At 62.5% G+C, this 57,537-nt stretch carries 48 protein-coding genes and 1 pseudogene (1 of these 49 only partly in view); 18 read left to right on the top strand and 31 right to left on the bottom strand.

Annotated elements, in window-relative coordinates; translation table 11 throughout:
* Positions 1-1,522, bottom strand: the 5' portion of a protein-coding gene (locus tag NCR98_RS24150; protein ID WP_284503937.1) for an acyl CoA:acetate/3-ketoacid CoA transferase. 83 nt of this gene lie to the left of the window's left edge; the window shows 1,522 of its 1,605 coding nt (coding positions 1-1,522); its start codon is at positions 1,520-1,522; the stop codon falls past the left edge of the window.
* A gap of 108 nt (positions 1,523-1,630) precedes the next feature.
* A complete protein-coding gene (gene phaP / locus NCR98_RS24145) occupies positions 1,631-2,173 on the bottom strand; it encodes a TIGR01841 family phasin (protein ID WP_250511143.1) in 543 nt (180 codons plus the stop codon).
* 480 nt (positions 2,174-2,653) lie between these two features.
* Here phaP and NCR98_RS24140 point away from each other — a divergent pair, with 480 nt between their 5' ends.
* The 5 genes from NCR98_RS24140 (at position 2,654) to NCR98_RS24120 (ending at position 6,993) form a co-directional block, all read left to right on the top strand.
* Positions 2,654-3,463, top strand: coding sequence for a transglutaminase-like domain-containing protein (locus tag NCR98_RS24140; RefSeq protein WP_244830261.1), 810 nt, complete (start codon positions 2,654-2,656; stop codon positions 3,461-3,463).
* Positions 3,464-3,503: 40 nt separating this feature from the next.
* Positions 3,504-4,592 (top strand): zinc-binding metallopeptidase family protein, encoded by a 1,089-nt coding sequence (locus NCR98_RS24135; RefSeq protein WP_250468168.1) that lies wholly within the window; start codon positions 3,504-3,506, stop codon positions 4,590-4,592.
* A gap of 329 nt (positions 4,593-4,921) precedes the next feature.
* Positions 4,922-5,554 (top strand): hypothetical protein, encoded by a 633-nt coding sequence (locus NCR98_RS24130; RefSeq protein ID WP_502799801.1) that lies wholly within the window; start codon positions 4,922-4,924, stop codon positions 5,552-5,554.
* Between the two features lie 39 nt (positions 5,555-5,593).
* Entirely contained in the window at positions 5,594-6,055 is a 462-nt protein-coding gene (locus NCR98_RS24125; protein ID WP_250511141.1) for a YsnF/AvaK domain-containing protein, read from the top strand.
* A 62-nt stretch (positions 6,056-6,117) separates the two neighbouring features.
* Positions 6,118-6,993: a YsnF/AvaK domain-containing protein gene (locus NCR98_RS24120; RefSeq protein WP_250527535.1), complete on the top strand. Its 876-nt coding sequence runs from the start codon at positions 6,118-6,120 to the stop codon at positions 6,991-6,993.
* Between the two features lie 44 nt (positions 6,994-7,037).
* On the opposite strand, the gene NCR98_RS24115 is transcribed toward NCR98_RS24120, so the two are convergent.
* Complete coding sequence (locus NCR98_RS24115) at positions 7,038-7,844, bottom strand: alpha/beta hydrolase (protein ID WP_250527534.1); 807 nt, start codon at positions 7,842-7,844, stop codon at positions 7,038-7,040.
* 161 nt (positions 7,845-8,005) lie between these two features.
* Here NCR98_RS24115 and NCR98_RS24110 point away from each other — a divergent pair, with 161 nt between their 5' ends.
* The 5 genes from NCR98_RS24110 to NCR98_RS24090 all read left to right on the top strand — a co-directional run bounded on the left by NCR98_RS24110 (position 8,006) and on the right by NCR98_RS24090 (position 13,552).
* Complete coding sequence (locus tag NCR98_RS24110; RefSeq protein ID WP_250527533.1) at positions 8,006-8,791, top strand: DUF4118 domain-containing protein; 786 nt, start codon at positions 8,006-8,008, stop codon at positions 8,789-8,791.
* Between the two features lie 8 nt (positions 8,792-8,799).
* Positions 8,800-9,675, top strand: a complete 876-nt coding sequence (locus NCR98_RS24105; RefSeq protein ID WP_250527532.1) for an alpha/beta hydrolase — start codon at positions 8,800-8,802, stop codon at positions 9,673-9,675.
* Positions 9,672-10,460 carry a MipA/OmpV family protein gene (locus NCR98_RS24100; protein WP_250527531.1) on the top strand — a complete coding sequence of 263 codons (789 nt, stop codon included), beginning with the start codon at positions 9,672-9,674 and terminating at the stop codon, positions 10,458-10,460. Before NCR98_RS24105 ends, NCR98_RS24100 begins: the two co-directional genes overlap by 4 nt.
* A gap of 334 nt (positions 10,461-10,794) precedes the next feature.
* Positions 10,795-11,664, top strand: coding sequence for an ATP-grasp fold amidoligase family protein (locus NCR98_RS24095; RefSeq protein WP_244830253.1), 870 nt, complete (start codon positions 10,795-10,797; stop codon positions 11,662-11,664).
* A 556-nt stretch (positions 11,665-12,220) separates the two neighbouring features.
* Positions 12,221-13,552, top strand: a complete 1,332-nt coding sequence (locus NCR98_RS24090; RefSeq protein WP_250527530.1) for a hypothetical protein — start codon at positions 12,221-12,223, stop codon at positions 13,550-13,552.
* Positions 13,553-13,568: 16 nt separating this feature from the next.
* Here NCR98_RS24090 and NCR98_RS24085 read toward each other — a convergent pair whose 3' ends face one another.
* The 3 genes from NCR98_RS24085 to NCR98_RS24075 form a co-directional block, all read right to left on the bottom strand.
* Positions 13,569-14,792, bottom strand: a complete 1,224-nt coding sequence (locus NCR98_RS24085; RefSeq protein ID WP_250527529.1) for a glycosyltransferase — start codon at positions 14,790-14,792, stop codon at positions 13,569-13,571.
* A 503-nt stretch (positions 14,793-15,295) separates the two neighbouring features.
* Complete coding sequence (eno, locus tag NCR98_RS24080) at positions 15,296-16,579, bottom strand: phosphopyruvate hydratase (RefSeq protein WP_250527528.1); 1,284 nt, start codon at positions 16,577-16,579, stop codon at positions 15,296-15,298.
* Between the two features lie 2 nt (positions 16,580-16,581).
* Positions 16,582-17,610, bottom strand: a complete 1,029-nt coding sequence (locus NCR98_RS24075; RefSeq protein ID WP_250527527.1) for a phosphotransferase family protein — start codon at positions 17,608-17,610, stop codon at positions 16,582-16,584.
* A 123-nt stretch (positions 17,611-17,733) separates the two neighbouring features.
* Between NCR98_RS24075 and NCR98_RS24070 the strand changes: the two genes are divergently transcribed.
* The gene (locus tag NCR98_RS24070; RefSeq protein ID WP_244830248.1) at positions 17,734-17,928 is read left to right on the top strand and encodes a YqaE/Pmp3 family membrane protein; all 195 of its coding nucleotides are present in this window, start codon (positions 17,734-17,736) and stop codon (positions 17,926-17,928) included.
* Between the two features lie 19 nt (positions 17,929-17,947).
* Here the strand turns inward: NCR98_RS24070 and NCR98_RS24065 are convergent, their stop codons facing one another.
* The 7 genes from NCR98_RS24065 to NCR98_RS24035 form a co-directional block, all read right to left on the bottom strand.
* Positions 17,948-19,690: an IlvD/Edd family dehydratase gene (locus tag NCR98_RS24065; RefSeq protein ID WP_250494292.1), complete on the bottom strand. Its 1,743-nt coding sequence runs from the start codon at positions 19,688-19,690 to the stop codon at positions 17,948-17,950.
* 60 nt (positions 19,691-19,750) lie between these two features.
* Complete coding sequence (yjfF, locus tag NCR98_RS24060) at positions 19,751-20,839, bottom strand: galactofuranose ABC transporter, permease protein YjfF (RefSeq protein WP_250527526.1); 1,089 nt, start codon at positions 20,837-20,839, stop codon at positions 19,751-19,753.
* Positions 20,836-21,873 (bottom strand): ABC transporter permease, encoded by a 1,038-nt coding sequence (locus tag NCR98_RS24055; RefSeq protein ID WP_250527525.1) that lies wholly within the window; start codon positions 21,871-21,873, stop codon positions 20,836-20,838. Before NCR98_RS24055 ends, yjfF begins: the two co-directional genes overlap by 4 nt.
* Positions 21,870-23,384 (bottom strand): sugar ABC transporter ATP-binding protein, encoded by a 1,515-nt coding sequence (locus NCR98_RS24050; protein WP_250527524.1) that lies wholly within the window; start codon positions 23,382-23,384, stop codon positions 21,870-21,872. Before NCR98_RS24050 ends, NCR98_RS24055 begins: the two co-directional genes overlap by 4 nt.
* 77 nt (positions 23,385-23,461) lie before the next feature.
* A complete protein-coding gene (locus tag NCR98_RS24045) occupies positions 23,462-24,397 on the bottom strand; it encodes an ABC transporter substrate-binding protein (RefSeq protein WP_370652268.1) in 936 nt (311 codons plus the stop codon).
* A gap of 202 nt (positions 24,398-24,599) precedes the next feature.
* Positions 24,600-25,574 carry a LysR family transcriptional regulator gene (locus tag NCR98_RS24040; protein ID WP_250494288.1) on the bottom strand — a complete coding sequence of 325 codons (975 nt, stop codon included), beginning with the start codon at positions 25,572-25,574 and terminating at the stop codon, positions 24,600-24,602.
* Positions 25,575-25,618: 44 nt separating this feature from the next.
* Positions 25,619-26,578 carry a GlxA family transcriptional regulator gene (locus NCR98_RS24035; protein WP_250527523.1) on the bottom strand — a complete coding sequence of 320 codons (960 nt, stop codon included), beginning with the start codon at positions 26,576-26,578 and terminating at the stop codon, positions 25,619-25,621.
* A 94-nt stretch (positions 26,579-26,672) separates the two neighbouring features.
* On the opposite strand from NCR98_RS24035, the gene NCR98_RS24030 reads away from it, so the two are divergent.
* A complete protein-coding gene (locus NCR98_RS24030; RefSeq protein WP_244830240.1) occupies positions 26,673-27,392 on the top strand; it encodes a GNAT family N-acetyltransferase in 720 nt (239 codons plus the stop codon).
* An 18-nt stretch (positions 27,393-27,410) separates the two neighbouring features.
* On the opposite strand, the gene NCR98_RS24025 is transcribed toward NCR98_RS24030, so the two are convergent.
* Positions 27,411-28,961, bottom strand: a complete 1,551-nt coding sequence (locus NCR98_RS24025) for a GGDEF domain-containing protein (protein WP_250527522.1) — start codon at positions 28,959-28,961, stop codon at positions 27,411-27,413.
* Between the two features lie 514 nt (positions 28,962-29,475).
* Between NCR98_RS24025 and NCR98_RS24020 the strand changes: the two genes are divergently transcribed.
* Positions 29,476-31,659, top strand: coding sequence for a hybrid sensor histidine kinase/response regulator family protein (locus tag NCR98_RS24020; RefSeq protein ID WP_244830238.1), 2,184 nt, complete (start codon positions 29,476-29,478; stop codon positions 31,657-31,659).
* A 242-nt stretch (positions 31,660-31,901) separates the two neighbouring features.
* On the opposite strand, the gene NCR98_RS24015 is transcribed toward NCR98_RS24020, so the two are convergent.
* From NCR98_RS24015 to NCR98_RS23970, 10 genes are read right to left on the bottom strand one after another with little or no spacing between them, the layout of a single operon-like run.
* Positions 31,902-32,843 (bottom strand): choline kinase family protein, encoded by a 942-nt coding sequence (locus NCR98_RS24015; RefSeq protein WP_250527521.1) that lies wholly within the window; start codon positions 32,841-32,843, stop codon positions 31,902-31,904.
* A 12-nt stretch (positions 32,844-32,855) separates the two neighbouring features.
* Positions 32,856-33,812 carry a phosphotransferase gene (locus NCR98_RS24010; protein WP_250527520.1) on the bottom strand — a complete coding sequence of 319 codons (957 nt, stop codon included), beginning with the start codon at positions 33,810-33,812 and terminating at the stop codon, positions 32,856-32,858.
* Entirely contained in the window at positions 33,809-35,116 is a 1,308-nt protein-coding gene (locus tag NCR98_RS24005) for a Zn-dependent hydrolase (protein ID WP_250527519.1), read from the bottom strand. The genes NCR98_RS24010 and NCR98_RS24005 overlap by 4 nt, the downstream gene beginning before the upstream one ends.
* Complete coding sequence (locus NCR98_RS24000; protein ID WP_250511126.1) at positions 35,091-35,840, bottom strand: DeoR/GlpR family DNA-binding transcription regulator; 750 nt, start codon at positions 35,838-35,840, stop codon at positions 35,091-35,093. Before NCR98_RS24000 ends, NCR98_RS24005 begins: the two co-directional genes overlap by 26 nt.
* Positions 35,841-35,880: 40 nt before the next feature.
* A complete protein-coding gene (locus tag NCR98_RS23995) occupies positions 35,881-37,416 on the bottom strand; it encodes an amidase (RefSeq protein ID WP_250527518.1) in 1,536 nt (511 codons plus the stop codon).
* A gap of 43 nt (positions 37,417-37,459) precedes the next feature.
* Complete coding sequence (locus NCR98_RS23990; protein ID WP_244830232.1) at positions 37,460-38,176, bottom strand: ABC transporter ATP-binding protein; 717 nt, start codon at positions 38,174-38,176, stop codon at positions 37,460-37,462.
* Positions 38,173-38,898, bottom strand: coding sequence for an ATP-binding cassette domain-containing protein (locus tag NCR98_RS23985; RefSeq protein WP_250511124.1), 726 nt, complete (start codon positions 38,896-38,898; stop codon positions 38,173-38,175). The genes NCR98_RS23990 and NCR98_RS23985 overlap by 4 nt, the downstream gene beginning before the upstream one ends.
* Positions 38,895-39,938, bottom strand: coding sequence for a branched-chain amino acid ABC transporter permease (locus NCR98_RS23980; RefSeq protein WP_244830230.1), 1,044 nt, complete (start codon positions 39,936-39,938; stop codon positions 38,895-38,897). Before NCR98_RS23980 ends, NCR98_RS23985 begins: the two co-directional genes overlap by 4 nt.
* A complete protein-coding gene (locus NCR98_RS23975) occupies positions 39,935-40,807 on the bottom strand; it encodes a branched-chain amino acid ABC transporter permease (protein WP_250468144.1) in 873 nt (290 codons plus the stop codon). The genes NCR98_RS23980 and NCR98_RS23975 overlap by 4 nt, the downstream gene beginning before the upstream one ends.
* Positions 40,808-40,821: 14 nt before the next feature.
* Complete coding sequence (locus NCR98_RS23970; RefSeq protein ID WP_244830228.1) at positions 40,822-42,066, bottom strand: urea ABC transporter substrate-binding protein; 1,245 nt, start codon at positions 42,064-42,066, stop codon at positions 40,822-40,824.
* 691 nt (positions 42,067-42,757) lie between these two features.
* Here NCR98_RS23970 and NCR98_RS23965 point away from each other — a divergent pair.
* The 3 genes from NCR98_RS23965 (at position 42,758) to NCR98_RS23955 (ending at position 48,692) form a co-directional block, all read left to right on the top strand.
* Positions 42,758-45,184: a two-partner secretion domain-containing protein gene (locus tag NCR98_RS23965; RefSeq protein ID WP_250527517.1), complete on the top strand. Its 2,427-nt coding sequence runs from the start codon at positions 42,758-42,760 to the stop codon at positions 45,182-45,184.
* A 328-nt stretch (positions 45,185-45,512) separates the two neighbouring features.
* Positions 45,513-47,369 carry an AAA family ATPase gene (locus tag NCR98_RS23960; protein WP_250527516.1) on the top strand — a complete coding sequence of 619 codons (1,857 nt, stop codon included), beginning with the start codon at positions 45,513-45,515 and terminating at the stop codon, positions 47,367-47,369.
* Positions 47,370-47,519: 150 nt separating this feature from the next.
* A complete protein-coding gene (locus NCR98_RS23955; RefSeq protein ID WP_250527515.1) occupies positions 47,520-48,692 on the top strand; it encodes an acyl-CoA dehydrogenase family protein in 1,173 nt (390 codons plus the stop codon).
* A 75-nt stretch (positions 48,693-48,767) separates the two neighbouring features.
* On the opposite strand, the gene NCR98_RS23950 is transcribed toward NCR98_RS23955, so the two are convergent.
* Positions 48,768-49,346, bottom strand: coding sequence for a DUF4865 family protein (locus NCR98_RS23950; RefSeq protein WP_250527514.1), 579 nt, complete (start codon positions 49,344-49,346; stop codon positions 48,768-48,770).
* A 117-nt stretch (positions 49,347-49,463) separates the two neighbouring features.
* Here NCR98_RS23950 and NCR98_RS23945 point away from each other — a divergent pair, with 117 nt between their 5' ends.
* Positions 49,464-50,330 (top strand): LysR family transcriptional regulator, encoded by an 867-nt coding sequence (locus NCR98_RS23945; protein WP_250494336.1) that lies wholly within the window; start codon positions 49,464-49,466, stop codon positions 50,328-50,330.
* Here NCR98_RS23945 and NCR98_RS23940 read toward each other — a convergent pair.
* Positions 50,325-50,903 carry a DUF1993 domain-containing protein gene (locus NCR98_RS23940; protein ID WP_250511118.1) on the bottom strand — a complete coding sequence of 193 codons (579 nt, stop codon included), beginning with the start codon at positions 50,901-50,903 and terminating at the stop codon, positions 50,325-50,327. The genes NCR98_RS23945 and NCR98_RS23940 overlap by 6 nt on opposite strands.
* 300 nt (positions 50,904-51,203) lie before the next feature.
* Between NCR98_RS23940 and NCR98_RS23935 the strand changes: the two genes are divergently transcribed.
* Complete coding sequence (locus tag NCR98_RS23935; RefSeq protein WP_250527513.1) at positions 51,204-52,367, top strand: GNAT family N-acetyltransferase; 1,164 nt, start codon at positions 51,204-51,206, stop codon at positions 52,365-52,367.
* A 15-nt stretch (positions 52,368-52,382) separates the two neighbouring features.
* Here the strand turns inward: NCR98_RS23935 and NCR98_RS23930 are convergent, their stop codons facing one another.
* The 5 genes and pseudogenes from NCR98_RS23930 to sdhB form a co-directional block, all read right to left on the bottom strand.
* A complete protein-coding gene (locus NCR98_RS23930; RefSeq protein ID WP_250468137.1) occupies positions 52,383-52,781 on the bottom strand; it encodes a hypothetical protein in 399 nt (132 codons plus the stop codon).
* 164 nt (positions 52,782-52,945) lie between these two features.
* On the bottom strand, positions 52,946-53,362 hold the full coding sequence (locus tag NCR98_RS33375) for a rubredoxin (protein WP_284503456.1): 417 nt from the start codon (positions 53,360-53,362) through the stop codon (positions 52,946-52,948).
* A gap of 192 nt (positions 53,363-53,554) precedes the next feature.
* Positions 53,555-54,586 carry a porin gene (locus NCR98_RS23920; RefSeq protein WP_284503936.1) on the bottom strand — a complete coding sequence of 344 codons (1,032 nt, stop codon included), beginning with the start codon at positions 54,584-54,586 and terminating at the stop codon, positions 53,555-53,557.
* 75 nt (positions 54,587-54,661) lie between these two features.
* On the bottom strand, positions 54,662-57,094 hold the full coding sequence (locus NCR98_RS23915; protein WP_250527511.1) for a glucose/quinate/shikimate family membrane-bound PQQ-dependent dehydrogenase: 2,433 nt from the start codon (positions 57,092-57,094) through the stop codon (positions 54,662-54,664).
* Between the two features lie 359 nt (positions 57,095-57,453).
* Positions 57,454-57,537 (bottom strand): annotated as a pseudogene (gene sdhB, locus NCR98_RS23910) (succinate dehydrogenase iron-sulfur subunit); the annotation flags it as partial.

Genomic DNA, 57,537 nt, shown 5'->3' with positions numbered 1-57,537 from the left:
GAAGGAAAATGCGTGGGTCCATTAGCCGGACCTGACGCACGATGGGCGCAAAGTCCATATGCGCGAGGATATCGCGTTCGAGATCGATACCCGGTGCGATCTCCGTGAGTTCGAGTCCCTCGGGCACGCGACGAAACACGCAGCGTTCGGTCACATACAGCACGGGCTGACCGCGCGCGGCCGCGAATTCGCCATTGAAAGTGATCTGTTCGACGCGCTCCACGAACTTTTTCTTCGCGCCTTCCCCGATGATCGCGAGCCGCCCGCTTTCGATCTGCACCTTGAGTCCGCCCGCCGTGAAGGTGCCCGCGAACACCACGGAGCGCGCGTTCTGGCTGATGTTGATGAAGCCGCCCGCGCCGATGAGCCGCGCGCCGAAGCGGCTCACGTTGACGTTGCCGCCGCGGTCCACTTCGGCCATGCCCAGGCAGGCGAGATCGAGACCGCCGCCATCGTAGAAATCGAATTGCTGATTCTGATGCAGGAGCGCATCGACATTGATCGCGGCGCCGAAATCGAGGCCGCCGAGCGGCATGCCGCCAATCACGCCTGGCTCGGCGGTCAAGGTCAGATGATTCAGCAAGTGCTCCTCGCCCGCGACAGCCGCCACCACTTCAGGCACGCCGATCCCGAGATTCACGACGCCGCCCGGCGGCAACTCGAACGCGCAACGGCGTGCGATCACCTTGCGCTCGTCGAGCACGGGGCTTTTCATCTCGCCGACCACGGCTTTCGTTTCGGCGGAGAACGCTGGGTCATAGGCCGTGCCGTATGTCTGCGGCTGCGCGCCGGCGGACGCGAGCACGATGCGATCGACGAGAATGCCCGGCACCACCACCGCGCGCGGATCGAGCGTGCCGCTTGGAACGATCCGCTCCACTTGGGCAATCACCAGACCTTTGCCGTTATGCGCGGCCATGGCGATAGCTTGCGCGTCGAGCACGAGCGCTTCGCGCTCCATCGTGATGTTGCCGTCGGTGTCGGCCGTGGTGCCGCGAATCAGCGCCACGTCGAGCGGAAAGGCTTTATAGAGCAGCCACGGTTTGTCATCGATCTCGATGACGCTGACGAGCTCTTCCGTCGTGCTCGCGTTGATCTTTCCGCCGCCAAGCCGCGGGTCGACGAACGTACCGATTCCGACTTGTGTGATCGTGCCGGCGCGATGCGCCGCGATATCGCGAAACAGATGCGACATCGTGCCGAGCGGAAGGTTGTAGGCTTCGATCAGGTCGTCGGTCGCCATGCGTGCGAGCTTCGGCACGAGCGACCAATGTCCGCCGATAGCGCGCCTGATGAGCCCCGGCAGCGCGATGCGGTTGAGTCCGCGCTCGCCGCCGTCGCCCGGTGCGGCGGCGAAAACGACCGTCAGATCGCGTGGCGTGGCCGAGCTTCGGAAACGTCGTTCCAGCGCGATCAGCAATTCATCGGGTGTACCGATGCCGACGAATCCCGAGCAGCAGACGGCGTCGCCGTCGCTGATCAGTCCGATCGCTTCATCGGCGGTCGCAATCTTGTCTGTCATGGCGGGACCTCTCTAAGCCAGCAAAATCACCGGAGTGCTCCAGGCGTGGCCGCAATAAAAAGCCCGCTTAAGCGGGCGTTGGCGACGGATGTCACATTCCCGGAAACTTCACGCCGAATGTTTGGGGCTGGTGTTCAATAGCTCGATGCTGGCGTTGGTCGCACCAGTCACGCTATCCACCGTGCTCTCGCTTGCATCGAGAATGAGCTTGGGCGCAGCGCTTGCCGCATGCGCGGACGAGGCCACATCCGATATCGAAGCAATCGACTTTTGCACTTGCGACGAGCCTTGCTGCATGGCCGATTCGAACGCGCCCTTCATGCCGGAACCATATTGCTCGTACTGGCTGCGCGCTTCCTTGAGGATGTCGGCTTCCGTCTCACGAACGATCTGGAAGAAGTGGCGCGCATAAGCGGCCGACTTCTCCGGCACTTCCGCGAACAGCGTCCACTGAAAACCCATGAAGTCGCCCGGTTTCACGTCCGAACCCGACGTTAGGACAGAGGCGCTTTCCTCGAACACAGCCTTGACCGTCTGCACATTCAGATCGGCAAGCTGTTGAAGTCCCATCGCATAGCGCTTCGTGATGCCGAAAAACGCTTCGAGTTGTGCCGTTGCCGCCGGTGCCGATGATTGAAGAATAGGAAACATTGTCCGCTCCATAAAGAGGTACGTACGAGCCGATCCGTGGGTACGGCGCCCGTTTTTGCTGCATTGCAACAATGAGTCCATCATACGGGAGTGGTCGCATGCGTCAAGCGAAGTTTTCGTGATCTTTCGGTTTCCTGATGTTTTCCATCGGCGACACCCTTGAAGCGATTCGAGCAAGATGCATCAAGTCGAATGAACCGGTTTTGGCGCGCTTCGGAGTGGATGCTGCTTTTCTTTCCAAAGCGTTGGGACAAAGTAATGGTGTTATCGTGTACTCACAAGCATCGATGGTTCCAGGCCCCGATGTTGCTAAGATCAGTTATCTCATGCTGGCATGCAACAAGAACGTCCTCATCCGATGCATACATCAGGTGAATGGCGGCGCTTGGCGAAGCTGGCAAAATCTCCTGGGTCGTGTCGAAGGTCGAGGCGTTCGGTTGATCGCCCTAGTACGCCCGTTAATCCTTTGGACCCACCTCCATGAAGCTCCGCGTCGGTTTTCAATTGACCTATAACTGCACTCAGGCCACGCCTGCGGTGCTCATGCTCAACACGCATCCTTCCATGTCGGACAAGGTCGTCGTTGCCGATCGCATTACGTTCGATCCGCCGCTCGCGTTCACGCACTATTACGACGGCTTCGGCAATCTGTGCACGCGTATCGTGACGCCGTCTGTGGGTCCGCTCGTCGTGGCGACCGAAGGCGTGCTCGAAGTGCCCGATACGCCGGAAAGCTATCCCCTGGAAGATGGTCAGCTCCCGGTCGAACAACTTCCCGACGAGTGTCTACAGTTTCTGCTGGGCAGCCGCTATTGCGAAACCGACTTGCTTTCCAACTTCGCGTGGCAACGGTTCGGCGGACTGCCGCAAGGGCGAACCCAGGTGCTCGCCATCTGTGATTACGTGCACGCACACATCAAGTTCGACTACAAGACGGCACGGCCCACGCGCACGGCTTCCGAAGCGCATCAGGAAGGCATCGGCGTGTGCCGCGATTACGCGCAACTGGCGGTGGCGCTCTGCCGCGCCCTGAACATTCCGGCGCGGTATTGCACCGGCTATATCAGCGACGTGAACCTGCCGCCGCCTTATGCGGACCAGGATTTCTGTGCATGGTTCGAAGCCTATCTCGGCGGAACCTGGCAGACTTTCGATCCGCGCAACAACGCACCGCGCACTGGCCGTGTACTCATGGCGCGCGGCCGCGATGCGACCGACGTGCCAATCAGCATGACCTTCGGGAGCGCGGCGCTGGTCGACTTCAAGGTGATTTGCGAGCCGTGCGAATGATCTTCGCGTCCACCTTTAGAACGCCCACGAATCGTCCGTTATGAAAGCGTTTCACTGCACCGACTGCGGACATCTCATCTTCTTCGAAAACGTTCAATGCGAACGCTGCGGGTCGATGCTCGGCTTCATTCCGGAAACGGGCGAGATGAGCGCATTCGTCAAGCTGAAGGGACCTCGGTGGGAAGCGAAGCCGGCGGACGGCGACGTTCGCTACAAGCCGTGCCACAACTATTCGGTCGAAAAGGTTTGCAACTGGATGGTGCCGGAAGACTCGCCGGACCCGTTCTGTCATTCTTGCCGTCTGACGGCCGTGATCCCGAATCTGAAAGCGCCGCGCCGTCGTTATTACTGGGCCAGACTCGAAGCCGCGAAGCGTCGTCTGCTGTACACGCTCGCCGTGCTGGGATTGCGCGTCGACACACGCAAGGAGCATCCGGAAACCGGGCTCGAATTCGAGTTTCTCGAAAGCCGCCGCGGCAAAAAGGTGTTGACGGGCCATCATAGCGGCCTCATCACGATGAACATCGCCGAGGCCGACGACGTGCGCCGCGAACGCGTACGCATCGCCATGCGCGAGCCCTACCGGACCTTGCTCGGTCACTTCAGACACGAGATCGGCCATTACTACTTCGATCGCCTCGTGGTGGGCGCACGGCGAACGGCGTCGTTCCGCACGCTCTTCGGCGATGACCGGGCGAGTTACAGCGAAGCGCTTTCCCGCCACTATCGCAACGGCGCGCCTGCCGACTGGGCGACGAATCACGTCAGCGCCTACGCGACCATGCATCCCTGGGAAGACTGGGCGGAAACCTGGGCGCATTATCTTCATATCGTGGATACCACCGGCACCGCGCGCGCATGCGGCATCAACATCGCGCCGGTGAGCCGCAAAGGTCCTAACTTCGCCGCGCAAGTGCTGCCTCACTCGCCGAGTTTCGAATTGCTGATGAAGCAATGGACGATGCTGACGTACGCCATGAACAGCCTTAACCGAAGCCTCGGCATGCCGGACCCGTATCCGTTCACGCTCGCACCTGGCGCCGTGAAAAAGCTGAGGTTCATCCATCGTCTGATCGAGGCGCAGAGCCTCGAGCATGAACACGATCGCGTGGAAGCAAACTCGCCCTGAGTCCGCATTGAAGGACATCGATAGGTCAACGCGGCGATAAGTGTTCTTCGCCCGCCGCGCGACACCCTCAAGCAGATCCCACCTATTTGCTCCCGACCGCATGCGCGAACCTTCGTCCATGCCGGTTCAAGCCGCCTCCGGTACTTCGTGGGAATGGTGATTGCACCTACAAGTTGGCCAGCACGCGTTGCTCACTAGACGTGCCTGTTTTGGCTTCCTAAATTCTTTTGGATACCGCTATGCGCCTGCTTACTACACAATATGGTCTATCCCGCGTCTCATGGGGCGCCGTCATCGCGGGAGTCATCCTCTCGTTGATCGCGTACCTCATGTTGACTGTGCTCGGAACCGCTATCGGGGCATCGGTGCTGTCGCCACTGACTCAGCCCGATCCATCGCGCGGCTTCGCGTTCGGCTCCGGCGCCTACATGATCGTGATGACGGTCATCGCCGTGTTCATCGGTTCCTATTTTGCAGGGCGTTGCGCGCCGGTTCTTGGCTGGCTGCACGGCTTGCTTGCATGGGCCGTGATGATCATCGCAATGGCATACGGCGCAACGTCGCTTGTCGGCAGCGCAGTGAGTGCGGCAGGCAGCATCGCATCGACCGGTGCAACGGCTACCGCCGCGGCCAACCCTTCGGCCGCAAGCGGCACGATGCTGGGTTCGCTCAAGGCGCAGGTTCAAGGCGCGGTTGCTTCCGCAACGGCCGCTGCATCCGGCCCGCAAGCTGAAGCCGATGCACGTCAGGCCGCCGATACCGCCGCACGCGGCGTCGCCCGCGCTTCGTGGTTCTCGTTCGCTGCACTTCTCGTCGGCGCGATCATCGCGATCGTGTCGGGTGGTGCGGGATTCCGTCACCAACCGCCGTTCGAAGATGCAAGCGGCAGCGCTCGCGATGACGTCGCCTTGCGCGCCGGTGCCGCAGGACGCCTTGCGCCGGACAACCGTGTCACACGCTAAACGCCCTATCCGACTGATCCACGAAACCTGGAGTCGCGCATGAGCACGCAGAATCGAACGGCGACAGGTGTCGTGGAAACGTCGACGTTGACCGCCACTGAAGAACGTCTGCACGTATCGACGGAAACGCTCGAAACCGGCATGGTGCGCGTTCGTGTCGTGACGCACACCGAGTCGCGCGAGGTGCCTGTCGTTCTGCACAACCGCACGGCACGAATAGAACGCGTTGCCCTCAATCGTTTCGTGGACGCGGAGTTTGCGCCGCGCCATGAAGGCGACACGTTGGTCGTGCCCGTGTTCGAGTACGTGCCCGTGACCGAACTGAGGCTGATGCTCAAGGAAGAAATCCGCATCACCACTGTAGTGACCGAAAAAAATGACGTGCACAGAGCCGAGTTGCAACGTCAGGAAGTCGTCGTGGAAAGGCGCGCTGGAACGGTTGGAGACTGGATTGCGGACCCCGCGATACCGTCCTCGGGCTCGGGCAAGACATCTTCCTGAGCCGTTCTTCGAAGCAACGTGTGGCCGCCATTCAAATCACTCAAATCTACCCGGAGCAAAACATGACTCAAGCAATCGTTGGTGTATTCGATTCGTTTCAGCAAGCCGAAAGCGCGGTCGCGCGTCTCGTGGAAGGCGGTCTGGACCGCGCCGACATGGAAGTGCACGCCAGTGACGAGACGAGCGGCGCGGAACGTCCCGTGGTTGCAGATCGACCCGCTTCCGCTGCCACGGAAGAAGTCGGCATCGTCGGCAAGATCGAGAATTTCTTCGGTAACATGTTCGCTGGCGACGACCGGTCGGAAGACATCGGCAACTATCAGGAAGCGGTTCGTCGCGGTGGCGCGTTACTCACGGTCAACGTGAAGGAAGAATCACAGGTGCCGCTCGTGCGTTCGACGATGCACGAGGCGGGCGTCGTGGATATCGACGAACGCGTGGCGCATTGGAAAAGCGGCGGTTATGCGGGCTTCGATGCATCCGCAAAGCCGTTGACTTCGGATGAAGTGCTGGCCGATCGCCAGTCATTTGCGGTGACGCGTGAGTCGCTCGAAGTCGGCAAGCGCGAAGTCGAAACCGGCGGCGTGCGCGTCTATTCGCGCGCCACTGCAACGCCTGTCAGCGAGACCGTCAATCTGCGTGACGAGCATGCGACGATCGAGCGCCGTCCGGTCGACCGGCCCGCCACGGCCGCCGACCTGAAGGAAGGCTTCGTGGAAATTCGCGAGACGGCAGAACACGCCGTCGTCGCGAAGACCGCGCATGTCGTCGAGGAAGTCGTCGTGGGCCGGCAGGCAACCGAGCGCACCGAGACGATCAACGAGACACTGCGCGGCACGGATGTCGAAGTCGAACACGTCGAAGCCAAGAACGTCGACCCGGTGCGTGCGATCGACGGAGTGAGCCCGGTTGCGCCTGTCAAGCCGACCTCGCATTGAGCCCGCGCGACTGACCGACGAGGAAACGCCGGCGCCGGGCTTCGTCAGCCGGCGTGCATCCACTGCAAGACCTGCCGCCAGTCCGCCTGCGTCATGACGCCGAACCAGTGGTCATGATCGGCGGTCGGCAGGAGCATGAAACGCGCGCGTTCGTGTTCGTTTGCGAAGCGGCGCGCGTGCACCACCGGGATCAGCGTATCCAATTGCGCGCCCACGATCACGAGCGGGCCATCGTAATGCGACACGGCGGCGACGGAATCGAAGCCGTCGTGCAGCATCCAGCGGATCGGAAAAATCGGATATTTTTCGGCGGCGACGTCGGCGAGCGAGTCCCACGGCGTGATCAAAACGACGCCCGCGAGCGCTGCTTCATTGCCCTTCACGACCTGCGCGGCCATGCCCGCACCGAGCGACTCCCCAACGAGATAAAGCGGCCCGCGCCACTGCGCGATGGTGGCCGCCAACGCTTCCCGCGATGCGGCTAGCGCCGCCTTCATCGTGCGCTCTCCCGGGCGTCTGCCGTGCCCCGGATACTCGACGATCACCACCCTATACCCGTCACGCACGAACACGTCGGCGAGCGGCAATTTGGTGTCGGCCGACTCCTCGTTACCGTGATAAACCATGAACGTCCCGCGCGGTTCGCGCCCGGCCGGAGTGACGACATAGCCCGCGAATTGGTCGCGCACTTGCAACAGGTCGATGCTTGCACCGGCGTGCGGGACTGTGCGAAGATCCGGCGCGCTCGGAGTGGAAGGCAGAAGCATCCGGTCCTGCACCATAAAGAGCGTCAGCGCCGCAAGCAGATAAGCGGCGATGGCAAAGCGTAGACCGTGGGACAGCAGGGGCATGCGAATTCTCTCGTTCGACATCATCAAGCTTTTTCAGACGTTGAAAGCATAATCATTCCAGCGCCCGCGCGCCGCGAAAGCCCGTTATGCCTCACATGGCATTAAAGTCGCGCGCCGGAACGCCGATACCACGAGGACAGTCACACGCCTCGTGCAATAGCATGCATATCAGTAATTCTCGCCGATGGGCGCCGCGCGGCGGCAAACGATGGATCATCGCGGCAAGCGCGCTTTTCACCGCCGCACTCATCCGCACGCTGCTGCACCCGCTGCTTGGACCCGTCATGCCCGGAACGGCGTTTCTCATTGCCGCCGTTCTCGTCGAGTATTACTGCGGTCTTGCGCCGGCGGTTTGCGTGATGCTTGCCGGACTATGTATTGCCGACTTTCTCTTCGTGCCGCCCTATGCACGCATCGAGGACTTCGACCGCGCGGATATCAAGCTGCTCGTGTCGTATCCGTTGATCACCATCGTCATGATGACGCTCGTTGAGCGGCTCAAGCGCGCGCAGTATCGCGCCGAGTTGCTCGCTTCGGTGGCTCAGTCGCGCTATGAAATGCTCTTGCGTCACGACAACGAACGCCTCATCACGCGCCGGGCGACCGAGGAAATGCACCGGATGCTCCAGCACGTCACGCAATACAACCGTTCGCTGATTCTCATCAAGGCGCTCGATCCGACGACGCGCGTCTCGCCCGCCAATTTCGTCGCGGCGGCGAATTCCCCAGTTATCGACGATGACGCGCCGCGCGCCGGCATCGCATATGGCGCCAAGCATGCCGATGCCCACGGCGAAGATATTGCCCGCGTCAGCGATGCCCTTCTGCCGGGGCTTCACCGTATCCGGTTCCAGTCGGACGAGCAGGACTGGCGGCCCGTCGAATGTGTTTGCGAGCGCTTCGCCACGCCATCCGGCGATTATCTCGTCCTCCGTTCGGCTGCCTGACCATGAACATGCCTTACTTTCCCCCCGCCCAGAACCGGGATCACGCGGTCCTGCTGCTGCACGGCCTGTCCAGTTCGCCGCTCGAATTGCGCTTTCTCGCCCGCTATCTCGGTGAAGAGGGCTTCGCAACGCACACGCCGGAGTTGCCCGGATACAGCGCGGGCGCCGGACACGCTTCGATGGAAGAGTGGCTGCGCGCGGCCGTGGCGGAATTCGACGCGCTGGCGGCGCGGCATCGGCACGTTTCGGTGTGCGGCCTGTCGATGGGCGCGGCGCTCGCCGCCGCGGTCGCCCATGAACGCCCTTCCGCGCGCGCCCTGCTGTTGCTCTCGGTCACGCTCGACTATGACGGCTGGGCCATCCCGTGGTACCGATTCCTGCTCGACTGGGCGTACTACACGCCGTTGCGTACGCGTTATCGCTATCGCGAGCACGAGCCTTATGGTCTGCGCAATGAAGCGCTGCGCACGAAGATCGCCCGCGCGATGCAAAAAGGCGAGATCAGCGAAGTCGGCCCGGCATCCATTTCGATGCCCGCGCTGCACGAGGCCAGCCGTCTCGCGGCATCGGTGCGTGGCAAGCTGAAGCGCGTCACGAGCGACTGCCTCGTCATTCACGCTATCGACGACGAGACCTCGAGCCCGCACAACGCGCGATTCGTCGCGGCAAACGTAGGCGCGTCGTTCTTGCGGACCATCTGGCTCGACGACTCCTATCACATGATCACGTCCGACAACGAGCGCGAAGTGGTGGCGCGCGAATGCACGATGTTCCTGCGCGAGAGCGCATCTGCCTGCGACTCCACCGATGGCACAGGTCCCGTGATGTCGCGTGCCCTGGCGCGTCGGCTCCGGCAAACGGCTGCAGGAGCGAAAAGAGCATGAAGCGCGCGCAAACATTCATCGCGCGCACCTGCGTGGCGCTTGCGGCCGTGCTCGCATTTGGACCGGCACACGCCGCCGACGCGGACACGCAAACGAGCGGTGACTGGAAAATCTCGATCGGGCCAGGATTGTACGTGTTCCCCGAGTTTCCGGGATCGTCGCGGATCAAGGTATTTCCCTTGCCCGTGCAGGATATTTCCTGGCGCGACCGTATCTTTTCGCAAGGTCCGGACGTGCTCGGCGTCAACGTGCTGCGCGGGGAGAACTACCACGCAGGCATGTCGGTGAGTTTCGACTTTCAGTCGCGATCCTCGTCCGATGACGCGCGACTCGACGGCCTGCCCAACGTGCACTACGGACCGAAGCTGCGACTATTCGCCGATTACACGTACTGGGCATTCACCGGATCGACAGCCGTTTATCAGGACATCGGTGGCACCGGGCAAGGACTCACCGCGATGGCGGATCTCTATGTCTCCGCGCCCATCGGCAAATTGCTGCTGTCGGCGGGGCCGGGGCTGACTTGGGCCAATGGCGCTTATACGCGCACGTTCTTCGGCGTTTCACAGCCGGAAAGCGTGGCGTCCGGATTGCCGCAATACTCCACCGGCTCGGGCCTGCGCGACGTCCACTTCAATCTGGCCGCGAATTACACGATCTCTTCGCACTGGTCGGCCAACCTGGTCGCAGTCGTTGGCCGGCTCGAACGCTTCGCTGCCGGCAGCCCGATTACAGAACGCAGGTTGGATGTGAACGGAATGGCCTCGGTCGCATATCGCTTCTGAACGCAATCTATCAACCTGATTACATACAGATTCGAAAGAGCTTGAGATATCGGGCCTCACGCGCTTGCTTTAGAAATAAACTCCGCGCATTTAGTAAGACGTGAACTTGACGTCCCTTACGTTCCATCGCAACGTGCGTTAGCGCACAAAACCAGCCACGTCGCTGGCCATACTTGACCCACGTGACCTTCTTCTCGTCTGAAAGGCTGCGATTTTCACCGCGACTTATTCAGTAGCTGCATTATTTTGAATATGGCACATTGTGCGTGCCCTGCTTCGCCAAAACGGAATGAATATCTAATTCACGATGATCGCGAACGCCTTCAAAAATTGGATGCCCGACGAACTCTTCCTCCGTCTGCAGCATCGCAGGAAGATCGGGCGATTCCCGAGTCTTGCAAATCCCGAAACCTTCAACGAGAAAATGCTCCGGCGCAGTCTGAACCCGGACGCGCGCTTTACCGATCTGGCCGACAAGCTTATTGTGCGTGACTTCGTCAGGCGCGTGATCGGCGAAGAACATCTGATTCCGCTGCTCAAGGCGTCCGAGCTCTTCACCGAAGAGGATTTCGAGGCGTTGCCCGACTCCTTCGTCATGAAGGCCAATCACGGCAGCGGCTTCGTCAAGATCGTCCGCGACAAAGCGGAAACGAGTTATCAGGAACTGAGGACGCTTGCCGACCGGTGGCTTGCAACCGACTTTTCCAGAACCGGGCGCGAGCGGCATTACCGCGCGATTCAACCACGGCTGCTTTTCGAAGCCCTGCTTCTCGATGAACAAGGCAACATTCCCGCCGACTTCAAGATCCACTGCTTCAATCCCGAAGAGGGACCTTCCAAGCTGTTTGTCCTGCTGATCTCCGATCGCTATACGGGCCATCCGCGCGGAGATTTCTTCGATGAATCGTGGAACCATCTCGACATCAGGATCGGACACTATCCGCGTAGTGCGACGCCTTGCGAGCGCCCGGCCAACCTCGACGCGATCCTCGCCAAGGCAAGAGCGTTGTCGGCATCCTTCGACTATGTGCGCGTGGATCTTTATGCACCCGACTGCAAGATCTTCTTCGGCGAAATGACCTTCACGCCGGGCGGTGGACTATATCCCCTCTTCCCGGACAGCGTGGATTATCAGTGGGGGCAAATGTTGCAGGCAGCGCCTCTCTTATCTACGCCGAAAATGTCGACGCGGACGATCGGGTGAATCGGCGTGTGTACGGTTGTCGAAACGCTGACACCGCCCGCATTGGTCACTCAGGCGTGACGTGAACACACTGAGCCATCGGTTCGCGTCACGTCACATCGTTTCCCTAAAGCTCTTCCTCTTGAACAACGCCGCGTCCGCGGTTGGGTTGCATTTCGCAAGCCTTCGCTACCCGAAGCGTTCGTGCGTTATCGATGGTTCAAGATTTCGATCACGCTCTCTGCATTGTCTTTACGACGCATTCACGTTTTTTCATATTGCCGCCTCACAAGGCGCCGTTAAGGAAAAGCGTTTGCGCAACTCTGTAGTTCGAGAAGCGACCTGCAAATCCCCGCCGAATTCGTTCAGACTCGAAGTGTTCCGCGTAGTCCCTGGCGTCAACGCAGTCATCGCTTAACGCAGGTCTCGAGGGCTCTCGACCGCGCCTCTGGTCAAGGCAGCGCAGGCATCCTTTCGCCTTCGATTTATTAGTTCGCATTCCTACTATGTATAAAGAATGGCGATTTTATCGCAGAGTAATTGGAGTTTTCCGCGAGAAGGCGGATTAGCATATTCGATGATTGATCGACGTAGATTTTTAGCTAGCCTGGGCGCGTTGTCCGGAACCTATACATTGGCCGCCTGCGGAGGCGGAAGCGAAAGCGACGTACCGAACTCGACATCGAGCGCTTCCAGGCGGTCCAGACAACTGAATCCCACTGCAAGAGCGGAGTCGCAAGGCCCATCGCCGGATGGCACGACCATTCCTGACGCAACCGCGATCGTGGACAAACGCGGCTCCGTCTGGACGGTGAATAACGGCGTCGTATTTCAGAACGACACGGCAATATCCATTGCCAACGTTTCGATGCTTCTCTGGTCGGGCGGCAAGATCTATCAGAGAAACACGAGCGGGCAATTCTACGTGTGGTCGAATGACTGGCTACTTTGCCGCGACCCGCGCACACCGCTCGCAGCGCAATCCGGCATGTTCTTCGGCATGAACGGTCATTACGATTATCTCTACACGCCCGCGCAAACCATCGCTATTTTGAATGGCATGGGTTGCAGTATCTATCGGCTCGGGTGCAATGAGACGTCGGCTGAACTCAGACCTGTCGCAAGGATGGCGAGGGCCATGAACGGAACGGGCATCGAACTGTTCTGTCTGATTCAACAAGGATTGACGGATGACTGGGGTAACCTGTTCGGGAGCGAGGCCGCGGCATACGCCAAGGCCTACAGCACAGGCGTGACGGTCGCGAGCACGCTGAAGCCGTACGGCGTGACGATGTACGAATGCGGCAACGAACTCACGCGCCGAGCTCAGACTGTAATCGACTCGAATCGCGCCGGAACGGATGTCGCCGACTTCAACAACGATAACTGGCCGGTCATGCGCGGCGTCATGCGCGGATTGATCGACGGCGTGAAGGCCGCGCAGCCCGACGCCATGTGCGGCATCAACTTCTGCGTGGCGGATATCGGTGCATCGGACGCGTTATGGGAAGGCAATCAGCCGGACGGCACGAGCGGTCATCCCGTAGTCCGCTGGGACATGACGACATGGCATAACTACGAGGTCTATGGCGATTTGTTCGATATCGGTTCGGATGGCGCGGGCCCGCACTTCGACCTGCCGCAATACTGCAAGGCGCGTTACGGCGTTCCCTTCATGATTACCGAGTGGAACGCCAATCCCGAACAAAGCGACGACTACCGGAGCGCGTTCGTGCAGTCCCGATTGCAATCGTTCTACGATGCCCGCAAGACGCACAACATTCAATCCACCATGTATTACGTGCTCGACAGCGGCGACCACACCTTCGGCATCATGCACAACAGCGTGCCGATCTTGCCGACGTATCTGAGCTTCGTGAATTTCGTCCGCTCGCACGCGGATTCCTGAAACCGCGCAAACCGCATCACGTTGCGATCTCGCGCGCTTCGCCCGCGCGCGCCTCGACCAGAATGGCCTCCAGTTCCGCGTGCAACGTGCGGTTGTTGAAGTTCGTTTCGATAGTGTGCCGCGCGGTCGCGCGCATCTTGTCGGTGTCGATCTGTCCTTTGGCGATTTTTTCGAGCGCGGCGGAAATGCTCGGCCCCGAACGCTCGTCGACGAGCACGCCGGTCTCGCCATCCACCACGAGCTCGGGAATGCCGCTATGACGCGTTGCGACGACGATCGCGCCGGTAGCCATTGCTTCCATGATCGACACCGGAATGCCTTCCATGTCGCCGTTGGCGGCCGTCACGGACGGCAGCAGAAACACGTCGGTGCGCTTTAGTTCCGCGAACACTTCGTCCTGTGCGCGCGCGCCGAGAAAGTTGACCGGATTGCGGTTATTCGCGGCCATCGCGCGCAAGTCGGCCTCAAGTGGGCCGTAGCCGATCACGTTGTATTCCACGGGCAGGCTGCAATCGCGAACGCCGGCAATCGCATATTCAAGGCCTTTTTTCTCGACGAATCTTCCCACGCTCAGCACTTTGAGCGGGCGTCCGGGCTTCTGCTTGTCGGTCGCAAGCGGCAGTTGCTCGACATCCACTCCCACGTGATGCACGAGCGTCCGCGATGCAGGCGCGCCCCAGTCGATCAGGCGCATCCGCCAGAATTCGCTGACCGGGAGCGACAGCGACCCCCTTCCGAAGAGCTGCTTGTAGTGCGGCAGATAACGCTTGACGAGCGCTTCATCGCTCATGTCGAAGCCATGAAAGACGGTGGAGATAGGGCCTTCGAAATAGCCCGCATCGCGCAGATACATGGCGCGCACGCCGAGGGGACCGAAATGTGCGATTACCGCGTCGAAACTTTCGTGCGACATCGCTCCGCCGCCCGAGAGGTCGAACAGCGTCGAGCGGCAACCGGATGTCGCCGCGCGCCAGGCCACGCCAATGCGTTTGCGTCCTTCCGGCGTTGACAGTGAGCTCAGTCCGAAGCGCGCCAGATGCGCAATGCGTGCCGCCGTGCCCTGTTTGCGACGAAATCTGCGTAATTCGATCTGGCCTTTGAGCGGATCGTCGGCGCCTTCGTCATAGCGCGCCGCAAGGACGACCACATGATGTCCTCGTTCCGCGAATCCCGCGATCTGACGGACCACGAAGGTTTCCGATGCAACAGGATAGCTGTCGACAACAAACGCGATTTTCATGCGCCTCTCCGCTTCCGCATCATTTTTCATGATGCGGGTACGCTAGTAAGGGGGACGAATCAAATGGTGTGCACGCTTGCCATGCCTTGTTGTCCACACCTGCCCATCGTTCGATAGTGCTCAGGCCAGCATAGTCCAAAATGCCACGCATTGTTGCTTTGCCGCTGGCGCTTCGTTCATCGGTGCCTTTATCTTTGCGCGTCGATGCGCAATTACGCACACCGATGGATCATGCTTTCATCGCGGCAAGTTCCAGACCATGTTGAACAAAGGCGTGAGTCACGCCTTAGGGCCGACAACATGAGCAAGCAATTTGCCAGACCGTCGAACGCAACATACTCGCGCACACGCCAACGCTCGCGATCGCTTGAGGAATGAACGAAGCAGCCACTGGTTAAATTCCACACGTTATGTATTTTTCGTGGAATATAAGCTGATTATTCGTCTGGATATTGTAAAAAGGCACAGGGACGGTTCGCTTGGGCCTCTTAACGGACGCGCACCTATCGCCTGCGACCGAGCATCGACATACCCGCAAACTGTGCCGCGTCGCCAAGCGCTTCTTCAACGCGAATCGCCTCGTTCCACTTGGCCATGCGTTCCGAGCGCGAGAACGAGCCGACTTTGAGCTGGCCCGCATTCCAGCCAACGGCAAGATGCACGATGGTCGTATCCTCCGTCTCACCCGAGCGCGCCGATACGATCGTGCCAAACCCCGCGTTCTTTCCCGCTTCCAGCGCCGCATGCGTCTCCGTCACCGTACCCGCCTGATTCAACTTGATGAGGACAGCGTTGACATCGCGTTGCTCGGCGGCCTTTGCGATGCGCGCCGCGTTCGTCACGAGGTAATCGTCGCCGATCACCTGCACGCGTCCTCCCACGGCTGCCGTGAGTCGGCGCAAGCCGGCCGCATCGTCCTCGCTCAACGGGTCTTCCATCGACACGATCGGGTAACGGTCGCACCATCGGAGCATCAGTTCGCACATGGCGTCGCTGTCGAGCTCGCGGCGCTCCAGGCCGAGCTTGTAACGCCCGCCCGAGCCGAATTCGGATGCGGCGATATCGAGCGAAATGGCGACTTGCTCGCCCGGAACGAACCCCGCTTCTTCGATAGCCGCGACGAGCGTATCCAGCGCCGCTTCGTTGCTCTCGAACGCGGGCCAGTGCCCGCCTTCGTCGGCGACACCGGCAAGATGACCACGCTTCGCCATGATCCTGCCCGCAGCCAGATAGACCTCGGCGGTCATCTCCAGCGCTTCGTCGAAACTTTTCGCGGATGGCGCCATGACCATCAGGTCCTGAATATCGATACGCCGGCCAGCGTGCGCGCCGCCGCCGAAGATCTGGATTTCCGGGATCGGAATGCTGACGGTTCGGCCGTTGGCGACATAAGCCCACAGCGGCTGCCGACGGTCTGCCGCCGCGGCATGCAGAACCGAAAGCGACGTCGCGATCAACGCATTGCCGCCAAGCCGCGATTTGTCCTCGGTGCCATCGAGTTCGATCAGACGCGCATCGATTTGCGTCTGCCCGAGCGCATCCATGCCGATAAGCGCCGCCGCGATTTCATCGTCGATACCGCGTAACGCATCGCTCACGCCGAAGCCGCCCAGCGCGGCCGCCCCGTCGCGCCGATCCACCGCCTCGAAACGCCCGCGAGAAGCACCCGCCGGGGCCATGCCGCGTCCTTTGGCGCCGCTTGCCAGCGTCACTTCCACTTCCACGGTCGGACGTCCGCGCGAATCCCAAATGCGGCGGCCGTGGACGGATGCAATCGCGCTGCTCATATTCAGACTCCCGCGGGTTTATCGATGGATGCCGCCTCGTTCCAGCGCTTTCGCCATTGCGCAAGGGAATCGACCGGTTCGATGAGAAGGCCGCGCGCAAGTTCGCGCACCGCCTGTATGGCGGCTGGATCTTGCAGATACTCGACGGGCGATTTGCCATCGACCCGCGCGAGCAACAACGCCGGCAAGAGCCGCGCGCAACGCAGATCCATCCGTTCCGCTGGTTCCCAATCGACGGCCGCCAGATATCGACCGCTCAGTGCGTCGAAGCTTCCGGCATAGCGTTCACGCCAATGCGGATTGAGAAAGCTCTTCAGGACGAGGTGATTCAGGCAGAACGCGAGGTCGAAGGCCGGATCGCCGAAGGTTGCGCATTCGGCATCGAGAAAGACGGGGCCGTCGGCACCGCACAGGATGTTCTTCGGGCTCACGTCGCCATGAACCAGCGCGATGCGCGCAGCCGAAACCGAATCCGCCAGATCGCCGAGTGTATTCGCCAGGTCGGGATGACGCGCGGCTGTCGCCCGCAGATAAGGCTCGATGCGGATGGACTCGAAGGTATCGTGATTCGCGAACTGCGCCGCGAGCGCAGCCGAACCCGCGCTTCTCTCATGAATCTGCGCAAGAAAGAAACCGACTTGCGCGGCGAAGGTGTCGTCGATCTCGCCTTTCAGCAGCTTCGCCTTCCAGACGGGGTTATGTTCCGCAGGAAGATACGCCATCGCGAAGCAGCCGAGCGGCGCGTCTTCGAACAGAAGCGCAGGCACCGCGTGCGGCAGCCAGGTCGCGACACAGCGCAGCCACGCGGCTTCGGCGGCATTGCGGCTGACGGGCGCATGCCAGTCCGCCGCGACCTTGAGCTTGCCGAGCGCGCGCTTGATGCAGAACGTAGCGCGGCGCGCATCGACGCGCCAGATATCCGAAGACACGCCACCCGTCAGGCGCGTGAAGCGCGGTTCTTCGTCGGCATCGAGCAGGCGATGCTGGCGCAACGCGTCAACAAGGTGCGCGAGGTCGGTGGCTTCGGTCATCGAATGTCGGCCGGGCGTTTGGCGAGTTCGGCAAAGTAGGTCCCGGCCTCATGTTATGGGATCGCGCAAGCAGGTGCAACGCGGATGGTAAAGTCACCAGACCATCACATCCGAGGACCGCATATGCGTCTCTTGCTCGCACTCATTCTTCCGTGGCTGCAGTTCTTCACGATCGGCCGACCGATTGCCGGCATCATCTGCCTGCTTCTTCAGATCACGTTGATTGGCTGGATTCCCGCCGCGATCTGGTCGGTCTATGCGCTCAGCCAGTACAACACCGAGAAGAAAATCCAGCGCGCCTTCGGAGCGCGCGGCTGACAGGCAGAACGCGCGGGCGTCAATGGGAATGGCGCGGAACATCGGCGCCACGGCATCCCACGAGAAAGTCGAAGTCGCAGCCCTGATCGGCTTGCAAAACGTGATCGATATACAGCTTGCCGTAGCCGCTCGTGTTCTCGCCCGCTTTGCGCGGTTCTTCCGCCCAGCGGGCGAGACGCGTCCTCAGCGTCTCGTCGCTGATGTCCAAATGCAGGCGCCCCGCGAAGCAGTCCATCTCGATCCAGTCGCCTTCTTCCACCACCGCGAGCGGACCACCGGCGCGCGCTTCGGGCGCTACATGCAGCACCACCGTGCCGTAAGCCGTGCCGCTCATGCGGGCGTCGGAGATGCGCACCATGTCGGTCACGCCCTGCGCCAACAGCTTCGGCGGCAAGCCCATGTTGCCGACTTCGGCCATGCCCGGATAACCCTTCGGGCCGCAGTTCTTCATGACCAGGATCGAATCGGCGGTGACGTTCAATTCGGGATCGCCGATCCTCGCCTTGTAGTCGTCGAAGTTCTCGAACACGACCGCCCGGCCGCGATGCTTGAGCAACGCCGGCGTCGCGGCGGACGGCTTGAGCACCGCGCCGTTCGGCGCGAGATTGCCTCGCAAAATGCACAGCGCGCCGTCTTCCACGAGCGGGCGGTCGAGTGGACGAATCACCTCGGCGTCGTGGATGGGCGCGTCTTTCGTGTTGTCCCAGAGTGAGCGGCCGTTGGCTGTCAGCGCGTCGGGATACGGCAGCAAGCCCGCTTCGCCCAGACGCCGGATCACGCCGGGCAAACCGCCCGCGTAGTAAAACTCTTCCATCAGAAAGCGTCCGGACGGTTGCAAGTCGACGAGCGTCGGCGTGCCGCGGCCGATGCGCGTCCAGTCGTCGAGTTCCAGGTCCACGCCGATACGGCCGGCAATCGCCTTCAGATGGATGGTCGCATTCGTCGATCCGCCAATCGCCGCGTTGACGCGAATCGCGTTTTCGAACGCCTGCCGCGTGAGGAGTTTCGAGAGCCGCAAGTCGTCGAGCGCCATCTCCACGATCCGCATGCCCGACATGTGCGCGAGCACGTAGCGCCTGGCATCCACCGCGGGAATCGCCGCGTTGTGCGGCAAGGTCACGCCGAGCGCTTCGGCCATGCACGCCATGGTCGATGCCGTCCCCATGGTGTTGCAGGTTCCAGCCGAACGCGACATGCCTGCTTCCGCCGACATGAATTCATGCAGCGTGATCTTGCCCGCCTTCACCTGCTCGCTCAGTTGCCACACGACGGTGCCCGAACCGATATCGCGACCCTGATGCTTGCCGTTGAGCATCGGGCCGCCGCTGACCGCGATCGCGGGCACATCGCAACTCGCCGCGCCCATCAGCAAGGCGGGCGTGGTCTTGTCGCAGCCGACCAGCAGCACGACGGCATCGACGGGATTGCCGCGAATGGATTCCTCCACGTCCATGCTGGCGAGATTGCGCGTCAACATGGCCGTAGGCCGCAGATTCGATTCGCCGTTGGAAAACACCGGAAACTCCACCGGAAAGCCGCCCGCCTCGAAGACGCCGCGCTTCACGTGCTCCGCGATCTTCCTGAAATGCGCGTTGCAAGGCGTGAGTTCCGACCACGTATTGCAGATGCCGATAATCGGCTTGCCCTGAAACTCGTGGTCCGGAATGCCCTGATTCTTCATCCAGCTTCGATACATGAAGCCGTTCTTGTCCTGGGTTCCGAACCATTGAGCGGAACGGAGCAGGCGTTTTTCATTGGGCATGACGGATTCTCGACGAGGGTGGCAGGGTATGCGTGCTTATGTGTTGCTTATGTACGTGCTTCAGGTTCTGGGGACCATCGCGAGCGGCTCGGCTTTGCTCGCGGTATCGGACGGCAAAGGCGTGCGCGGCTCTTTCGATCCGATGCCTTCGCCGAGCTTCGTCCCATTCGATTTACGGCGCGCGGCATGACGTTCGATGACTCGCTGCAACAGACAGAACGCGCACAGAAGCGCGCCGATCACGATGCGCGTCCACCATGAACTGAGCGTGCCGTCGAACGTAATCAACGTCTGGATGGTGCCGAGAATGCCGACGCCGAACACCGAACCGATCACATAGCCCACGCCGCCCGTGAGCAAGGTTCCGCCGATCACCGTCGCGGCGATGGCGTCGAGTTCCATGCCCTGCCCTTGCAGTCCGTAGCCCGAGAGCACGTATAGCGTGAACACCACGCCGCCGAGCGCCGAGCAGAAACCCGAGAGCGCATAGACGCCGACCTTGGTGCGCGCGACGGGCAAGCCCATCAGCAGCGCCGAGCGTTCGTTGCCGCCGACCGCATACACGTTGCGTCCGAAGCGCGTGAAGTGGGCGACGAAGATCGCCACGATCAGCGTGACGATGGCGATCAGCGCGCCCGTCGTGAGCGACGCGCCGCCGACATCCACATGAAAGGCGGACAGCGCGCGGAACGTGGAATCGGTGATGGTGATGGATTGCGTCGTGATGAGAAAGCAGGCGCCGCGCGCGAGGAACATCCCGGCCAGCGTGACGATGAACGGTTGCAGCCTGAAGAAGTGGATGAGCGCGCCCATCGCCGCGCCATAGCAGGCGCCGAAGGCCAGCACGAGCGGCACGATGATCCACACCGGCCAGTGCAGACGTTCGGCGAACACGGCGCACAGGATCGTCGTCAAAGCGACGACCGAGCCGACCGACAAATCGATGCCGCCCGAGACGATCACGAACGTCATGCCAATGGCGACGATCAGCAAGAACGCGTTGTCGATCAGCAAGCCGAGCAGCACTTGCAGCGAGAAGAAGCCGGTGTACATCACCGAGCCGAAACCGAACAGAGCCGCGAACAGAACGACGGTGACGACGATAGGCAAGATGCGCGGGTCCGTCAGACGGTCGAAGAAACTTTTCATCGGGATGCCTCCGCGAGCGGCTGTTTCGAAGCGGACGGAAAGACGCGTCGCAACTGCCGCATCAGCACGGCGCGCGCGGTGGACGACTGAATCACGCTGACGACGAGCACCACCGCTGCCTTCACCACGAGCGTCGCTTCGGGCGGCACGCCGATGGAATAAGTCGTGTAGGTGAGCGTCTGGATGATGAGCGCGCCGAGCACCGTGCCTGCAAGACTGAAGCGCCCGCCGAGCAGCGAAGTGCCGCCGAGCGTGACGGCGAGAATCGCGTCGAGTTCGAGCAGGAGACCGGCGTTGTTGCCGTCGGCGCTGCGCACGTTCGAACTGGCGAGAATGCCCGCCATGGACGCGGTCAACCCGGAGAATGCATACACGCCGAACACGATCACGTTCGAGCGCAAGCCGACGAGCCGGGTTGCAACCGGATTCACGCCGATAGCCCGAATGAAAAGCCCGAGCGCGGTGCGATCGACGAGAAGCGCCGTGAGGATGAGCGCGCCCGCCGCGATCCACACGGAACACGGGACGCCCGCCAGATAGCCGCCGCCGACCATCAAATAAGCCTGCGCGCCGATCGGGATGATCTGGCCGCCCGTCAGCAACTGCGCGACGCCGCGTCCCGCAACCATCAGGATGAGCGTCGCGATGATCGGCTGCATGCCGATGAACGCCACCAGCAAGCCGTTCCACATGCCCGCGAGAACGCCGGCCGCGAGCGCCGCCGCAATGGCAAGCGTCACGCGGGAAGGATCGTCGGCGAGGATCGTGGCGGCCGTCGCGCCGGCAATCGCGACGATCGCGCCCACCGAGATATCGATGCCGCGCGTCGCTATCACGAGCGTCATGCCGAGCGCGACGAGCACGAGCGGCGCCGCGCGATTCAGAATATCGACGGGCGCGCCGAACAGGTGGCCATCGAGCATGGCAATCGACAGGAACCGCGGGTTATGCGCCAGATCGAGCAGACACAGCGCGACGAGCGTCACGCAGGGCCACACGAGCGGATGCTGCAAGACACCTTTGATACGGTTCATTGCGAACCTCCCGCGATCAGCCGATACACCTCGTCTTCCGAGGTCGTATGTCCCGCGACCTCGGCGACCTTGCGCCGGTCGCGCAACACCGCAATCCGGTGACTCACGCGCACGACCTCGCTCACTTCGGACGAGATGAAGAGAATGCCGAGCCCTTTCGCGCAGAGCGCGAGCACGCGGTCCATGATCTCGAACTTCGCGGCCACGTCTATGCCGCGCGTCGGTTCATCGAGAATCAGCATGCGCGGCTCCGTTGCAAGCCAGCGCGCGAGCAGCACCTTTTGCTGATTGCCGCCCGAGAGCAGACCGATAGGCTGCTCGGCATCGCGCGCCTTGATGCCTAGCTGCTCGATATAGTCGTCGGCGATCTCGAGTTGCTTCGCCTTCCGAATGCAGCGCCAAAGCCCGAGCCGCGCCTGAAGCGCCAGGATGATGTTCTCGCGAATCGACAGGTCGGCGATAATGCCTTCCTTCTTGCGATCCTCCGGGCAATAGCCGATGCCCTGACGCACCGCATCGCGCGGCGAATGCAGCTTGACCGGCTTGCCGGACACCTTCGTCGCGCCTGCATCGGAACGCTCCGCGCCGAAGAGAAGCCGCGCGGTTTCCGTGCGCCCCGAACCGAGCAAGCCCGCGAGCCCGAGTATCTGACCCGGCTGCACGTCGAGATCCACGGGATTCATCAAGCCGCGACGGCCCACGCCGCGCATTTCGAGAAACGGCGCCGCCGCGCCTCGTTGCGCGGGCGGCTCGGAAGCCGCGCGCTTCAGGCGCTCGGTCATGCGTTCGTGGCCCACCATCTTCGACACGAGCAGTTCGACCGGAAGATCTTTCGCGAGATATTCGCCTTCGCGCTCGCCATTGCGCATGACCGTGATGCGATCCGATACCGCGTAGGTCTGTTCCAGAAAGTGCGTCACGAAGAGAATCGCGAGACCTGAATGGCGGAGCTTGCGCAACACGTCGAAGAGTCGCGTGACTTCGCCGTCGTCGAGACTGGAGGTCGGTTCATCGAGGATCAGGACGCGCGCATCGACCGACAAGGCACGCGCAATCGCCACCATCTGCTGCACGGCGATGGGATACGTATCGAGCGATTTCGTGACGTCCACCGAAACGTTGAGGTCCGCGAGCGCCTTTTGCGCCCGCACGTGGATGCTCTTCCAGTCGATCGCGCCATGCCGCTTCAACTGCCTGCCGGCGAAGACGTTCTCCGCCACCGAGAGATTCGGACACAGGTTCACTTCCTGATAGAGCGTGCGAATTCCGGCGGCTTCCGCTTCCATGGGCGCGGCGAAATTCACGGGACTGCCACCGAGCCGGATCTCGCCTGCATCGTGCTCGTGGACGCCCGTCAGCACATTGATGAGCGTCGATTTGCCGGCGCCGTTCTGCCCCATCAACGTATGAATCTCGCCCGGAAACAAACGAAAATCGACGTTGTGCAGTGCGCGCACGCCGGGGAACGACTTGGACAAACCGATGGTTTCGAGCACGGGTGTGTCGGTCATGGATATCGCCGGAAAGGGAATGAGTCGTCCATCGCGCTCACATGATGGCGCGATGGACGTGCGATGGCGCCCGAGCTTCAGTATTTGCGCTGCGGCAGCGTGGCCGCGGCGACGCTCATCGGGAAAATGGTCTCTTCGGTCACGATACGCTTGGGCAGTTCCTTGCCCGCGACCACATCCTTCACCGCGGTCATCAACTGCGGGCCGAGCAGCGGACTGCATTCCACGTCCACGTTGATCTTGCCCGCGACCATGGCGTCGAAACCGCCCTTGGTTGCATCGAACGAAACGACCGTGATGTCCTTGCCCGGCTTCATGCCCGCCTCCTCCATTGCCTGAATGGCGCCGAGCGCCATGTCGTCGTTATGCGCGTAGACCACGTTGATCTGCTTGCCGTAGGTCTTCGCGAAGGCTTCCATGACCTGCTTGCCGCCAGCGAGCGTGAAGTCGCCGCTTTGCGAGGCGATCACCTTGAATTTGGGATCGTTCTTGATGACTTCGAGCAGACCCGCACGCCGGTCGTTCGCTGGCGCCGATCCCACCGTGCCCTGCAACTCGACGATGTTGATCGGCCCCTTCTCGTTCTTGTAGCGTTCTTCCAGCCACTTGCCGCCGCGCCGGCCTTCTTCGAGGAAGTCCGAGCCGATCATCGTCACATAGAGCGACTTGTCTTTCACGTCGATGTTGCGGTCGGTCAGGATCACGGGAATCTTGGCGTTTTTCGCTTCGATGAGAATCGGCTCCCAGCCCGACTCGACGACCGGCGAGAACGCGATCACATCGACCTTCTGCGCAATGTAGGAGCGTATGGCCTTGATCTGATTTTCCTGCTTCTGCTGGGCGTCGGAGAATTTGAGGTTGATGCCCGCGTCTTTCGCGGCGGACTTGACCGAGACCGTATTGGCCGTGCGCCAGGCGCTTTCCGCGCCGACCTGTGCGAAGCCGAGCGTGATCTTCTTGTCGTCGGCGTGTGCATTCACACTCGCGGCGAGTACCAGCACCGAACCAAGCATTGCGCCGAGCACCGCGCGTCGGGTCTGTTTCATGGCTGTCTCCTGATTGGATCATGTGCGCCGCGGCTCGAAGTCCGGGGTCGAAGGCTCAGGCTGAGCCCCGGGCAAGGTTAGCCCTCACTCCCATGATGGTCCAATCACTTATTCAGCGATCCCGATACCAATGTTGATATAGTGGAAAACGCGATTCGGGCTTACCCGGTCAGGCGCTCAGGGCATCGGCGGATACGCCGTATACTTCGGCGGCGGCGTCGTGAAGCGCATGCAGCACCACGGTCGCCGCGGGCGAAAGCGCATGCGCTTGCCGCGTGATGATGCCGAATGCATCCATGCGGCAAGGCAGGTCGATTGCAAGACGCTTGAGCGTGCCGAAGCGCTCGTATTGCCGCGCCACTTCATCAGGCATGACGGCGAGCATGTCGCTCTGCAACAGAAGGCTCGATATCGCCAGAAAGTTGTTGGTGTTGACCACATTCCGCGGCGGGTTCAGCCCAAGCTCCGCGAACGCCATGTCGATACGATGCCGCAAGACACTCCCCGGCGGATGCAGCACCCATTCGGCGTCGGCGATACCGCTCATGGTGAGCCCCGCAGTCTGTTCGAGCGGATGCCCGGGGCGCACCACCACGCACAGCGGTTCATCGGCGATGGGCGCGTATTGCACGGCGGGCTTCAGTTGCACGTGCTGCTGGAGCACGCGGCCGATCATCACGTCGAGTTGCCCCTGCGTGAGAAGCGGCAGCATGACATCGGAAGTCTCCACCTGCAGCCAGATTTGCAGTTGCGGATACTGCGCCTTCACGCGTCCGATGGCGAGCGGAACCATTCTGGCCGCCGCCGCCGCGATCACGCCGACGCGCACTTCGCCCACCAGACCGGCGCGCAAGGCGGCAATCTCGTCTTGCGCCTTGTTGAGATTCGACAGCACCATGCGCGCATGACGGATCATCACTTCGCCGTAGAGCGTCGCCTGCATGCCGTGCGGCGTGCGATCGAAGAGACGCACGTCCAGCACATCTTCGAGTTCCTTCAGAAGCCGCGATGCCGCTGGCTGCGTCATGCCGAGGACATCGGCGGCACGGCGCACGTTGCCCTCTTCCTCCATCGCGGCGAGCAACAAGAGCTGGCGCGTCTTGAGCCGCGCGCGCACGAACCAGTTCGAGTGTCCCTGTGTCAATGCCGTCTCCCGGTTTTATGTTCGTGGTCGCCCGATGCCTGGCGTTATCGCCCGGCGCGCAACTCGCGCACGCCACGGCCGAGCCTGCGGCGCAGCAAGGTGCGCAAGGTCGCCGTATCGGCATAGCCGACTTCGCTTGCAATCTTCTCGATGTCGTAGCCGATAGCGACGAGGTGCTGCGCGCGTTCTATGCGCAAGTCCTGAAAGAATGCCAGCGGCGACTTGCCGAGCACCGACTCGGTACGGCGCTGCAACGTGCGCGGCCCGACCGACAAGGCACTCGCCGCCGCCTGAAGCGAAAAGCCCGCCGCGAGATTGTCGCGCGCCCATCGCTCGAAACGCGCGACTAAAGGGTCGGCATGCGCAAGATGATCGGGGATGATGTATTCCGCCTGCGACGCACGCTTGTCGATGAGCATCATGCGAGCGACACGCGTCGCCAGTTCGGGACTCGCCTGACGCAGCAACCATAGCGCGAGATCGAGATGACCCATTGCGGAGCCTGCCGTGACGACGCCTTGCGATGCGACGACCATGCGCGAATCGTCGAGCATGACGGCCGGATAGCGCTGTCGAAAAAACGGTGCAAGCGACCATGTGGTCGTGGCCTCGCGATGATCGAGCAAACCGGCTTCGGCCAATATGAACGTGCCGATGCACGCCGCCGCTACGCCCGCGCCCGCAGCGTGCCGCGCTTGCAGATAAGCGATCGCCTCGCGCGTGTCGCGACGTTCGAGCGCCTCGGCAAGCCGCTCCGGCTGCCTCACGTTCAGCGCGGGCACGACGATCCAGTCCGGCGACGGCGCGCTGCTCGCCGATTCGACCGAAGTCGACAAGCCATGCGCAGTGCGAATACGTCTGCGCATGCCGATGAGCCTCACCTCGAACGGTGCGGCCTCGAACCCTTGCGTGGCGGCCACTTCGTTGGCCATCGAAAAGGTATCGAGAAACACGGTCAGTCCGGTGTCGAACAGGCCGTCGAGCGCGAAGATTGCCAGTCTCATGTCGCAAATAGTGCTAATAATGTCATTTGCGACTATAGCCCCGTGCGCCCGGGCCGTCTAGACTGCACAGCAATCACACGCCATTGGAGCGCCCATGAGCCATCCGAAACCTGCCGACCTCGACCGCCCTATCTGGGAGGCGCTGACGACCCGACACGCACACCTCGCGCTCGGCGACACGCTCGTTCGTCGATATCATCCCGACGTCGCGCCGTTCGCCGCGCTGGCAACCGCAACGCCGGATGCGTATGACGCCCTTCACCGCCTTCTGCAGCCTGGGCAGCAAGTGGCCTTGCTCTCCACGGAGCCCTTGCCGTCATACGATGCCTTGCAGATAACGCGTGTCGGCATCCTTCATCAGATGGTCGCGAACACTCGCAAAGCGCCCAAAGCCGCAAGCGTCGAAAAGCTGGATGTGATCCGACTCACGCAGGCAGATAACGACGACATGCTGGATCTTGCCGGAAGAACGCGGCCCGGGCCGTTCTCCGTGCGGACCCGCGAGACGGGCAATTACATCGGCGTGCGAGACAACGGGCGACTCATTGCAATGGCCGGTGAACGCCTGCATCTGGATGGTTACGTCGAGATCAGCGCCGTATGTGTCGATGAAACGCATCGCGGCAGAGGCCTTGCCGGGCGGCTCATGCAGATCCTGCAACGAGAGATCGAGGCGCGCGCGGAGACACCGTTCTTGCACGTGTTCAGCGACAATCTCGCGGCTATCGGTCTATATGAACGTCTCGGCTTCGAGTTGCGGCGCGCGTTTCATCTCGCGCGAGTCGAGCATGCGGCCTCGCGCGAATTGATTTGAAGCATCAGGCGTCAGGCATCAAGGCGCGGTGCCGACCGGTTCGCCGCGCCGCTTCTCGGACACAGCCGCGAGCGTCACGCGATTGCGTCCGCCGCTCTTCGACACATACAAGGCTTCGTCGGCGCGGCGCATGGCGTCGTCGATAGTCGAGCCGCTATCGGGTCGAGCCACCACCACGCCGATGCTCACGGTCGTCGGGGGAAATTGCTGACGAAGTCGCGCGCCATTCGAATTGGCCACGTCGATACGCATGGCCTCCGCCACCGCCTCCGCGCGGCTGCGGGTGCAGTCGGCGAGCGCCACGACAAACTCCTCGCCGCCGTAGCGCGCGACTAGATCGTGCGGTCCTCTCGCATGCTTCACGAGACATTCGGCGATGAACTGCAACGCCCGGTCGCCGGCTTCGTGGCCGTGCGTGTCGTTGTAAGCCTTGAAGCGATCGGCATCGACGAAAAGCAGCGCGACCGGATAACCTTCGCGCGCCGCCGAGGTCCAGAGTTCGTCGAGCGCCGCATCGAGCTTGCGGCGGTTGGCGACGCCGGTCAGACCGTCCGTGTCCGCGATCTCGACGAGCTTCGCCTGCGCCGCGTCGCGCTGGCGCACCGCGAAGACCAGCAGCCAGACCACGATGGTGAACGCGCCCGCCACGGCCACCACCAGCGTGCCGATGATGAGCGAGTGCTGCTGCCACTCCGAGGTCACGTCGTCCTTTCCGAGCGCCACCATCATCACGAGATTGCTGCCGCGCACGCGCGCAAACGTCATGATGCGGTCGACGTTGTCGACGGGCGAGCGCGCGTCGAACGAGCCGCTCTCGACGCCGAACATCTTCGAGAAGATCGGCCAGCCGCGAATGCTGCTGACGCTGCCCGGACGCAGTTTCGGATTGCGCGCGACGATGTCGCCATCGCTCTGTACGATCGTCGCCGCGCTTTCGTGGCCGAGCCTGATGTCATCCACCAGTTGCTGGAAGTAATCGAGGTTGATGGAGATGAGCGCGACACCGCCGAAGCTGCCATCGGCTTTGGAAATCCGCCGGCTGAGGGCAATCGATGGCGCGCCGTTTCGCAGACGCGACGCGTACGGCTTAGAGATGAAGAGCCCGACATTCGGATTGGCGCGATGCACCGTGAAGTAATCCCGATCGGAGAGATCGACGGTCGGAAGAAGCCGCGCCCGGCCCTGCACGATCCGGCCGTGTTCGTCGAGCGCATAGATGCCGCTGATATAAGCGGCGGTGGTCGAACGGTCGAAGAGAATCTGCCGGCGCAGTTCAGGCGGCAGATTCAATATGGTTGGGTCCGCCATGCCGTCGACGACGGCCTGCAGCGAGAGATCGTAGATTTCGAGGTTTCTCGACATGTCGCGCGCGAGCGCCACCGCGACGTTCGCCGACGTGCGGCGCGCCTTCGCGATGGCTTCCTCGCGGCTCGAGATCAGCACCGCGACGGTGGCGATCAGCACGATGACGCTCGCCAGTGTCGCGCCGAGCGCAACCAGCACCGAGTGTCTGTCGACCCACGATGCCGGGCTTTCTGCTCGGACGCTCCTCTTGAACCACAGTCCCAACGATTCTCTCCTGCCGAACCCCGCCACGCGACGCTCGACGACTCGCTTTCTTATTCGTTGCTAAAGAGCCGGTTTAGCGGACTTCTGCTCGCTGTCCGCGCGGCTCGCATCAAGGTTTACGGCCAGATTGCGCAACTTTTGAGCCCGTGCCGGCCAAACGATGAACGCGGAGTTTACCGGAGCCCGAGCCAAGCGCCACGGCCATTCCGCTGCCGTCTAGCAATCAAAAAACCACAGGCAATTAAGTCGGCAACAAGCCGTGCTACCATCAACCGTATGAGTATTATGAAATAGTAGGTACGTCTTACGACGTCCAGACCTTTCCCGTTCGCCTGACAAAGCCCCCTTCGGCACGACGCGAGCAAGCTTAGCGGAGCGAACATCCGCAGCTAGGAACCAGGCGTGATACGGGGAGGAGGTCGCGGGCGCGCCACCGCCAAGGAATTTGAATCGATGTTTCGCGCAAACATGTGCCGGCGTCGGATGACTCCCCTTAGCGTGACCGGGGTGTTCAATGACTGAGTTCGCGACTCAACATTCCGACCCGTCGGACCGGGTTTCGTTTCCTCCGCTCAATTTCAGGGCTGCCCGCCGGCGGCTCGTCCTCGCGCTGACCGCCTCGGTGGTCGTGCCGCTGAGTCTGTCGGCGCTTTACGCCTACTACACCTATGAACGTGCGGTCGCGGAGCAGTCGGAGATACTCAATCGGCTGGCGTGGGTCGCGGAAGGCAAACTCACCAATCTGCTCGACTCGAACCGCGACCTCATCTCGCGCGTCCAGGACGTGGTCGGAACGGCGGACGAACGGCAGATTCTGCGCGAACAGGCAAGCCTGCACAGGAAACTCGAAGCGCTCGTCGCCAATCATCCGCAGGTCGTCGCGCTCTCCATCGTCGATAAAAACGGCCAGTTGATCGTCAGCAGCCGCTTCTCCCCGACGCCCGACGTCTCTATCGGCGACCGCGGCGACTTCATGGCGACGCGCGCGGCCTCCTCGCAGCTCTATGTCTCGCTGCCCGAGCGCGGCCGCGTTCAGGGCACCGATATCGTGAACACGCTCGCCGCCCGGACCGCTCCCGACGGGCGCTTTCTCGGCGCCATCGTCGTTTCCCTGCATCGCTCCTACTTGCTGCAGTTCTATCAGCGGCTCATCGCCGAGACGCCTGCGTTGACGGTCGGCCTCTATCGCGCCGACGGCGGCATTTTGCTTCGCCTGCCCGCGCCACGTCTGGCGAACCCGCCACCGAAGCACGAGCCTCTCGCGGCCGCGTTCGCGCGAGGGGCGGAACAGGGCATCATCAAGATCGATTCGCCGCTGGACGGCACCCGCAAGATGCTCGCGTACCGGCGCGCCGGTCAGTACCCCGTCTACGTTTCCGCCGGCTACGCAATCGACGATGTGGTCAGCAACTGGTTGCGCGACGACATGTCCCTCGTGGCCGTCGCGCTGATTCCTTGCATGTGTCTGTGCGTGCTGATCGTGTTTTCGCTGCGGCGTCTTCGCGCGGAGGAAACCTCCTGGCAGAACTGGCGGCGCGAGCTGTCGCGGCGCCGCTCGGCGGAAGCAGCCACGCGCAAGATGCAGCGCATGGGCGCGCTCGGCAATCTCGTCGCGAGCGTCGCCCATGACTTCAACAATCTGCTGATGGTCGTGACGGCCAACATGGAGATCGTCCGGCGCAAGAACTACAACGGCGTCAAGAACGAGATCGATGCAGTGGAGCGCGCCTCCACGAGCGCACGGGCGCTCGCGCGCCGTCTCATGAGCGTGGCGCGCCGACAGCCGTTGCAGATGCAGACGCTGCTACCCGGCGCGTGGCTGCTCGAAACCGAGGCGCTGATCCGCTCGGCTGTAAGCAGCAAGGTCGCCGTGCAGATCGAAGTGGCGGAGGCGTCGTGGCCGATCAAGGTCGATCCGTCGGAGATCACTTCGGCGATCATCAACATCGCGGTCAATGCAAAGGACGCGATGCCGCAAGGCGGCACGTTTATCGTTCGCTGCAGGAACGTGGCGTTATCCCAAGGGCGCTACGAGCTCGAAGCCGGCGAGTATGTCGAATTCTCCTGCCAGGACAGCGGCACCGGCATGACGCGAGAAGTCGCGCAGCACGCGTTCGAGCCGTTGTTCACGACCAAGCAGGCTGGCGCGGGAACCGGGCTCGGCCTTGCACAAGTGCTCGCCATGGCCGAACAGGCGGGCGGCAAGGCACGCGTGGAAACCGATGTCGGGCGCGGCACCACAATCTTCTTCTACCTTCCGCACTGGACGGCGGGCGTCACGGAAGCATCGCCGGCGGAGCGCGAGGGTGCCATCGAACCGGGCGGCGCGAAGTCCACCATCCTGCTCGTCGAAGACAACGAGGAAGTGGCGGCGGGGCTCGTCGCCGTTCTCGATGTGCTCGGCTGGAGCGCGCGCCACGAGCCTTCCGGCGATGCCGCGCTCAAGGTGCTGGAAGAAGGCCTCGAATTCGACCTCGTTCTGTCCGACATCCAGATGCCCGGAACTTGCGATGGCATCGGCCTCGTCGAATGGATCAAGCGGCAACGCCCCAAGCAGGCCGTGACGCTGATGACGGGTTATGCGGAGCATCTCGAACAGGCGCGACGGCTCGGTGTCGCCGTGCTGTCGAAGCCGTTCAACGCGGACGATCTGGACATGTTGCTCAAGGGCGTGGCGCTATCGTCACGCCATGCGTGAAACTTGAGCGTTGAATTTCGAACCGGCGTTCGCAAGTTTTCTCAAGTCCGCGACCTTTCGGTCGTTAATCTGGTCACGGATTGATTGTGCAAGAGACTGCCGCTGATTCAGGCGATCGTCAATCACATAAAGCGCTGCAGTCCCAGGGGGTTGTCAAAAGTCTGATTCGCTGCGTGGCGACTTGAAGGGCGTGCGAGAGCACGCCCTTTCTTTTGGACGGTCGTAACGCTCGATGACTTTCTTCAAAGGCTGCGCAACCAGTCTTGCCAATGCGGCGCCTCGATCACCGAGCGCGCGCGCATGAACTTCCACGCGCCGTATTTGGCGTAGTCGAAATCGAGCGTGGAGATTTCGTTCTGCAACATGGACCAAGTGGCCCACTTGATATCGGCGAGCGCCTTGTGCACGGTGACGCGTGCCATGACGTCGTTGCTCACGCGGCCGAAGTATGTCTCGACCAGTTCCGCTTCCACGTCGACCGTGAAGAACATCTCGCCGGAGAGCGCGCCGATGTCATAACAGCGGTCGTTATTCGATGCGTATTCGTAGTCGATAAGCAAGATTGTACCCGCGTCGTCGCGCAGAAAATTGCCCGGCATGGGATCGTTGAAGCACGGCACGATATCCAGTCCCGATGCCTCCAGCGCCGCGCGCGCCTCGCGATAGCGCGCGTGAATCAGCGCGAAGTCGGCGGGCAGCGTGCCGCCTACTTCATGCACTTGCGCGACGTGTTCATCGATCAGATCGAAAATGGTCTTCGTGAGCGGCAATGGCGGCGCGCCGTGCAGCGTGCGATACGCGTGCATGACCGAAGCGCGCACGTTGCGCTCCAGAAAGTCGCGGTTCGAGCAGGTCGCGCGGCCTTCGACGAAGTCGTTGATCTCCACGCCCTGCTCGAAAGCATAGTCGTAGAGACGCGGACCAATGCCGATCTGCTCCGCGAGCCGGCTTGCGGCAAACGCAGCCTTGCGATCGATGAACTGCTCCGTGCCCCGGCCCGGCACCTTGACGAAATAGCTTTGCGCTTCGCCGTCGACCCACACGCGCCAGTTCGTGTTGCTGATGCCGCCCAACACGGGCGCATAGCGCAACGCGCGGCCCGACCACGGTTCGATCCTTGCAAGCACCGCTTCCACCTCGCGCTCGGCGTCGCACGCGGCGGCGCCAATCGTCTTGATCTGCATGAGCATGACCTCTCAAATCGATGCCGGCGCGGCGTCGAGGTTCCAGCGCGGCAGCGCCATGGAGCAACGCAGCAACCGCCATTGCGCATACTTGAGGAATTCGACGTTGCGGCGCGGCGAGTCGCGGTCCATGCGCATGCCCCACAAGCCCCAGCGCAAGTCGTCGGCGAACGCGTAGGCGCGGCAGCGCGCGAGCATGCGTTCCGAGGCAGCGCCCATCGACATTTCGATGGCCTGCATCCAGTCGTGTCCGAAGCCAAGCACTTCATTCAACGTGACGGCCAGGTCGAACGCGGGATCGGTGTTCGCGGCTTCGTCGAAGTCCACCAGCATGAGTGCGCCATCGTCGTGCAGCATGACGTTCGATGTCACGCCGTCCGCGTGGCAAGGGCGAACGTCGGCACCGGCCGCGTCGATTGCCGCGCGCAAGTCGCCCGCGAGATCGACCCAAGACACCTGATCCGGCGTCAACGGCATGCCTTCGGCAAGATGCTCGATACGCTCGAAAACGTTCGTCGTGCGCGCAAACGCGGGCAGCGAATGGATGGCGCGCTTCGCTTGCAGGAGCACGTCGAGCGTGGCGGGTCGTGCGAGATCGTCGAGATGCGCGGTGCGCCAGCCGTCATCGAGAAAGTCGAAGACGGTCGCGCCGTGTGCTTCGCTCACGTAGTGCGCCGCCGGCGCGATGCCCAGCGATGCCGCCGCTCGCGCCGCAAGAAACGACGCGCCGGTATCGATGGATTCTGTCAGATCGCCGTGCGCCACTTTCATGAAGAACGTCGCGCTGTCGTCCACGCGCACGCGCCAGGCGCTATGCGACACGCCGCGATGCATCGGCGACATGACCGGCGCAAACGCGGGTTCGTGGCGTACGTCGACACCGCGCCATGCATCGATCGAGGCGATTGCCGCTGCGGCCGCTCTGGCCGCCACTTCGGCGGGGTTGCGCTCGCGCGCGGTCGTGTTCATCGCCGAGGCTCCCAGGCGGCCGCCGCGACCGGGTCGCCGCGCGATACACACAAGCGATACGCCGCGCCCATGAGCACGGTCATGCCCGTGTCGAGGTCCTCGCCATGCGTCTCTTCGTTCTCGTTATGCGCGATGCCGCCCACGCTCGGCACGAACATGAGCCCGGTCGGGCAGACATCGAGCAGGCTCAACGCGTCGTGGCCCGAAATGGTGTCGATGTCGCGGCTCTGCACGCCCGCCGCGCGCGCGCAAGTCCGCACGAGATTGCCCACTGCGGGCGGCAGTTCTCGGATCGGCCGGCTCGTGCGGCTCAGGATTTGCACGCCCACGTTCGCACGCTTCGCGGCTGCGTCGATGCACGCGAGAATGCGCGCTTCGGCTTCGCGAAGAATGGCGTTATCCACGGCGCGCAGTTCCACGGACAAGTCGGTTTGCGCCGGCACCACGTTCGGCGAGTTCGGCTGCACGACGAGCCTGCCGACAGAAGTATGGATGCGCTCCGGCCATTCGTCCGCGATGGCGCGCACGTCGCAGATCAGCTGTGACGCAGCGAAGAGCGCGTCGCGCCGCGCGTGCATCTTGGCGGGCCCCGTGTGCGCCTGCTCGCCCATGAAGCGCACGTCCATTTTCGCGGCGCCCCAGTTGCGCGTCACCACACCGACAGGCACCGATTCGGCTTCGAGCAAACCGCCTTGCTCCACATGCATTTCGACATAGCACGCGGGCACGGGCGGCGGCGCATCCACGCCGTCATGACCGATGGCGGCAAGCGCTACGGCGAGCGTCACGCCGTCGTCGTCGATACTGGCGAGGGCATCGGCCACGGCGATCTTGCCGGTGAACGTGCCGCTGCCAAGCAGGCTCGGACGAAAGCGCGCGCCCTCCTCGTTCGTCCAGTTCACCGCGCAGAAGTTGGCGTTGAAAGATGCGCCCGCGCGCCTCGCCAGCATCAGCCGGCGGCCCGCCTCGAACGCGGCAAGCACGCCCAGCACACCGTCGAAGCGTCCGCCGCGCGGCTGGCTGTCGAGATGCGAACCCATCATGACGAGCGGCGCATCGACCGCGTCGGTCAGGGTGAAAACGCCGAACTGGTTGCCCACCGCATCGGTGACGACATGCGCGCCGGCATCGCGAAGCAGCGTGGCGAAGGCATCGCGCGCCGCGCCGTCTGCCGCGCTCGCACAGAGGCGCGTGACGCCGCCCGTCTTCAAGCCGCCGAACGCGGCAAAGCGCGTCAGCAAGGCCGCAAGCGTACCCGGTTCACCCGCGCCGAGCGCCTCAGGCATGAATGATTGTGATGTCATGCTCGGCGAATTTATCCATGAAAGGCTTGGGCGGCGCGCGGTCGCACACCACCGTGACAGGTTGGGAAATGGGAAAGGTGTTGAGATAAGCTTCGCGCCCGAACTTGTCGATATCCGCGAGAATCACCGAATGACGTGTCTGCGACTTGAGCACGCCGCGCAAATTGGACTCGTGTTCCTCGTAGTCCATCCAGCCGTGATTCAGGTCGCACGCCGCGATGCCCATGAACGCGGCATCGTAGAAAAAGCGTCTTGCATAAGCGAGCGTCTCGTAACCCACGAGTGCGTTGTCCTTGCCGCGCAACATGCCCGGCGTGAGGTTGACGCGGCTCACGCTCGTGCCGAGCAAGAGCGCGATGTTGATGGAGTTGGTCGTCACCGTCACGTTACGGCCGATCAGCCGCCGCGCGAACGCAATGGTCGTCGTGCCCGAGTCGATGAACACCGACATGCCGTCTTCAATGAGCGGTTCCGCAAGTTCCGCCACGCGCGCCTTCCCCTTTACATTGACCTTGCCGCGTTCGGTCACGGGCCGCTCGACATCGAGCCGTGGCAACACGGCGCCGCCGTAGATGCGGCGCAGCAAGCCGCTTTGCTCCAGTTCCTTCAGATCGCGCCGGATGGTTTCCTCGGCGACGTCCAGTATCTTCGCGAGCGGCGTAACCGAAACGCGGCCCTCGTCGCGAAGGCGGGTGAGAATTTCTTGGTAGCGGTGCTCGGACATGGTCTCGTTACTGGAAACTGCCTCGTCTCTCGCGCGCTCCTCAAGCGGTCAGTTCGGGGACGCGCCGATGACGTCCGGCGACCTCGTAATCGTAAGCCATGGCGAGCAGCGCCGGCTCGCTGAAGCGCCGTCCCACGAAGATCAGGTTGAACGGCGAACCCGATTCGTAATAGCCGGCGGGAATGGTCACGCCCGGCAATCCGGCGATGTTGATTTCGCAGACCGTGGTCTCGTGCAGTGTCTCGATCCCCTCGCGCGGCGGCAAGGCGTCGCGCAATTGCGGGAATACGAGGCCGTCGAGCGCGTGCTTCGTCATCACGTCTTCGAAGATGGCGAGATAGGTTTCGCGCAACGCATAGAAGGCATCGATGACAGGCGGCGCGGCTGCATCGCGCAGATTGGCGGCCATGTCGGGCAGGCTCGACATATAGGTCAGCACGCCCGTTGCGCCGAACGGATCTTCGGCGCGCGTCGCTTCGACGAATTGCGTCCATGTCGTGATGGCGTTGCCGGGTCCCAGGCGTTCGAGGTACTTCTGCATGTCGTAGGGCAGGCTTTCCATGCCGCGCGCGTCGAAGTAATCGGAGCCCGGCGCGGGCATGCCGAGTGCCGCGAAGCCGCTGCCGGCGAAGGGATCGTCGACGAGCACCGCACCGCGCGCTTCGAGTTCCGCCTGCGCGCGCTCGTACAAGTGACGCGTCTCTTCCGACAACGCGCGATCCCGCCATCCCGGTCCGTACAAGCCTAGACGCTTGCCTTTGAGCGCATCTTCACGCAGTCCCGCGGCATAGCCGCCAGCGGGCTTCATGCCGACGCCCGCCACCGTCTTCAAATCTTCCGCCGAGAATCCGGCCAGCACATCGAGCGTGAGCGCGGCATCGCGTACGCATCGGGCGATCGGACCGACGACATCGCGCGTGCTGCCCGCAAGCGGCATCACGCCGGCATTCGGCACGAGCGCGAAGGTCGGCTTGATGCCGACGAGCGCCTGCGCCGACGCCGGATTCTGGATCGAACCGCCCGTTTCTTCCGCGAGACCGAGCACCGCCATGCTGCCCGCCACGGCGGTGGCCGTGCCGGCGCTGCTGCCGCCCGGCATGAACGCGGTATCGACGGCATTGAGCGTCGGACCCGCCCAGCTATCGTTGGCGTGCGAGCCGGTGGCACTCAGCACCGGCACGTTGGTCTTGCCGAGGATCACGCAGCCCGCCGCGCGCATGCGGGCGACGACCGGCGAATCCGTCGATGGCATCAGGTCCACGCCGCCCGTCTTGCTGTAGAGCAGCGTCCAGCCGCCGGTCGTCGGAAAGCCTGCCATGTCCATCGTGTCCTTGACCACGACCGGCACGCCAGCGAGCGGCCCGAGAGCCTCGCCAGCGGCGCGGCGGCGGTCGATCTCGCGGGCATCGTCGAGCGCGGCGGGGTTCAGGAAGTTGAGCGCCACGTAGCGCGGGTTGTAGGTCGCGATGCGATCGAGGAACGCGGCCGTCAGCGTCTCCGACGTGAACGCGCCGCTCGCAAAGCCGGCCTGGACTTGTTCGACCGTCAGCTCGGTTACATCGATAGTTTTCGTCATGATGTTTGATCGCTTGCTTATGGATTGGCGGAAGGAAGGCGCGTCAGGCAATGCCCGCGAACTCGTCGAGCATGGCGGGATCGGTGACGATCTCGGGCGGAATCTCGCGCGTGACCGTGCCTTTCTGCAGGATCAGAATGCGCTCGGACAGCGACGCGATGAAGTTGAGGTTCTGTTCGACCAGCAGCACGGTCAGGCTGCGTGCTTCGGCCACGCTCTTCAACGTGTCGATGATTTCATCGATGATCGAAGGCTGAATGCCTTCGGTCGGCTCGTCGAGCAAGATGATCTTCGGGCCGCCGCACAGGCATCGCGCGAGCGCGAGCAATTGCTGTTCGCCGCCCGACAGCGCGCCGCCCGGCCGGTCGAGATAAGCCTTGAGCCGCGGAAAGAGCCCGAGAATGTCCTCGATGGTTTCGCCTTCCGCGCGCTTCGACAACAAGCATCCGACACGCAGGTTCTCCATCACCGAAAGCTGCGGGAAGATCTCGCGCCCTTGCGGCACATAGCCGATGCCCGCTTTCGCCCGCGCCGTCGCCGACAGATGCGTGATGTCCGCGCCGTTGAAGCGCACGTGTCCCGCCGTGGTCGGCAAATGGCCGGTGAGCGTGCGCAAAAGCGTGGTCTTGCCCATGCCGTTATGCCCGAGAATGCCGACGCGCTCGCCTTCCCTCACCGTGAAATTGACCTGATTCAGAATGGGAATGCGCCCGTAGCCCGAACAGAGTTGCGAGACTTCGAAGAGAATCGTGTCGCTCATGCCGCGCGCCTCCCGAGATAAACGTCCTTGACGCGCTGATCGGCGAGCACCGTATCCACGGAACCTTCCACCAATACCGCGCCTTGCGAGAACACCGTGACCGTGCGCGCGATCATGCGGATGAACTGCATGTCGTGCTCCACCACCACGAGCGCCTGCGTGCGGTTGATTTCCTGAATCAGCTCCGCCGTGCGATGCACTTCGTCGTGGTTCATGCCGGCGGCGGGTTCATCGAGCAGGATGAGTTCGGGTTGCTGCGCGAGGACCGTTGCAATCTCCACCCACTGACGCTGACCGTGCGCGAGCTGGCCCACGATACGGTTCGCAATGCTGTCGAGCTTGAGCCGCGTGAGGGTTTCATCGACGATGCGCCGCGCCTGCGCTATCGACTTCCTGCGTCCCGCGCCGATGAACACGTTCTCGCGCACCGAAAGCCCGTTGAAGACATTAGGCACCTGCGTCTTGATGCCCACGCCCAGCCGCGCGATCTGATGCGGATTGCTGCCGGTCACGTCGTTGTTACGAAAGTGGATGCTGCCTTCGGTCGGCTTGAGCTGTCCGGTGAGCATCTTGAAGAAGGTGCTCTTGCCGGCGCCGTTCGGTCCGATCAGGCAGCGCAGTTCGACTTCGCGCAAGGAGAAGTCCACCTCGCGCACGGCGGTCACGCCGCCGAAACGCATGGTGACGCCCTTGGCCTGAAGAAGCGGAGGAAGCGCGTTCATGGGCGTGATTCCGGGTTGGCCGCCGCGTTGGGCGCCACGGCCTTGACTTCTTTCGATGAGCTGAACACGCGCAACATCGCCGAGCGCACGACCGGCACCACGCCCTGCGGCACGAGCAGCACGAAGGCCACGAGCACGATGCCAAGCCCGAGGCTCGGGTCGATTACATGCTGCGTGCCCGCCACGTTGATCAGATACTGGATCGCGACCGCGCCGAGAATCGGCCCGATGAGCGTGCCGAGCCCGCCGATCAGCACGGAGATGATGACCTGCGCGGACATCGTGAGCGCGAACACGGTCGGGCTGATGAAGCCGCCCCAGTTGGCGAAGAGACAGCCCGCAGCCCCCGCGATGCCCGCACCCGTCACGAACGCGAGCAGCTTGAAGACGCGCGGGTCGTAGCCGATCAGCATGGCGCGCGTTTCGTTTTCGCGGATCGCCACGACGACGCGGCCGAAGCGCGACGCGAGTATCCACTTGAGGAGCGCATACGCCACGATGAGCGTGCCCATTGCGACATACCACACGCCGATCTGATCGAGCGGCTCGTCGGGCGCGCCGGGCGGCGCGAGCACGGGTATGGCGGGGATGCCGTTGAAGCCGCCGAGCACCGCTTCGCCGATGTGATACTGGCTGCCCGAAGTCGAGTTCATCAACTCGAACAGGATCACGGACACGGTGAGCGTGATCACGCCGATATACGCATCGCTGATACGCCCGAAGAACATGAAGTAGCCGAGCAAGGCCGCGAACAGCATGGGCGCGACGATCGCGAGCGCGGCGGAAACGGTGGTGTCGCCGAGATTGATGGCGGCAATGGCATAGGTATAGCCGCCGATGCCGAGGAACGCCGCCTGCCCGAACGAGAGGATGCCGGCGTAGCCCCACACGAAGCCCTGGCTCAAGCCGTAGACCGCCATGGCCGCGAAGAGCGTGGCCTGCATCACGCCGAACGCACTGATGGTTTTCGGCAACGCGAACATGACGACGAGCGCGACGATGATGACGGCGCCCGCGCCGCCCAGACGAAGCGATTTCATGAACTGCGCCTCAGGAATCGACCAGTGATGCCTTGCGGCAGGATGCGGATCAGGAGCACCGCGGAAGCAAGCAGCGCGATGTCGCCGATGACCGGCGTCGACAGAAACGACACGATCTCGTTGATGAAGCCGAAGAGCCCCGCCGCGAGCCCAGTACCCGCGATGATCGCCGGACCGCCGCCCAGCACGGTGATGAACGCCTTCGCGATATACGCGGCACCCATGCCCGGCGATACACCCGAGATCGGCGAGAGCACGCCGCCCGCGAGTCCCGCGAGCGCCGCGCCCAGCGAGAACGTCGCCATGTACACCGCCGACGGCCGCACGCCGAGCGACGCGGCCATCGCCGGATTCTGCATGGTGGCGCGCAGGATCAGGCCGAAGCGCGTCTTGCGCAGGAGCAGCAGCATCGCGACCATCACGACCACGCAGACGCCTATCAGCACGAGGCTATAGGCGCTCACGTGATACTGCCCGATCGAGAAACTGCCCACGGGCATGGGCACCGACTTGATGACGTTGCCGAAGATCGACGTAATGAGCCCGATCAGCCCGAGACTGATACCCCAGGTCGCGAGCATGGTGTCCATCATCCGGCCATAGAGAAAGCGGATGATGACGCGCTCGAACAGCAGCCCGAACAGTCCGACCACGATGGGCGGCAGGATCAGCATCGAGATCCAGATGTTGATCCCGGCCGTGCTGGCCGTCACCGCCGTGTATGCGCCGAGCATCATGAACTCGCCGTGCGCGAGATTGATGATGCGCATCATGCCGTAGATGACGCCCAGCCCGATCGTGATCAACGCGAGCGTGGCGATGCCCGTCAGCACGTTGAAGGCGAGCAATCCCACGAGATCCGTTGCCATCGCTTCGACTCCGCTCAGACTTGCGGCGTGAACTGCTTGTTGGTGCGCGGCGACTTGATGAGGTCGCACGCACCGCCGGTATCGGACGGGAACTGGTCGTTGAAAGTCTGCAGGATCTCCCACTTCTGGTTCTTCGGACGCGCGAGATAAGCGTTGCGAATGGTGTGATGCGTGGCCGGGTCCATCTTGACCTTGCCCGAAGGCCCGTCGATGGTGATGCCCGTTTCGAGCGCCGCCACGACCTTCGCCTGCTCCACGGAACCGGCCTTCTTCACCGCTTCCGCCCAAAGCATGATGCCCTCGTACGTCGCGGTATCGAGTTCGCCGAGGTCGGTCAGACTCGGGCCGTATTTCGCCTGCATGCCTTTGACGAAGGCATCGGCGGCGGGCGTGCCGAGGTTGTTGTAGAACCCGAAGCAGGTGATGATGCCGTCGGTCGTCGCGGCATCCATGGTGGTGAGTTCGTCGCCGAGACCGAACACGGTCGCGCCGATCGGAATCTTCGACTTCATGCCGGCCGCCGCCCATTGCCGATAGAAGCCGACGTGATTCGCGCCGACGAGCGCCGAGAGCACCATGTCGGGCTTGGCTTCCTGAATGCGGCTGATCGTCGATGAAAAATTGGTGACATCGAGCGGAAAGAAGTCCGTAGCGACCACCGAGCCGCCCGCGGCCTTCACGAACTTGGTCATCCAGCTTGCGGTGATATGACCGTAGTTGTAGTCGGCGGCGATGATATAGACCTTCTTGCCCCAGTTCTTCATCGCGTAGTCGACGATATGATTCACCGTCTGCGCGGGCGTCGTGCCGGTACAGAACACGTTGCGGTCGCACACGCCGCCTTCGTACTGCGTGTTGTAGAAATAAAGCGTTTTGCTGCGATCGAAGATCGGCCGGATGGCTTCGCGCGACGCCGAGGTAATCCCGCCCTGAATCACGTCCACCTTGTCTTGCAAGACGAGTTGCTGCGCGTACTGCGTGTAAAGCTGGATGCTGCTCTGTGTGTCGTAGGCAATCAGCTTGATGGGACGCCCAAGCAGGCCGCCCTTGTCGTTGATCTGATTGACGGCGAATTCGGTTGCCTGAATCATGCGACGGCCTTCGAGGCCGAGCGCACCGGTTCCGTCGAGCAGGCTGCCGAGCTTGATCGGTTCGGCCGCCTGTGCGCTACGGGTCACGTAAGGCCCGACCAGCGCGCCGACGGCTGCCGCCGCACCGAACTTCAACGCTTTACGACGTGATCCGGATTCCATTGTCATCTGTCCGCTCCGCATGCGAGATGTGTTTGATCTGCCCGGTTCAAGTGTACGAAGCCAAAATAAAGCAAACTATTTGTCAATAAAAACCACAGAACGGGCAAATCGGGCATCGACTTGGTATGAGGAATCGACGTCATTCGACGCGATGGCCGCAAGTCGGCTCATCGGTTCGCAAGAGGCCGAGCGCTCTAGGCCCTGCGCGCGGTGTGTCCGCCCCTCAAGGGCGAACGCGGCTTGCGTTCGAATTCGACGATGTCGGCGTCGCGATGCGTGGTTGGAGCGAAGGCGGCTCGGAGCGACAGCGGCGTGTCGGCAATGCTGCGTTCAAGGCCAACACGACACGACATTCATCGAACATCGAGCCTCATGACGGGTATCCGCCAAGTTGAATAATCTCGTGATCCAAACTATATTCAAAGGCAACATCTGCCACGCTCGACGAACGTTCGGGCATTCCGATCAGACCAGGAATACCTAGCATTCCGATGTATTCCCGATGCCTGCTTTCGACCCACTTCCCTGGTGCAGTTAATCGTCACGGCACGGTCACGATTCATGCCGGCGACCGCCCCGCCCGCTGACGCGGCGAACGAACCGCGCCCGTCGTCTTTCACAGGGAACCGGTTGTCGAAGTAACAACGGCGAAGCGTCGTTCGTCGTGAAGATGCGCCACAAGTGGAAAGGAACGTCCATGATTACGCCTTCGCTGCAATGCCTCCGTGCTTCTTCGAGACTCGTGCCGCTTGTGCTCGGTGTATCGCTCGCTGCGACGATCGTCGGTCAAACGGCGATGGCGGCCGGTGTTCTGCCGCAGGGAGGCCACTATGCGGCGGGCGCGGGAAGCATCGCGGGGCAGAACGGTCAACTCGTCATCACGCAGCCAGGCTCGACGCGCGGCGTCATCGACTGGAAGAGCTTTTCCATCGGCACAAGCAATGCGGTCGTGTTCAACAACGGCACGGGCGCGACACTCAACCGCGTGACCGGCGGCTCGCCTTCGGAGATCCTCGGACGCCTGAGCGCCACGGGCAGCCTGTACGTGATCAATCCGCAGGGCATCGTCGTGGGGCCTTCGGGTGTCATCACTACGGGCGGGCGCTTCGTCGCCTCGACGCTGGACGTCGCCAACGACGCTTTCATGAAAAACAGCGGCGCGCTCACCCTGGCGGGCAAGTCGGATGGCTTCGTCATCAATCTCGGAAGCATTAGTTCGAGCGGCGGCGACGTGTTCCTGATCGCGCAACGCGCAGTCGTCAATGCCGGCAGCGTGAAGGCGCCCAAAGGCACGGCGGAATTGGCTGTCGGCGAAAAGGTCTTGCTGCAGGATTCGAAGAGCAGCAAGCAGGTGTTCGTGCAGACGGGCAGCGACGGCGTGATTGTGAACAAGGGGCGCATCGACGCCGCGCAGATCGACCTGCAAGCCGCCGATGGCAACGTCTACGCGCTCGCGGGCGAAGGCACGCGCGTGCGTGCGACGGGCACGGCCACGCGCGATGGCCACGTCTGGCTGGTCGCAGGCGACGGCAAGGTCACGCAACGTGGGGTCGTCACGGCGAAGAACGCGGATGGCAGCGGCGGCACGGTCGATACGCAAGCGGCGCAACTCGCGTTCGGCGACAACGCCGAAGTGCACGCCGCGCAGTGGAACATCGCGACGCCATCGATCACGGTACGGTCAGCCACGGCGCACGCGCTGCAAGATAGCCTCGGCGCGGGAACTTCGGTTGCGCTGACCACGACGGGCGGACAGGGGACGAGCGGTGACTTGGCCGTATCGGCGGATATGCGGTGGAAAGGCGCCGCCGGTCTCACGCTCGCGGGGTATCGCAACGTCTCGATTGCGCCTCATACGACACTGCGCAACGCGGGCTCGGGCAGCGTCGTGCTGCGCGCGGATGCATCGGCTATCGATAACGGCGGCAGCGTGAAGAACGGCGGCACCGTCGACTGGTCGAAAAGCACCGGGACCGTCAGCGCGTTCTACGACATGACCGGCAGCTTCACGCGAGGAACCATCCGCGCGAACGGGGCGTGGAAGGCGCCTGTCTACAGCGGGCTCGTCGGTCAGGTGACGGCATACAAGCTCGTCAATACGCCTGCCGATCTCGATAACGTCGTGCTCGATCTGGCCGGTAACTATGCGCTCGGGAAGGACATTGCGGCGAACCGTTCGGCCTTCGGCTACAGCACGCAAATCGGCAGCGTCGCCACGCCCTTCACCGGACAATTCGACGGCATGGGTCGGACCGTCACGAATCTGAACAGCAACGCGACCGATATATGCTGCGGATCGCAAGACTACGTCGCGGGCGGAATGTTCGCCGTCATCGGCACGACGGGTGTCGTGCGCAATATCAACGTGGATGGCGGCGCCTACGGCACGGGCGCTTTCTTCGGCGCTGTAGGTGTGCTCGCGGGCCTCAATCAAGGCACCATAGTCAACGCGCATTCGAGCGGCAGCGCCGGCGCATCGTTGATCAGTGTCGGCGGCCTCGTGGGGGAAAATGCCGGCCTGATCGCTCGTTCGTCGAGCAGCGCGAACGTGTCCGCGGACGCGGATGCAGGCGGCCTCGTTGCCGCCAACGACGTGACCGGTGTGATCAGCCAGTCGTACGCCACGGGTAACGCGGAGGGTTATGCCCACACAAACGGCGCGGGCGGACTCGTCGATGGCAACGCGGGCACGATCACGCAGTCGTACGCCACGGGCAGCGCCACGTTCAGCCCGAACTATTGCGGATTCGGGGCGAGCGTATGCACATCGGCGCCGGGCGCGCTCGTGCGGATCAACACGGCGACCGGCAAGATCACGCAGTCGTTCGCCACGGGCGCGGTGATCGACAATGTGCAGGCGGGCCAGGGACCGGCGCCTGCAGGAATCGCCTTCGAGAACGATGGTGTGATCGGCAAGGACGTGTACTGGAACAAGCAAACGACGGGCGCGCCGGCGGGCGTCACCGTGGGCAATACCGTTCCCGCCTCGCAAGGACGCACCACGGCCCAGATGAGCCAAACAGCGAGTTTTGGTCCGACATATCACTTCGGCACGAACGGCGTCTGGGCGATGCCCGCGGGAGCGACGCATCCTGTGTTGCGGTGGCAGACCGAGCCGTTCTGAGTGGTCAGCGACTTAACGCCGTGACGTCACGACGCAAGCTGCCCGGCAGCCCGCAACTCCCCATTTTTACCGAAGCCGCCCTCGCGCTGTAGCTTCCCGCCTCAAGCCGCCACTAAAGATTGGCGCGCCCTCTGCCGTCATTAAATTTGAGTACGACACGCGTCACTCGAGCGCTCGCACAGTGCGTAACGCGCTCCATTGCAAGCGCCTCGTCAGATCGAATCACGACAGCTACAACGGCCGCCTCGCCGCGCCCCTCAGGACATGTTTAATGGATAGGCTCAGAAAACTGCTACGGTCGCGCATCGGCCGCTTCATCGCGTGTGGCATGACCGCAGCCGTGCTCGTGGCAGCCGTGAGCGTGCTGCTTTCGCGCGATGAACCGGCCGCTACGCAGACTACGCCGACGGTGGCAGGCGTCGCGAGTCAGATGCGCCGCGATGCGTCGCCGTGGACGCATCGGGAAAAAGACGTCTCGGAGATGATGCGCGATATCCGCGAACACGACGTCGCCGCGATCGGCGTCAGCCGCGACGCCATCCTCGTCTCGACGCTTCGTGCCGACCAATACTTCGTCGCCGATCATAACGGCGCCTTCTCCAACGCCCTGCTGCTCGGCGACCTGAAATCAGGCAACGCGTCGCCCTACCAATTGGTCTGGCTTCCCGATGTCAACGTGCGCACGGGCATGGCGCGCTGGACCGACCGGTTCGACCTCGTGCGCGACGCCTTGAGCTTGCTCTTGCCGATGCTGATGATGGGCGGTCTGATCTGGTTCATGCGCCGCGAAATGCGAGGCGGCGCGCGTCTGCTCGCCAAATCGCCGACGCTGCGTTTCGCCGACGTCATCGGCGCGGGTGCAGCCAAGGCGGCGCTCGCCGATGTGCAGGCGTGGCTCACCGAACCCGCGCAATTCACCGGCATGGGCGTGCGCGCGCCGTGCGGCGTCCTCATGACGGGCGGCCCCGGCGTCGGCAAGACGCGTCTCGCGCAAGCGCTCGCGGGCGAATGCGGCGCCAACTTCATCGCGATCACGGGCAGCTACTTCAGCGCGAAGTATTACGGAGTGGGCATTCAGAAGGTCAAGCATCTGTTCGAACTGGCGCGCAAGAACGCGCCGACGGTCATCTTCATCGACGAGGCGGACGGGCTCGGCAAGCGCACGGATAGCGGCGGCGGTCCGGTGGAAGCCGAAAGCAACCGCATCATCAATCAGTTGCTCGCGGAAATGGACGGCTTCGCTTCGAACGAAGGCGTGATCGTGGTCGCGGCGACCAATCATCCGGACAGTCTCGACGAAGCGTTGCGACGCCCGGGCCGCTTCGACCGGACCATTCAGGTGCGGCTGCCCGATCTCGCGGATCGCGCCGAGATCCTGCGTTTCTATGCGGCCAAGCTGAAGACGAAGCCAGACGATATCGACTTCGATCAGCTCGCGCGTCTGACTACCGGCGTGTCGCCGGCCACGCTGTCGATGATCGTCAATCAGGCGGGTCTCGTCGCGCGCAAGGCGGGCGAGCGCGAAGTCGGTGCAAAGCATTTCGTGGAAGCGGTGAAGATTGCGCGCATCGGCGACATCAACGGTGCGGAGCGTGCGTTGTCGGAGAGCGAGCGCAAGCGTATCGCGGTTCACGAAGCCGGACACGGTCTCGTCGCCGCGCTGCTCGGCACGGGCGTGCTGGAAGAAGTCACCATCCTGCCACGCGGCGGCGCGCTGGGCGTGGCGCTGATCACGAAAATGCAGGACAAGCACCTGTACCGCGAAACCGAACTGCGCAACGAGATTCAGGTGCTGCTCGGTGGGCGCAATGCGGAACTGCTGATGTTCCGCGAAGCATCGAGCGGCGCGGCGCACGATCTTCAGGAAGCATCGCGCATCGGTCTCGACATGGTGTCGAAGCAAGGCTTCAACGCGGACGGCGATCTCTTCAGTCTTGCGTCGCTGCCGCAGCAGTATGCGGGCTTGCAGCTCAAGAACGCGATCGAACACGCGAATCGGCTCCTGCACGATCTGAACGATGCCTGCTACGCGCTGCTGCGCGCGAACGAGCCCGTGCTGCGCGCGATTGCCGCGCAGTTGCTGGAGGATGAGACGGTGCCGGGTGATACGGTTTATCGGCTGATTCGCGAGCATGCGGCTGCCTTGGCCGAAGTCGATGAGGTGGTGGAGGCATTGGCTGCGTAGTGCGGCACCTAGCTCACGCGAGAAGTCATCCGCAAAGCAGGCTCTTGTCAAGCGATAACTTGCCCGGCGCGCTATCGTGCGTTACCTTGCGAAGCGCCGGGATACGCTCGTGTCCCCGCATATGGCGAAACGCTATCGGGAGACACCGGCATGACCCACATCGACAATGCCTTGAGCGTAACCCTCGAAGCCTTGCTGCGCGAATGGGCGCAAACCGCCGCCGCACGCGACAAGGCCGGCGGCACCGCTTTGCACGAGCGCCGTCTCCTGCGTGAAAGCGGCCTGCTGCGCTTGAGCGTGCCCGAACAATACGGCGGCGATGGCGCGAACTGGTCCACGACGCTCGATGTCGTCCGACGCATGGCGCGAGTCGATAGCTCGCTCGCGCATCTCTTCGCGTTTCATCATCTACAACTCGCGACTATCCGCCTCTTCGGCCGCGACGCGCAGATTCGCCAGTGGCTCGGCCAAACCATCGAGGAAGGATGGTTCTGGGGCAACGCGCTCAACCCGCTGGATCAGGGCACACGCGCTGAAGCGGACGGCGCGAACGGCTATATCTTCGACGGCCGCAAGAGCTTTTGCTCCGGCGCCACCGACTCCGACCGGCTTCTCGCTTCCGCATTCAAGTCCGATGGACGTCTTCTGATCGGCGTGGTGCCTACTGAGCGCGCAGGCATCACCATCTTCGACGACTGGGACAACATGGGACAGCGCCAGACCGATAGCGGCACGGTGCGCTTCGATCAGGTGAAAGTCGCAGCCGACGAACTGCTCGACGATCCCGGCCCGCTCTCCAGCCCGTTCGCGTGCTTAAGGCCGCTGCTCGCGCAATCGATCCTGAGCCACATTTATCTCGGCATCGGCGAAGGCGCGCTGCAGGCGGCGCGCGAGTCGACGCTTGCGCAGACGCGTCCGTGGATCGCATCGCCGGCGGCGCGCCCGAGCGAAGACTCATACGTGCTCGCGCATTACGGCGACTTCTGGCTCGCGCTCGAAAGCGCGCGGCTCCTTGCCGAACGCGCCATGCATGAATTCGATACCGCATGGCAACGCGGCCTCGCGCTCACCGAAGACGAACGCGGCGACGTGGCCGTCGCGGTGGCGGCATCGCGTGTGGCGGCGGCGCGTGCGGGTCTCGATGTAGCGCATCGCATGTTCGACGTGACCGGCGCGCGATCGACCGCCGCCGCGTTACGACTCGACCGCTTCTGGCGCAACGTGCGCGTGCATACGCTGCACGATCCGATCGACTACAAGGTGCGCGAGCTTGGCGAGTGGGCGCTCAACGGACGCATGCCGACGCCATCGTTCTACTCATAGTCCGGCTTCCATCGATACAAACCAGCATATGGACGGCGAAGATGAGCCACGGCCCATACGCCGGTTCGCGCATCATCAACGGCTCGCCGATTCCAGCTCGTGCAGCAACGGCGTCGCGAAATGCAGCACTTCGTAGGCGATCGCCTTGCCCGTTGCAACGGGCTCGCGTTCGCTCACCACTACGCGCGTCAACTTCCACTGCTGTGCGTCCACACCGACCGCCGCGCTGACCACATGCGACTCGGCGGCCGTCTGCCGGTTGCGCTCGATCTCCGCCTTGAACACCGTTTGCAAATCCATGTCCGGTGAGACAGCCAGTTCTTCCTTGTACACGAAGCGTGCGATGCGTGCCGGGCCTCTCGCGGCATCGAGCGCGAAGCGCGTTTCGATTCGCGGCCGTCCGAAACTGTCCGTCACCGTCTTAAAGCGGCCATCGACGAGAAAGGACCCGAAGGCCTCGTCACGACGCCACAGATAAAGCGACGAATAAGTGTTTTCGAGCGCGCCATGACGGCCGCTCTCGCGCAGCAGGAACGCCTTGAAGTGCAGATCGGGCAAGTCGTCCCACAAGGGTCCGCGTTCTTTAGCGCGCGCGCGAATGATGCCGGTGTCGTAATCGGCCGGGAGACGATGAGCATATTGAGCGAGCAGCATAATCGATCCTTTCGAGAGTGAACGAGCGTGGAAGAAGCTTGCATTCAGAATACCCATCGCCCTATCATTTGAAAACGATATGAATCGATATTTCAATGATTCGAAAATAGAATGACCATGAAGACTCTCGATATCGAGGCCGTGCAGGCATTCGTGCTCACCGCGGACCTCAAAAGCTTCACCCGCGCGGCCGAGGCGATGGATTCCACGCAATCCGCCATCAGCCTGAAGATCAAGCGTCTGGAAGATAGCCTCGCGCGCCGGCTGCTGGAACGCACGCCACGGCTCGTGCGTCTTTCGGCGGAAGGCAGCGCGTTTCTCGAACCGGCGCGTGCGCTGCTTGCCGCGCATCAGGGCGCGCTCGGTTCATTCGGCGCTGGAACTCGCCGCATGGCGATCGGTATCGGCCACCATATCGTCGGTACGGAACTGCCGCTTTTGCTGCGGCGCGTGAGCGAGGCGGAACCGGGCGTCGTGCTGCAGATGCGAATCGCGTCATCGCGCGACTTGCTCGAGGATTTCGACGCAGGCCTGCTTGATGCCGCCGTCGTTCTGCGCCACGACAGCCGGCGTCTGGACGGCGAGACCATTCATGAGGAAGCGTTCGGCTGGATGGCCGCGCCCGACTTTCAGCATTGCGATGGCGAGCCGCTGCGGCTTGCGACTCAGCCTCCGCCGTGCAGCGTGCGCAGCATGGCAATCGATGCACTCGATACAGCCGGCATCGCGTGGACGGAAGTGTTCGTGGGCGGCGGATTGGGCACGATAGGCGCGGCGGTATCGGCGGGACTGGCAGCTGCCGCGCTCGGACGACGCGTCACGCCGAAGGGAACGATCGATGTCGGATCGCGCTTCGAGTTGCCGCCGCTGCCCGCACGCGATGTCGTCATGTACTCCAGTCTCACCGACCGGCAAGCGCGCGAAACGCTGCGCACGCTTGGCGCAGCAATTCGTTCGACGGCATATGGCAACCCTGCGTCATGAATTCGCGCCCGGCAGCGTTCCTGGCCTGATGTACGCGTGCATGTGCGCCACGTAATCGGGTTTGCCAAGCGGCACGCCATGATGACGAAGGATCGCGTAGGCCGTCATGATATGGAAATAGAACTGCGGCAGCGCCCAGTCGCGCGCGTATTGCTCGCCAGTCATATCGAAGACGACGCCGTTGGGAAGATCGAGCGCGACGGGCCGGCTGCCTACTTCATCGAATGCGTTCGGGGCGACGTTCGACAGAAAGCCGATGGCATCCGCTATGCAGGCTTTTGCATCTGTGAAAGTGCCGGGTTGCTCGTTCGAATGAGCGCCTTCCGCGCGCAGCGCTATCAGCGCATCGGGCAGCGCCGCGCCAAGCAGACGATGCACCGGCTCCTGCGCCTGAAAGCAGGCAAAGCGCACCTGTGCCGCGAGCGGAAACATGTCGGGCGCGAGACGCAACGGCAGCAATGCATCGGCGGTCATGCCACGCGCTTTCTCATGCGCGTCGGCCTTGTCGAGCCAGGCGGCAAGTCCTTTCAGCATTTGCGTGAAAGTGGGGACAAGCAAGGTAGTCGGCTGCATGGTCGCTCCCGGAAGTAAGACCCTGCCATCATATACGCCTCGCGCGTCGGGCTTCCCCCTCGCACATGCACGTTGCGGTGCGCAAACGCTTACATGCGATTCATCGTCGAGCGCTTGCATGTCGTGCGATACATGCGCCATCGCTTCGGCAAAGCATCGACAATCTGACGCCTAAATTACTCTAACCTTACGGTCTGCGCGACGGCGCGCAAATCATGAAAACCTATGAGCGATCCCGAACCTAAGTCGCTCTGAAGTCGTGGGATATTCAAGGATGGACAGTCAGTCAAGAGCGACCCGATGCGCGACTCCGAGATACGAATCGAACTCGTCTGCGACGAGCCTGGCTTGCGTGCGCTCAAGGACGAATGGGAGACGCTTTGGCTGAAAGCACAGGGCCGCTACTTCCAGCGTTTCGATGTGTGTCTGCTTGCGTGGCTCCACGTTGCCAAACCGCGACGCCGCAAGTTGCGCTGCATCGTCTTGCGCGAGAACGGCGAGCTTCGGCTGGTGTGGCCGCTCGTTGCTTATCGACGCGCACTGTGGACGTATCTGCTGCCCCTTAGCCCCGATGCCGGCGATTACACCAGCGTGCTCGTCGAGGACGGTCAGGACGCACGGGCGCTGATCGAGCGCGCATGGCGTATTGCGTGTGAACGCTTCAAGACGGATTTCATCCACCTGCCTTATATGAACGAAGGGTCGGAGTTGCATCGCATTGCGTCGGCGGAGCGGCATATTCTCGGCCGGTCGCGACATGAATCGTGGATAGCGAAATTGCGCGACGAAAGCGACTGGAAGACGTTCTCCGGTTCGCTCGGCACGATGTTCGGCAAGAAGCCCGGTCAGCTCGAACGTCGCTTGGCCAAGGAAGGCGCACTGAGTATTCGTATGGTCAATACATCGGATACCGAAGCAATCGCGCGCTACGTGCGCTGGATGCTCGAATCCAAGCGTGGCTGGAGCGACCGTGTCGGCAAGCGCGGAAAATGGCTGTTTTCGCCGTACTATGAACGCTTTCTCATCTCCACGCTCACCTACCGCGGCGAGACGTCCGACAAGGAACCGCCCGCGCGACTCATGATGGTGACACTCGACGACCAGCCAATGGCCGCGGTCATCATGAGTCACGGCAATCCGATGGCGAACGCCGTTATCGCGGGATTCAATGCGGAATACGGCCGGTTCGGACCGGGCTCCATTGCATGGGAACACAGCGTGAAGTGGGCCTTCGAGCAGCGCTATGACATCGACTTCGGCGTGGGTTCCGAGCGCTTCAAGACCTACTGGAGCCGCAACAACGGCAGCCATGCATGGACGATGCAGATTGCCAATACGACATGGGGATTGATCGGCTACCGTGTCGTGCGGACGTTGCGCGATCTCGTCAGCGCGGCGCGAGGGACATCGAAGGGAACGCCTGCGCCCGAGGGGGAAAGCGCTTCCGCGCGCGGCAAGGGATGAGTCGCACCGCGCGCTTTATTCAAGCGCGGCGTCTTCCACGAGACGCGCCTTGAGCGCGCGAATGCGACGATCGACAAAATAACCGCCGCCTTCCGTATAACGCAAATAAAGCCTGCCGCACTTCGAGCATTCCCACACGTCGCAGCGGTTATACGGAAAGTAGCGCGGCGCGATAGGTGCCTCCGCCGACCAGTATTGCGAATTCCCCGGCGGATACTCCGCGTAAGTCGGCTCGGGATCATCCGGCGGCATGAGCGTGCCGACCTGAACGAGCGCCGCTTCGTCTAGCGATAAAGGCTGCGATTGCCAGCCATCGAGGGCCGTCTTCGTGCAGTCGCATACGACACCCCGCGCGCGATCTTCGGCGGCTTGCGCGAGTTCTGCGAGTGCTGCGGCGTTGAGCAATGGATGCATGGCGGTGAGGTCTCGATGCAATGCGCCGATTATCGCAGATACCTTCCACCGCGACAGACCACGGACAAGCGCCGATGCAAGGTCGCCCCCGACTCGGCAACTCGGCAACTCGGTAACTCGGCAACTCGGCAACTCGGTAACTCGATGAAACGAACGAAGGTCTTTCAGAACTCGACCAGCGCGAAGTCTTCCTTGCCGACATCGCACAGCGGGCAGCGCCAGTCGTCCGGAATGTCGCTCCAGCGCGTGCCGGCTGCAACGCCGTGTTCAGGATCACCCGTGGCTTCGTCGTAGATCCATCCGCAGATCACGCAGACCCATTGCTTGAATTCGGATTCGACGTGGGAGCGTGCCGCTGGCGGCTGCTCGTCCTTGAGCGTCTCGTCCTCTGCGCCACGGTCGAGCGTGACCACCAGCGGGTCTGCGCCCCGCTCGCGATCGGCGGCGAGGTACGCGTCGAGTTCGGCATGAAGACGTCGCGCTTCTTCCACGGTCAGATCGATCCAGTAGGGATCGCCAGCGCCGCTATTCAAACGAGCCGGAGCAAACTGCAATTCGAGTGCCGCGCCTTTTTTGTACATGGATTCTGTTCGACTTCTTATTTCGGATAGGCCAAATGCTGCTGAATTTCGATGCCTGACTTGACATGCGCGCCCGCGATGAGGTTCGTCGGCAAGCCGACATCGGACGATCCGTTGCGCGTCGCGTTGCGCGGTTTGATCGACGCACTTCGATAAAGCCGCTTAGCGTCGCTTAAAGCCGCCTGGAGCCGCTCAAAATCGCTCGATTGCGCCGATCTGCACGCCGCGAATCGGCGCACCCGGATACGCGGCCGGAAGCCCCGTCACATTCACACCGCGCAAGGTGAAGGTGGCATCGCCGCGATTACGCAGCATCGCGCCTGTCGCGTAGAACATCAATGTCTTCGAAAGATCGTATTCGCACGCAATGCTGAACTGGTCCGCGTTATTGTCGCCGCCCGATCGATCGCGCGCATAAGCATAACCAAGCGATGCGCGCAGAGCCGGCGAGAACGCGTAGCGCATCGAGACGGACATGCCGTCGTCGTGATAACGCGGCGATCCGCCATCGCCATTGAAGAAGTTGAGAAACGCCGTCGTCTTGCCGAAGCGATACGACACGCCACCCAGATTCGAACGTAGCCCTGTGCTGCCCTGCGTGTCCTGATGCGCGTAAGCAATACGGAACGGCCCGTTGCGATACGCGAAGGTTTCGTAATTGCCCGACAAGCCATTGCCCGCGCCGGCATCGCGCAAGGCGAACATGATGGTCGTCGTGAAGCCGTGAATGTCCGGCGACAGATACGTGATGCCGTTATCCGTATAAGGCGTGATCTTCGACAGGTTGTTGAGACCCGATGCGATCGTCCCGGCACCGAAGGCGTCGAGTTGTCCCTTGAACGGAATGTAGATTGGCGAATACTGACGCCCCATGCGCACTTCGCCCCACGGCGCGCCGAAGCCGATCCATGCCTGACGATTGAACAAGGTGCCTGCGGTCGCAAGCGTCCCGTCAGCGGAACTGAAGCCGCTTTCGAGATCGAACAGGAGACGCGTGTCGCCAGTCAGTGGTTCGGCGCCCCGCATGCCGAAGCGCGAACCGCGATACGCGCCCGAATCCATGCGCGGCGTCCACCCTGAACCGGGATTCGTCACCTCGATGCTCGTGTCGATCGTTCCATACAAGGTCACGGCGCTCTGCGCATGAACCGCCGTAGCGCCCATGCCAAACGTGCTTAGCAGGGTCAGGGCCAGACAGCGGCCCGAAAGAGATGTAAGACGCATATTGTTGTTGTGCTGACGCGCCAGGCCGACAGGCTCGAAGAGAAGCCGTCACTTTAACCAAGCAACGGCGCGTACTCAATGATCCAGTGCATAGGCGATGACATAATCGCCCCGATCCGGCGACTGTCGCGCGCCGCCCGCCGAGATGAGCACGTACTGCTTGCCCGTTTTCGGCGATACATAGCTCATCGGTCCACCCTGACTTCCCACCGGCAGACGCGCCTTCCATACCTCCTTGCCGGTCGCGCTATCGAAGGCACGCAGGTAGTAGTCTTGCGTCCCCGCGATGAACACGAGGCCGCCCTGCGTCGCCAGCGTGCCGCCGAGCGTCGGCATGCCAATGGGCATCTTCATCCCCATCTTGATACCGAAGGGACCCGTGTCCTGCACCGTGCCCACAGGCACTTGCCATACGATCTTCTGCGTCTTCAGATCGACCGCGGAAAGCGTGCCGAAAGGCGGCTTCTGACAAGGGATACCGAGCGGCGACATGAAGCGGTTTTTGTTGACGGCGTAAGGCGTGCCCTTCAGCGGCACCGCGCCCATGCCGGTGTTCACGGACTCGCCGCCGTTGCTGGCCTGCACGTTGTCGGTCTTCTGCGGAATCATCTGCACCCAGAGGCCGAGGCGCATGTCGTTCACGAAGATGTAATGACTATTCGGATCGGTCGAAAGGCTGCCCCAGTTCATGCCGCCGAGCGAGCCTGGAAAGCTCAGCGAGATGTCCGTGTCGGGCGGCGTGAAGAGACCGTCATAACGCATCGACTTGAAGCTGATTCGGCAGATGAGTTGATCGAAAGGCGTGGCGCCCCACATGTCCGATTCCTTCAGCGTATCGGCGCCGATGCGCGGCATGCCGACCGAGTACGGCTGTGTATCGGGATACTGCTCGCCGGGAATGCTGCCCTTCTTGACGGGCTTTTCCTCGACCCGCGTGAGCGGCTGACCCGTAAGCCGATCGAGCACGAAGATCTGCCCGGACTTCGTGCCGAAGACCACGGCGGGTTTGGTCGAACCATCCTTCTCGGGGAAGTCGATCAGGCTCGGCTGCATGGGAACGTCGAAGTCCCACAAATCGTTGTGCACCGTCTGGTAGACCCACTTCTCCTTGCCCGTCGTGGCATCGAGCGCGAGGATGGACGTGGCATAACGATGATCCAGAGCCGTGCGGTTCGCGCCCCAGAGATCCACCGAGGAGCTGCCCATCGGGATGAACACCGTGTTCATCGCGGGATCGTACGACATGGGCGCCCACGAGTTCGGCGTGCTCCGAGCAAAGGTCTGACCCGGCTCGAGTTGCGCGTTGGGATCGTCATGACCCGGATCGAAGGCCCAGCGCATTTGCCCCGTGATGACATCGAAACCGCGCAGCACGCCACCGGGCATGTCGGTCTGCACGTTATCCGCTACTCGCCCGCCTACGACCACGGTCGTGCCTGCAAGCGTCGGCGCGGAAGTAAGCTGATACTTGGGGTCATCCGCTGCGCCAAGGCCTGCTTTAAGATTCACGAAACCATGGTCGCCGAAGCTTTCGCAGAGCGCGCCGTTATCGGCATCGATGGCAACGAGGCGCGCATCGATCGTGTTCATCAGGATGCGGCGCTGACACGCTTCGCCCGATGCAAGCGTCGGCGCGATCACGGGCGTCGAACCCGCGACCGAAGGCTGCGTAAGCGCTTGCGTGGCATCGAAGTATGCGAGGCCGCGACAACGGTTCCACACCTGCGCCTGCGCATTGATTTCGCGCTTCCAGATTTGCTTGCCGCTGTCGACATCGACAGCGATCACGTTGTTATGCGGCGTGCACATGAAGATGCGATCGCCCACTTGCAACGGCGTTTGCTGATCTTCCGCGCCGTTGCCACCGGGGCTCACCGGCACGTCGCCCGTATGAAAAGTCCATGCAACATGCAGGTCCTTGATGTTGTCGCGCGTGATCTGGTTCAGCGCCACGAAACGGCTGCCGCCCGGCGTATTGCCATAGTTGCTCCAATTCTTCTGCGCGTCGTTCTGTGCAAGCGGTGCGAGCGGCGCAGCCGTGCCTTCGAAGGCGACCGGGTCGTGCGGTTCGAACATCTGCACGAACGTGACGACCATGCCCAACGCAAACAGCGCGCTCAAACCGTATGCCCATTTCGACGCGGGCGTCACCCTCTCATGCTTGCGCAACGACGGCCATAGCAGCAACGCGAGCACCATGAAGCCCGTCGGCAACATGAGACGCGACACCAGCGGCCAGAAATCGAAGCCTGCGTCGATCAAGGCCCAGATCAGCGTGCCGACGAACGCCACGCCATACACGATGACCGCCGAAGACCGCGCGCGCATCAACTGCACCGCGGCCACGGCGATCACGATCCCAGCGATCACGAAGTACGAGCTGCCGTGCAGCAAGACGAGCTTCGCGCCGCCTGCAACGAAGACCAGACCCGTGGCCAGCATTGCGAGCCCCAACAACACACAACCGGTTCTCAGCGCGGCTGAAACACGGGTATTACTCGTAGACATCTATTTTCTCCAAGAAGCTCGGGCGCGGTCGGTCGCGAAGGATAGAGCCTTCGGTACGCTGGATGGGAACGCATCGGCGAAACAGGCTTGCAGACGAAGCGTTGCTGCACGGCGCAGGGTTGCGCGCGGCATGGCCCTTCTCAACGCCATGCGGGGAGCATGGCGATTAACGGTGCCGACGACGGCACCTGTTCGATCTCGATATTCTAACCGGATAGTTAAAAATGTGCTTAGTTACTCTCAGTATCTGTCCCTTTTCGACGGGACGTTTGCGCGCTTGAGCTAGCTCTCAAACGACAACTGCCGAAGCTGGCTCACGCTCAGCTTCGGCAGTCGTCAATGCTTGTTACGCCATCGCGCTACACCGCGCGGCGCACCATCAATTCCTTGATCTTGCCGATCGCCTTGGTCGGGTTGAGCCCCTTCGGGCACACGTCGACGCA

The organism is Caballeronia sp. GAWG2-1, assembly GCF_023631405.1.
Taxonomy (GTDB): domain Bacteria; phylum Pseudomonadota; class Gammaproteobacteria; order Burkholderiales; family Burkholderiaceae; genus Caballeronia.
This window is presented reverse-complemented; position numbering and strand designations above follow the sequence as displayed.

Coding starts and splice junctions, on each gene's coding strand:
- NCR98_RS24015 (WP_250527521.1), bottom strand. CDS start 32,843: ATGCAGATCAAGACGATTGGCGCCGCCGCGTGCGACGCCGAGCGCGAG.
- NCR98_RS24010 (WP_250527520.1), bottom strand. CDS start 33,812: ATGAACACGACCGCGCGCGAGCGCAACCCCGCCGAAGTGGCGGCCAGA.
- NCR98_RS24030 (WP_244830240.1), top strand. CDS start 26,673: ATGAGCCATCCGAAACCTGCCGACCTCGACCGCCCTATCTGGGAGGCG.
- NCR98_RS23995 (WP_250527518.1), bottom strand. CDS start 37,416: ATGACGAAAACTATCGATGTAACCGAGCTGACGGTCGAACAAGTCCAG.
- NCR98_RS23985 (WP_250511124.1), bottom strand. CDS start 38,898: ATGAACGCGCTTCCTCCGCTTCTTCAGGCCAAGGGCGTCACCATGCGT.
- NCR98_RS24005 (WP_250527519.1), bottom strand. CDS start 35,116: ATGACATCACAATCATTCATGCCTGAGGCGCTCGGCGCGGGTGAACCG.
- NCR98_RS23950 (WP_250527514.1), bottom strand. CDS start 49,346: ATGCTGCTCGCTCAATATGCTCATCGTCTCCCGGCCGATTACGACACC.
- NCR98_RS24070 (WP_244830248.1), top strand. CDS start 17,734: ATGCGTCTCTTGCTCGCACTCATTCTTCCGTGGCTGCAGTTCTTCACG.
- NCR98_RS24065 (WP_250494292.1), bottom strand. CDS start 19,690: ATGCCCAATGAAAAACGCCTGCTCCGTTCCGCTCAATGGTTCGGAACC.
- NCR98_RS24095 (WP_244830253.1), top strand. CDS start 10,795: ATGCCCGACGAACTCTTCCTCCGTCTGCAGCATCGCAGGAAGATCGGG.
- NCR98_RS23965 (WP_250527517.1), top strand. CDS start 42,758: ATGATTACGCCTTCGCTGCAATGCCTCCGTGCTTCTTCGAGACTCGTG.
- NCR98_RS24085 (WP_250527529.1), bottom strand. CDS start 14,792: ATGAAAATCGCGTTTGTTGTCGACAGCTATCCTGTTGCATCGGAAACC.
- NCR98_RS23970 (WP_244830228.1), bottom strand. CDS start 42,066: ATGACAATGGAATCCGGATCACGTCGTAAAGCGTTGAAGTTCGGTGCG.
- NCR98_RS24020 (WP_244830238.1), top strand. CDS start 29,476: ATGACTGAGTTCGCGACTCAACATTCCGACCCGTCGGACCGGGTTTCG.
- NCR98_RS23935 (WP_250527513.1), top strand. CDS start 51,204: ATGCGCGACTCCGAGATACGAATCGAACTCGTCTGCGACGAGCCTGGC.
- NCR98_RS24115 (WP_250527534.1), bottom strand. CDS start 7,844: ATGCCCCTGCTGTCCCACGGTCTACGCTTTGCCATCGCCGCTTATCTG.
- NCR98_RS24130 (WP_502799801.1), top strand. CDS start 4,922: ATGTTGACTGTGCTCGGAACCGCTATCGGGGCATCGGTGCTGTCGCCA.
- NCR98_RS23945 (WP_250494336.1), top strand. CDS start 49,464: ATGAAGACTCTCGATATCGAGGCCGTGCAGGCATTCGTGCTCACCGCG.
- NCR98_RS24105 (WP_250527532.1), top strand. CDS start 8,800: ATGCCTTACTTTCCCCCCGCCCAGAACCGGGATCACGCGGTCCTGCTG.
- NCR98_RS24135 (WP_250468168.1), top strand. CDS start 3,504: ATGAAAGCGTTTCACTGCACCGACTGCGGACATCTCATCTTCTTCGAA.
- NCR98_RS23980 (WP_244830230.1), bottom strand. CDS start 39,938: ATGAAATCGCTTCGTCTGGGCGGCGCGGGCGCCGTCATCATCGTCGCG.
- NCR98_RS24100 (WP_250527531.1), top strand. CDS start 9,672: ATGAAGCGCGCGCAAACATTCATCGCGCGCACCTGCGTGGCGCTTGCG.
- NCR98_RS24035 (WP_250527523.1), bottom strand. CDS start 26,578: ATGAGACTGGCAATCTTCGCGCTCGACGGCCTGTTCGACACCGGACTG.
- NCR98_RS24140 (WP_244830261.1), top strand. CDS start 2,654: ATGAAGCTCCGCGTCGGTTTTCAATTGACCTATAACTGCACTCAGGCC.
- NCR98_RS24045 (WP_370652268.1), bottom strand. CDS start 24,397: ATGCTTGGTTCGGTGCTGGTACTCGCCGCGAGTGTGAATGCACACGCC.
- yjfF (WP_250527526.1), bottom strand. CDS start 20,839: ATGAAAAGTTTCTTCGACCGTCTGACGGACCCGCGCATCTTGCCTATC.
- NCR98_RS23960 (WP_250527516.1), top strand. CDS start 45,513: ATGACCGCAGCCGTGCTCGTGGCAGCCGTGAGCGTGCTGCTTTCGCGC.
- NCR98_RS23990 (WP_244830232.1), bottom strand. CDS start 38,176: ATGAGCGACACGATTCTCTTCGAAGTCTCGCAACTCTGTTCGGGCTAC.
- NCR98_RS33375 (WP_284503456.1), bottom strand. CDS start 53,362: ATGTACAAAAAAGGCGCGGCACTCGAATTGCAGTTTGCTCCGGCTCGT.
- phaP (WP_250511143.1), bottom strand. CDS start 2,173: ATGTTTCCTATTCTTCAATCATCGGCACCGGCGGCAACGGCACAACTC.
- NCR98_RS23975 (WP_250468144.1), bottom strand. CDS start 40,807: ATGGCAACGGATCTCGTGGGATTGCTCGCCTTCAACGTGCTGACGGGC.
- NCR98_RS23915 (WP_250527511.1), bottom strand. CDS start 57,094: ATGTCTACGAGTAATACCCGTGTTTCAGCCGCGCTGAGAACCGGTTGT.
- NCR98_RS23930 (WP_250468137.1), bottom strand. CDS start 52,781: ATGCATCCATTGCTCAACGCCGCAGCACTCGCAGAACTCGCGCAAGCC.
- NCR98_RS24075 (WP_250527527.1), bottom strand. CDS start 17,610: ATGACCGAAGCCACCGACCTCGCGCACCTTGTTGACGCGTTGCGCCAG.
- NCR98_RS24125 (WP_250511141.1), top strand. CDS start 5,594: ATGAGCACGCAGAATCGAACGGCGACAGGTGTCGTGGAAACGTCGACG.
- NCR98_RS24000 (WP_250511126.1), bottom strand. CDS start 35,840: ATGTCCGAGCACCGCTACCAAGAAATTCTCACCCGCCTTCGCGACGAG.
- NCR98_RS24110 (WP_250527533.1), top strand. CDS start 8,006: ATGCATATCAGTAATTCTCGCCGATGGGCGCCGCGCGGCGGCAAACGA.
- NCR98_RS23920 (WP_284503936.1), bottom strand. CDS start 54,586: ATGCGTCTTACATCTCTTTCGGGCCGCTGTCTGGCCCTGACCCTGCTA.
- eno (WP_250527528.1), bottom strand. CDS start 16,579: ATGAGCAGCGCGATTGCATCCGTCCACGGCCGCCGCATTTGGGATTCG.
- NCR98_RS24055 (WP_250527525.1), bottom strand. CDS start 21,873: ATGAACCGTATCAAAGGTGTCTTGCAGCATCCGCTCGTGTGGCCCTGC.
- NCR98_RS23955 (WP_250527515.1), top strand. CDS start 47,520: ATGACCCACATCGACAATGCCTTGAGCGTAACCCTCGAAGCCTTGCTG.
- NCR98_RS24050 (WP_250527524.1), bottom strand. CDS start 23,384: ATGACCGACACACCCGTGCTCGAAACCATCGGTTTGTCCAAGTCGTTC.
- NCR98_RS23940 (WP_250511118.1), bottom strand. CDS start 50,903: ATGCAGCCGACTACCTTGCTTGTCCCCACTTTCACGCAAATGCTGAAA.
- NCR98_RS24090 (WP_250527530.1), top strand. CDS start 12,221: ATGATTGATCGACGTAGATTTTTAGCTAGCCTGGGCGCGTTGTCCGGA.
- NCR98_RS24120 (WP_250527535.1), top strand. CDS start 6,118: ATGACTCAAGCAATCGTTGGTGTATTCGATTCGTTTCAGCAAGCCGAA.